At 45.1% G+C, this 57,671-nt stretch carries 50 protein-coding genes and 1 tRNA gene (1 of these 51 running past the window's edge); 4 read left to right on the top strand and 47 right to left on the bottom strand.

Annotated elements, in window-relative coordinates:
• The 6 genes in view from BXO88_RS12060 to BXO88_RS16565 are tightly spaced (at most 16 nt apart) and all read right to left on the bottom strand, a layout consistent with a single transcriptional unit that may run on beyond the window.
• Positions 1-372, bottom strand: partial view of a CdaR family protein gene (locus BXO88_RS12060; protein ID WP_078037978.1) — the 5' end (the start) only. 882 nt of this gene lie to the left of the window's left edge; the window shows 372 of its 1,254 coding nt (coding positions 1-372); the start codon lies at positions 370-372; its stop codon lies off the left edge, out of view.
• Positions 369-1,223 (bottom strand): diadenylate cyclase CdaA, encoded by an 855-nt coding sequence (gene cdaA, locus BXO88_RS12055; protein ID WP_078037977.1) that lies wholly within the window; start codon positions 1,221-1,223, stop codon positions 369-371. The genes BXO88_RS12060 and cdaA overlap by 4 nt, the downstream gene beginning before the upstream one ends.
• A gap of 2 nt (positions 1,224-1,225) precedes the next feature.
• Positions 1,226-2,122, bottom strand: coding sequence for a hypothetical protein (locus BXO88_RS12050; protein ID WP_139355584.1), 897 nt, complete (start codon positions 2,120-2,122; stop codon positions 1,226-1,228).
• A gap of 16 nt (positions 2,123-2,138) precedes the next feature.
• Complete coding sequence (locus BXO88_RS12045; RefSeq protein WP_078037975.1) at positions 2,139-2,957, bottom strand: hypothetical protein; 819 nt, start codon at positions 2,955-2,957, stop codon at positions 2,139-2,141.
• The gene (locus tag BXO88_RS12040) at positions 2,923-4,224 is read right to left on the bottom strand and encodes a tetratricopeptide repeat protein (protein ID WP_078037974.1); all 1,302 of its coding nucleotides are present in this window, start codon (positions 4,222-4,224) and stop codon (positions 2,923-2,925) included. The genes BXO88_RS12045 and BXO88_RS12040 overlap by 35 nt, the downstream gene beginning before the upstream one ends.
• Positions 4,224-4,379 (bottom strand): hypothetical protein, encoded by a 156-nt coding sequence (locus BXO88_RS16565; RefSeq protein WP_168171696.1) that lies wholly within the window; start codon positions 4,377-4,379, stop codon positions 4,224-4,226. The genes BXO88_RS12040 and BXO88_RS16565 overlap by 1 nt, the downstream gene beginning before the upstream one ends.
• 250 nt (positions 4,380-4,629) lie before the next feature.
• On the opposite strand from BXO88_RS16565, the gene BXO88_RS12035 reads away from it, so the two are divergent.
• A complete protein-coding gene (locus tag BXO88_RS12035) occupies positions 4,630-5,130 on the top strand; it encodes a COG2426 family protein (RefSeq protein WP_078037973.1) in 501 nt (166 codons plus the stop codon).
• A gap of 146 nt (positions 5,131-5,276) precedes the next feature.
• Here the strand turns inward: BXO88_RS12035 and BXO88_RS12030 are convergent.
• The 33 genes from BXO88_RS12030 to BXO88_RS11870 all read right to left on the bottom strand — a co-directional run bounded on the left by BXO88_RS12030 (position 5,277) and on the right by BXO88_RS11870 (position 44,539).
• Positions 5,277-5,359, bottom strand: a tRNA-Leu gene (locus tag BXO88_RS12030).
• 146 nt (positions 5,360-5,505) lie between these two features.
• Positions 5,506-5,862, bottom strand: coding sequence for a 50S ribosomal protein L20 (rplT, locus tag BXO88_RS12025; RefSeq protein WP_036610594.1), 357 nt, complete (start codon positions 5,860-5,862; stop codon positions 5,506-5,508).
• Between the two features lie 28 nt (positions 5,863-5,890).
• Positions 5,891-6,094 carry a 50S ribosomal protein L35 gene (gene rpmI, locus BXO88_RS12020; protein WP_078037972.1) on the bottom strand — a complete coding sequence of 68 codons (204 nt, stop codon included), beginning with the start codon at positions 6,092-6,094 and terminating at the stop codon, positions 5,891-5,893.
• A 17-nt stretch (positions 6,095-6,111) separates the two neighbouring features.
• Complete coding sequence (gene infC / locus BXO88_RS12015) at positions 6,112-6,633, bottom strand: translation initiation factor IF-3 (RefSeq protein ID WP_036610588.1); 522 nt, start codon at positions 6,631-6,633, stop codon at positions 6,112-6,114.
• Positions 6,634-6,912: 279 nt separating this feature from the next.
• Positions 6,913-7,521, bottom strand: coding sequence for a ribosome biogenesis GTP-binding protein YihA/YsxC (yihA, locus tag BXO88_RS12010; RefSeq protein ID WP_078037971.1), 609 nt, complete (start codon positions 7,519-7,521; stop codon positions 6,913-6,915).
• 48 nt (positions 7,522-7,569) lie between these two features.
• Positions 7,570-8,874 (bottom strand): ATP-dependent Clp protease ATP-binding subunit ClpX, encoded by a 1,305-nt coding sequence (gene clpX / locus BXO88_RS12005; RefSeq protein WP_078037970.1) that lies wholly within the window; start codon positions 8,872-8,874, stop codon positions 7,570-7,572.
• A gap of 39 nt (positions 8,875-8,913) precedes the next feature.
• Entirely contained in the window at positions 8,914-9,534 is a 621-nt protein-coding gene (gene clpP, locus BXO88_RS12000) for an ATP-dependent Clp endopeptidase proteolytic subunit ClpP (RefSeq protein WP_078037969.1), read from the bottom strand.
• 238 nt (positions 9,535-9,772) lie between these two features.
• On the bottom strand, positions 9,773-11,113 hold the full coding sequence (gene tig, locus BXO88_RS11995) for a trigger factor (protein ID WP_078037968.1): 1,341 nt from the start codon (positions 11,111-11,113) through the stop codon (positions 9,773-9,775).
• A 174-nt stretch (positions 11,114-11,287) separates the two neighbouring features.
• Positions 11,288-11,767 carry a CYTH domain-containing protein gene (locus BXO88_RS11990; RefSeq protein ID WP_078038001.1) on the bottom strand — a complete coding sequence of 160 codons (480 nt, stop codon included), beginning with the start codon at positions 11,765-11,767 and terminating at the stop codon, positions 11,288-11,290.
• 190 nt (positions 11,768-11,957) lie between these two features.
• Positions 11,958-13,076, bottom strand: coding sequence for a 30S ribosomal protein S1 (rpsA, locus tag BXO88_RS11985; RefSeq protein WP_078037967.1), 1,119 nt, complete (start codon positions 13,074-13,076; stop codon positions 11,958-11,960).
• Positions 13,057-13,929 (bottom strand): 4-hydroxy-3-methylbut-2-enyl diphosphate reductase, encoded by an 873-nt coding sequence (gene ispH, locus BXO88_RS11980; RefSeq protein WP_078037966.1) that lies wholly within the window; start codon positions 13,927-13,929, stop codon positions 13,057-13,059. The genes rpsA and ispH overlap by 20 nt, the downstream gene beginning before the upstream one ends.
• Before the next feature lie 26 nt (positions 13,930-13,955).
• On the bottom strand, positions 13,956-14,621 hold the full coding sequence (gene cmk / locus BXO88_RS11975) for a (d)CMP kinase (RefSeq protein ID WP_078037965.1): 666 nt from the start codon (positions 14,619-14,621) through the stop codon (positions 13,956-13,958).
• Between the two features lie 240 nt (positions 14,622-14,861).
• Positions 14,862-16,133: an NAD(P)/FAD-dependent oxidoreductase gene (locus BXO88_RS11970; RefSeq protein ID WP_256363676.1), complete on the bottom strand. Its 1,272-nt coding sequence runs from the start codon at positions 16,131-16,133 to the stop codon at positions 14,862-14,864.
• 174 nt (positions 16,134-16,307) lie between these two features.
• Positions 16,308-17,633, bottom strand: coding sequence for an aspartate kinase (locus BXO88_RS11965; RefSeq protein WP_078037964.1), 1,326 nt, complete (start codon positions 17,631-17,633; stop codon positions 16,308-16,310).
• A 193-nt stretch (positions 17,634-17,826) separates the two neighbouring features.
• Positions 17,827-19,188 (bottom strand): ABC transporter permease, encoded by a 1,362-nt coding sequence (locus BXO88_RS11960; protein ID WP_078037963.1) that lies wholly within the window; start codon positions 19,186-19,188, stop codon positions 17,827-17,829.
• The gene (locus BXO88_RS11955; RefSeq protein WP_168171695.1) at positions 19,175-21,247 is read right to left on the bottom strand and encodes a COG1361 S-layer family protein; all 2,073 of its coding nucleotides are present in this window, start codon (positions 21,245-21,247) and stop codon (positions 19,175-19,177) included. Before BXO88_RS11955 ends, BXO88_RS11960 begins: the two co-directional genes overlap by 14 nt.
• 84 nt (positions 21,248-21,331) lie before the next feature.
• A complete protein-coding gene (locus BXO88_RS11950; protein WP_078037961.1) occupies positions 21,332-22,090 on the bottom strand; it encodes an ABC transporter ATP-binding protein in 759 nt (252 codons plus the stop codon).
• Between the two features lie 247 nt (positions 22,091-22,337).
• The gene (gene serS / locus BXO88_RS11945) at positions 22,338-23,651 is read right to left on the bottom strand and encodes a serine--tRNA ligase (protein WP_078037960.1); all 1,314 of its coding nucleotides are present in this window, start codon (positions 23,649-23,651) and stop codon (positions 22,338-22,340) included.
• A gap of 105 nt (positions 23,652-23,756) precedes the next feature.
• Positions 23,757-24,620, bottom strand: coding sequence for a pyridoxamine kinase (locus BXO88_RS11940; protein WP_078037959.1), 864 nt, complete (start codon positions 24,618-24,620; stop codon positions 23,757-23,759).
• Positions 24,621-24,626: 6 nt separating this feature from the next.
• A complete protein-coding gene (gene rpe, locus BXO88_RS11935; RefSeq protein WP_078037958.1) occupies positions 24,627-25,289 on the bottom strand; it encodes a ribulose-phosphate 3-epimerase in 663 nt (220 codons plus the stop codon).
• 5 nt (positions 25,290-25,294) lie between these two features.
• Positions 25,295-26,275, bottom strand: a complete 981-nt coding sequence (gene rsgA / locus BXO88_RS11930; RefSeq protein WP_078037957.1) for a ribosome small subunit-dependent GTPase A — start codon at positions 26,273-26,275, stop codon at positions 25,295-25,297.
• Positions 26,276-26,365: 90 nt separating this feature from the next.
• Complete coding sequence (pknB, locus tag BXO88_RS11925) at positions 26,366-28,516, bottom strand: Stk1 family PASTA domain-containing Ser/Thr kinase (protein ID WP_442944934.1); 2,151 nt, start codon at positions 28,514-28,516, stop codon at positions 26,366-26,368.
• Positions 28,516-29,262: a Stp1/IreP family PP2C-type Ser/Thr phosphatase gene (locus BXO88_RS11920; protein WP_078037955.1), complete on the bottom strand. Its 747-nt coding sequence runs from the start codon at positions 29,260-29,262 to the stop codon at positions 28,516-28,518. Before BXO88_RS11920 ends, pknB begins: the two co-directional genes overlap by 1 nt.
• A gap of 96 nt (positions 29,263-29,358) precedes the next feature.
• On the bottom strand, positions 29,359-30,411 hold the full coding sequence (gene rlmN / locus BXO88_RS11915) for a 23S rRNA (adenine(2503)-C(2))-methyltransferase RlmN (protein WP_078037999.1): 1,053 nt from the start codon (positions 30,409-30,411) through the stop codon (positions 29,359-29,361).
• A gap of 79 nt (positions 30,412-30,490) precedes the next feature.
• Positions 30,491-31,849, bottom strand: a complete 1,359-nt coding sequence (locus tag BXO88_RS11910) for a transcription antitermination factor NusB (protein ID WP_078037954.1) — start codon at positions 31,847-31,849, stop codon at positions 30,491-30,493.
• A gap of 8 nt (positions 31,850-31,857) precedes the next feature.
• Positions 31,858-32,565, bottom strand: a complete 708-nt coding sequence (locus BXO88_RS11905; protein ID WP_078037953.1) for a zinc metallopeptidase — start codon at positions 32,563-32,565, stop codon at positions 31,858-31,860.
• A 30-nt stretch (positions 32,566-32,595) separates the two neighbouring features.
• A complete protein-coding gene (gene fmt / locus BXO88_RS11900; protein ID WP_078037952.1) occupies positions 32,596-33,573 on the bottom strand; it encodes a methionyl-tRNA formyltransferase in 978 nt (325 codons plus the stop codon).
• Between the two features lie 101 nt (positions 33,574-33,674).
• On the bottom strand, positions 33,675-34,190 hold the full coding sequence (gene def, locus BXO88_RS11895; RefSeq protein ID WP_078037951.1) for a peptide deformylase: 516 nt from the start codon (positions 34,188-34,190) through the stop codon (positions 33,675-33,677).
• 82 nt (positions 34,191-34,272) lie between these two features.
• Positions 34,273-36,402, bottom strand: coding sequence for a replication restart helicase PriA (gene priA, locus BXO88_RS11890; RefSeq protein ID WP_139355583.1), 2,130 nt, complete (start codon positions 36,400-36,402; stop codon positions 34,273-34,275).
• Positions 36,402-37,736: a UDP-N-acetylmuramoyl-tripeptide--D-alanyl-D-alanine ligase gene (locus tag BXO88_RS11885; protein ID WP_078037950.1), complete on the bottom strand. Its 1,335-nt coding sequence runs from the start codon at positions 37,734-37,736 to the stop codon at positions 36,402-36,404. Before BXO88_RS11885 ends, priA begins: the two co-directional genes overlap by 1 nt.
• Positions 37,737-37,754: 18 nt before the next feature.
• Entirely contained in the window at positions 37,755-39,248 is a 1,494-nt protein-coding gene (locus BXO88_RS11880; RefSeq protein WP_078037997.1) for a UDP-N-acetylmuramoyl-L-alanyl-D-glutamate--2,6-diaminopimelate ligase, read from the bottom strand.
• A gap of 213 nt (positions 39,249-39,461) precedes the next feature.
• Entirely contained in the window at positions 39,462-41,129 is a 1,668-nt protein-coding gene (locus tag BXO88_RS11875; protein WP_078037949.1) for a formate--tetrahydrofolate ligase, read from the bottom strand.
• Between the two features lie 125 nt (positions 41,130-41,254).
• Positions 41,255-44,539 (bottom strand): FtsK/SpoIIIE family DNA translocase, encoded by a 3,285-nt coding sequence (locus BXO88_RS11870; protein ID WP_078037948.1) that lies wholly within the window; start codon positions 44,537-44,539, stop codon positions 41,255-41,257.
• Positions 44,540-44,776: 237 nt separating this feature from the next.
• Between BXO88_RS11870 and BXO88_RS11865 the strand changes: the two genes are divergently transcribed.
• Both BXO88_RS11865 and BXO88_RS11860 read left to right on the top strand, forming a co-directional pair.
• The gene (locus tag BXO88_RS11865) at positions 44,777-46,093 is read left to right on the top strand and encodes a MarR family transcriptional regulator (protein WP_078037947.1); all 1,317 of its coding nucleotides are present in this window, start codon (positions 44,777-44,779) and stop codon (positions 46,091-46,093) included.
• A gap of 42 nt (positions 46,094-46,135) precedes the next feature.
• The gene (locus tag BXO88_RS11860; RefSeq protein WP_078037946.1) at positions 46,136-46,438 is read left to right on the top strand and encodes a hypothetical protein; all 303 of its coding nucleotides are present in this window, start codon (positions 46,136-46,138) and stop codon (positions 46,436-46,438) included.
• A gap of 102 nt (positions 46,439-46,540) precedes the next feature.
• Here the strand turns inward: BXO88_RS11860 and BXO88_RS11855 are convergent, their stop codons facing one another.
• The 8 genes from BXO88_RS11855 to BXO88_RS11820 form a co-directional block, all read right to left on the bottom strand.
• Entirely contained in the window at positions 46,541-47,434 is an 894-nt protein-coding gene (locus tag BXO88_RS11855) for a DegV family protein (RefSeq protein ID WP_078037945.1), read from the bottom strand.
• 215 nt (positions 47,435-47,649) lie between these two features.
• Positions 47,650-49,326, bottom strand: coding sequence for a C40 family peptidase (locus BXO88_RS11850; protein ID WP_242945220.1), 1,677 nt, complete (start codon positions 49,324-49,326; stop codon positions 47,650-47,652).
• A 94-nt stretch (positions 49,327-49,420) separates the two neighbouring features.
• Positions 49,421-50,215: an ABC transporter ATP-binding protein gene (locus tag BXO88_RS11845; RefSeq protein ID WP_078037944.1), complete on the bottom strand. Its 795-nt coding sequence runs from the start codon at positions 50,213-50,215 to the stop codon at positions 49,421-49,423.
• Complete coding sequence (locus BXO88_RS11840) at positions 50,215-51,198, bottom strand: ABC transporter permease (protein WP_078037943.1); 984 nt, start codon at positions 51,196-51,198, stop codon at positions 50,215-50,217. The genes BXO88_RS11845 and BXO88_RS11840 overlap by 1 nt, the downstream gene beginning before the upstream one ends.
• 90 nt (positions 51,199-51,288) lie before the next feature.
• A complete protein-coding gene (locus BXO88_RS11835; RefSeq protein ID WP_206099988.1) occupies positions 51,289-52,338 on the bottom strand; it encodes an ABC transporter substrate-binding protein in 1,050 nt (349 codons plus the stop codon).
• A 267-nt stretch (positions 52,339-52,605) separates the two neighbouring features.
• The gene (locus BXO88_RS11830; RefSeq protein WP_078037941.1) at positions 52,606-53,646 is read right to left on the bottom strand and encodes a TIGR03943 family putative permease subunit; all 1,041 of its coding nucleotides are present in this window, start codon (positions 53,644-53,646) and stop codon (positions 52,606-52,608) included.
• Between the two features lie 120 nt (positions 53,647-53,766).
• The gene (locus BXO88_RS11825) at positions 53,767-55,110 is read right to left on the bottom strand and encodes a CobW family GTP-binding protein (protein WP_078037940.1); all 1,344 of its coding nucleotides are present in this window, start codon (positions 55,108-55,110) and stop codon (positions 53,767-53,769) included.
• Positions 55,111-55,374: 264 nt separating this feature from the next.
• Complete coding sequence (locus BXO88_RS11820) at positions 55,375-56,151, bottom strand: HAD family hydrolase (RefSeq protein ID WP_242945219.1); 777 nt, start codon at positions 56,149-56,151, stop codon at positions 55,375-55,377.
• 471 nt (positions 56,152-56,622) lie between these two features.
• Between BXO88_RS11820 and BXO88_RS11815 the strand changes: the two genes are divergently transcribed.
• Positions 56,623-57,417: a ribonuclease H1 domain-containing protein gene (locus tag BXO88_RS11815; RefSeq protein WP_078037939.1), complete on the top strand. Its 795-nt coding sequence runs from the start codon at positions 56,623-56,625 to the stop codon at positions 57,415-57,417.
• Positions 57,418-57,671 lie beyond the last annotated feature (254 nt).

Genomic DNA, 57,671 nt, shown 5'->3' with positions numbered 1-57,671 from the left:
CTTGGTGACTGAAGGATGTACCTCCACATCATCGATGATGGTCTCTTTTCCGTTAAGGACCTCGACATAAACCGGTACCGATCCTGTGATACTGTAATCAGAGAGGTCAATATATGCATGGAAATCCGAGCTGGAAATGGTTGAACGCACATCACTTCTTACTTTATATGTGATGTTTACATTGGTTCTGTCTATAGACCAGGTCTTCGAATCTTCTTCAAAGATGTTCTGATTCTTGACTTCCAGTTGAACGCTCTTTGTATCGGTTGTTTCAGGCTTGGAGACATTGACAACCATGATCCATATAACAAAGGCGAGGGCAATGCTTATGCATTTCAGAGAAATATTTTCTGTGAATAATCGTTTGATCATTCCCTTCTCTCCTTTCTGTTATTTCTAAAGAAACGGAAGCGGGGATTCTCGTCGGAAGCTTCTTCCTTCTTGTGGATAGGAAGCATCCCGCGGAGGGCATCCGCATCAACAGCTCTTTTCAGAGCACCGTTGACAGCAACTGAAACTCTGCCAGTCTCTTCTGATACGACGATGGTGATGGCGTCGCAGGTCTCAGATACTCCCAGTGCTGCTCTGTGACGTGTACCGTAATCCTTTGAGATATCTGTATCGGATAAAGGCAGATAGCAGGTTGCGGAAACGATATGGTCTCCCACTATAACTACTGCTCCGTCATGAAGCGGAGTATTCTTTTCGAAAATATTTATAAGAAGAGCCGCTGTGACTTTTCCGTTTATCAGTATTCCTGTCTCTGCTATATCATTGAGAGACTGTTCCTGCTGTATAACGATGAGGGCACCTGTCTTCTTCTTTGCCATCTCGAAGGTGGCCTTGATGATCTCGTTTATGGTGCTCAGGCTGGAATCCTCTGCATCGTTTGGGAAAAGGCTGGTGATGAAGTTACGGCTTCCCAGCTGCTCCAGCGCCTTTCTGAGTTCGGGCTGAAAAATTACAACAGCGGCGATGATGAATGCAGTCGAGATCTTCTCGATTATCCACATGATGGTGGTTAACTGGAAGAACCATGCCACAACGATAAAAGCACCTATGACAACGAGACCCTTGAGAAGCTCAAAGGCACGTGTGTTTTTTATCCAGAGAAGGAATTCATATACTATGACTGCCAGTATGATTATTTCCAGAAAGTTTGTGAAATAAAATGGAGGCAGCAAGCTGAACCAGCTCCGCATCGTTGAAAGAAATTCAGGCATTATCAATCATCCTCGTCTTCTGATTTTAATTTAGGTACGGCTTTGACAAAATAAACGTAATCGTCGTCTTCGAAGCGAAGGCGTTCGGTACGCTGATAGTCCACTGCGTGGAATGCAAAAACATATGCGATGGAAACTATACAGGAAAGTAACAGTCCCGGAAGCATATCTATAAATGAGGTTTCCAATCCGAAATGCATATGACCGAAAAATGTAGTCACTGCAGTTGTAAGGATACCTGCTCCTGCGGCAACGATCCAGCTTTCGTCGAAAGGGATCTGGCTGATAATGAAAACGACCACCACGCAGAGAGCAAAGGCAAGTATGGCAACGATGGCTTCTTTATCCTTGAAAAGATTTCCGAACAGTCCCGCATATGCTGTTGCCATGGCGGTGATGTCACCCTGAGAGGCAGCTACCGCAGTATGTCCTGCCATGTATTCGATGAAATAATACAACATGATGCCTATGGATATGGGCACTATGGACATAAGTCCTAATGATAATCCGGCGATTACCGGGAGAACATAAGGGATATGTATATAAAAGAATAGAGGCACCAGCGCAATGAGTACTGCATGACCGGCGCGAAAGGCTGACTGTATAAGAGAAGCCAAAAGCAGGACCACAACGGCAACAAGAGTTATCTCCAATGATGCGGCATATGCATTACCAAGGATGAAAATGCAGAAAAACACAGGTATGCATGTCCAGGGTAAAAACGAACACAGAACAGCAGCTGCAAAGCATATAAGAGGATTTGACAAAACGTCACTGAAACCCACACGGCTGTTGACTGTTAAAAAACACAAAAATGCTGTAATGGCTTTTGTGACAGGTATCGTCCAATAATCATTTTCCGTATAGAATTTTTGTAAAGTTTCTTTTACTCGTAACATGAATATGCCATGCCTTTCATTTATCTTTCTTTCGAATGCTCAGTATGTCGAGTCCGTCATCATAGTCATCTTCCAGATCTTCATCCAGCCAGCCGCCTTTAGGTGTGGGATCTGTATTCTGGTTCCTGTTCATGTAGGATCTTCTGTCTATAGGATAGTCCAGCCAGCCGCCCTTAGGTTCATCGGAACGGTAGGTATCGTTGCGTATCGGAGTGTAGCGGATATCCGGACTGTCGTAATCATCCAGCTCCTCTTCTCTTCCTCCGCGCTTCACTATGGTATGGAATTTAGGCTTTACCGTTTCCCAGGTGTTCCGCTTGTCATCATATATACGGATCTTTCCGCCGGTCTCCTTGTAATATTCCGATTCATCCTCGTCTATATCCAGGATATCGCTGTCATTTTCCTGCATGCGGAGCAGCTTATCCAGCTTCGCGGCATAGAACAGACTTTTACGGTGGGCAAGATCGTACTTTGCGTTGTATCTGACATAGGCAAGGAAAAGCATGATGACCATGCCTATGAGGTAGATATAAAGTATGGACTGAAGTGATTCCATGATAAACGGTATGTTCAGCTGCAAAAGAACCTCTTCGAGGTTTATGATGGTGAGAACTATCGCTATCAGTATGAAACACAAAGTATAGTAAATGGCAGAGGTAAGGAGTCTTCTGGATATATAATCCCCTTTGAAATGTCTGCTTGTTTCAAGTATCTCCTTGCCTTCTTTTCTTTCATATATGGAAAGCTGCGTCATCAGCCGGATTTTCTCAGCATTTAGCATGTCATTTACCTCAATATCAATATCCGCGTATGCTTCTTGCTCTTTCTGCATAAGGTGACTCAGGATATGAGCCTATGATCTTGTCAAATAGTGTATTGGCATCTTCTGAACGTCCCATGGACTGGTATAGTCTCGCAAGAAGGAACATGTTCTCCGGTTCTTCACGTATGGTGACACTGAGAAGATACAATTCAGCAGCATTCTGCTGGTTTCCACCATTCCATGCGTTTGTGGCATTATCGGAAAGCTGCTGGTAAACCGAGCTTTCCATGATGTGCTTGATGTTCTGATACTGGGACATCAGATTCTCATCCGATATCTGTGATGCATCAAGTCCTGTATAGAGCTGTGCCGCAAGCACTATATCGCCGCTTTCATAAGCCTGATTGATCTGTGTGAGTGCACGGTACTGCCCCATGAAAGATTCATTGGCATTCTGGAACTGCTGAATCTGAATGGCTGCTTCCTGATACTGCTTCTCCAGTTCATCACACTTCTCCTCCAGATCAGTGATCCTTCCGTTTGCGATGGAAAGCTTATCTGTATAGGAAATGACTTCCTGATTGTTATTCGCATTGAGAGCTCTGGTCTTTGCGGGAAGTATCAGCAGGTTGAATGTGAAAAGGGCAAGTACTACACCTATGAGGATGTATACAACTACCATCCATGGTGAAACTTCCTTTACCTCCTGTGGTATGAGCACATCGTCATCGGTCATCTTACGATGAGAGAAAGCGTTCTTCAGCTTGCTCTGCTCTACTTCCTTACGGCCTGTGTTCTGTTTTACTTCATCCATAAGGACAAGTGCCTTAGGATTGTTTCTGTCTATCTTTAAAACCTTGTAGAGACTGCGTCCTGCCTTTACCCAGTTTTCACGCTTCATATAAAGAAGGGCGAGAAGGATGTGTGCCTTTACATAATTCGGACTGTCCTGAATAACCTGATTGAGCTGCATTATAGCCAGATCCTCGTTGTTGGTCTGGGCATATAACAGAGCCTGATTATATCTTTTTACGTTGTCGGTACATATACGGAGTATGGCGGGTTTGCGCTGAACCTCTCCGAGATATTCATCGGCAATGTTTCCATTAGGATTCAGGTTGTTGCTTATGATCCACTGAACCAGTGCATCGGCGGTCTCGCCGCATTCAAAAAATATGAGCCCCAGAAGGTTTCTGGCATCTATCTGATATTTATTATAATGCAGTGATTTTTTGAGCAGCTCTGCTGCACCGCTCAGATCACGCAGTCTGGCTCTTTCGAGACCGAGATTGTAGTAGCAGTTCGCTATACGATCAAGAGTTATATCGTATTTCATTAGTCGTTATCCTTCTTCGTTTCGATAGCATCTTCTATAAGTTTAGTCATGATATCATTCATGTCTGTAAGATCCATCTTGACGATGGCTTCTTCTATCTGCTCTACATCGAGGCTCTTTTTAAAACGCTTTATTTCTTCTTCGTAGTTTATCATTATAATTCTTTCTTTTTTAAGCTTTATTACAGCTTCATATATTATGATGATGCTGTTCTTGACACAAATTGATGTTTCAATTAGAATCTGCAAAGTACTACATATAAGTACACTTTCAGATATTAAGTCATCTATTAAGTTTAGCACATCTTATTTTTGCATTCAAGGAAGTTGACCTTGACAGTAAGAGGCAGTAATAAAAACTTAAGCATTGTATATGAATGGCGTAGACCATTGACAGGAGGATAAATTGGAAGGTTTAGTGAATTTATTGACTGAGAATATGAGGGGCGTTCTTTCCAGGGAATCGGTGGTATTTATCATTTCCATGATGCCGATACTTGAACTTCGAGGAGGACTTCTTGCAGCGTCACTTCTGGATGTTGCCTATCTGAAGGCGTTGGGGATATGCATAGTAGGTAATCTTCTTCCGATACCTTTTGTGCTTTTGTTTATTGAGAGGATCATCCTGTTTCTGGAAAAATTCGGACCGACAAAAAAGATCGCCATGCTGCTGAGGAGAAAGGTTGAAAAGAAACAGGCTTCCATAGAGAAATACGATTTTTGGGGACTTACACTTTTTGTGGGCATTCCTCTTCCGGGAACCGGCGCTTGGACAGGTTCACTGGTGGCAGGACTTCTCCATATACCTCTTAAAAAATCTGTTCCCGCCATACTTACAGGTATACTGATGGCATCATTTATCATGTCTATAGTATCCTATGGGGTTCTGGGAAATATCGTAGGCTGAATTATAAAGAACATGCCCGCACCTTTTGGTGCGGGCTTTTTGATGTCATAATCTTTGGTTGGCTAAAGCTCAGTGGAAACTATACTTATCTTCGATTCTACATTAGGGAAACAAAAAAAGCACCGGTATACCGATGCTTCATACAATGCGGAGAAAGGGATTTGAACCCTCAAGAGTGTTACCTCACACGGACCTGAACCGTGCGCGTCTGCCGTTCCGCCACCTCCGCGAACTTCTAAATATTAGCATATAGAAACACCTCAGTCAACCTTAAATTTAAGAGTATGCTCCTTTTACACATGAAGACGTTACACGATCCACTGACAAAAAAAGAACCCGATGCATAAACACCGGGTTCTTTACTGCAATTTAAAATTACTTGTTAAGCTGAGCCTTTGCTGTCTCTGCAAGCTTTGCGAATCCCTCTGGATCAGCGATAGCTACCTCAGAAAGCATCTTACGGTTCATGTCAACACCAGCTGACTTGAGACCGAACATGAACTTGCTGTATGAAAGACCGTTAAGTCTTGCAGCAGCGTTGATACGAGCGATCCAGAGCTGTCTGAACTGTCTCTTTCTCTCCTTACGTCCTCTGTAAGACTCTGTGAGAGCTCTCATTACGCTCTGCTTAGCTACTCTATAGTGCTTTGAACGAGATCCTCTGTAGCCCTTTGCCAGCTTGAGTACTCTATTATGCTTCTTCTTAGCGTTTAATCCGCCCTTAATTCTCATTTTAATTTCCTCCTCTAAGGCCTACAAATTAAAGATATGGAAGAATCTTCTTCATTGTCTTTACGTTTGTTGCATCAACTACAGTATCCTTGCGAAGACCTCTCTTACGCTTAGTTGTCTTCTTTGTAAGGATGTGGGACTTATAAGCCTTGTTTCTTACGAGCTTACCAGTTCCGGTAACCTTAAAGCGCTTAGCAGCGGCTTTCTTTGTCTTAAGCTTTAACTGTGCCATATTAGCCTCCTGTGAATTTACTTTTTAGGGCTTATAACAATCGCCATATTTCTGCCTTCGATCTTTGCAGGCTTGTCAAGAACAGCAATGTCCTTTAACTTCTCTGCAAACTCATCAAGAATGTACTTGGACTGATTCATACGTGACATCTCACGACCTCTGAATCTGAGAGCAACCTTGACCTTGTTGCCCTTCTCAAGGAATTTTCTTGCAGCACCTAACTTTGTGTTGAGGTCGTTGGTATCGATGTTCGGTGTCATACGAATCTCTTTGATCTCAGTTACATGCTGGTTCTTCTTGGCTTCTTTTTCCTTGCGCATCATCTCGTAGCGATACTTACCGAAGTCAGCGATCTTGACAACTGGTGGTGTTGCGTTAGCAGCGATCTTGATAAGGTCAAGGTCTGCTTCCTTAGCCATCATATAAGCGTCCTTGGAGGACATAACACCTAACTGGTCTCCGTTTGCTCCAATTACTCTTACCTCTTTGTCTCTGATCTGCTCGTTTATCTCGATGTCTGCGTTTTTCTTAATAGCCATAAACTCCTCTCCATAGTAAATCTATATATACAAAAATATGGTGGATTGTAAGCCAAATCCACCATAATGAATATACACGAAGTAATAATCAAATATGAACCCGGGTCAGTATCGTACTGCCGAGGTGAGGTGGATACCTACTTTCCTGTGTCTAAACGACTTTCAAATGATACCACCTGACTTATCATGTGTCAAGCATATTTATAAAAGTCATTAATTTACTCTTTCTATTGCTGTAAAAGCACAGCTTCCTGATGATAAAGGATGTACCGGATGCTTTTACTCCTCCGTTTTTTCCGGAGTATCGATGATGTCATCGATTATAGCATAAATGTCTGAAAGTCCCTGCTTTGTTTCGGATGAAAATGGAATCATGACACAATTTGTTGTGGCATTGAGGCACTTTCTGATGACATCTGTCTGCTTCTTTATCTGAGAACGCTTGATCTTATCAGCCTTCGTCAGAATAACGATAGGCTCAAATCCCGTAGACTGCTTCACAAAATCAAACATCTGAACATCCTGCTTAGAAGGCTCGTGTCTGATATCGACGAACTGGATGACCTCCTCTATGTCCTCGGAGGTCTGGAGATACTTGTTGATCATGCGTCCCCACTTTTCCTGCTCTACAGCTCCGGTAGCGGCATAACCGTAGCCCGGAAGGTCAACGAGGTAAAAGCGCTCGTTTATATTGTAAAAGTTAATAGTTCGTGTTTTTCCCGGAGTCGAACTGGTACGGGCATAGTTCTTTCGGTTGATGAAAGCATTGATAAATGAAGACTTACCAACGTTGGATCTTCCTGCCATAACGAACTCTGGCTTTCCTGTTGAAGGAAGTTCTGATTTGACTCCCAGTACCTGCTCAAGGTTAACTGATACTATTTTCAATGTTATCTCCTATTACTATTCTGGTGCCGATGTACGGCACCGGATATTTTATGCTGACTGGTCTTCGTCCTTGTCAAAGAACGGAGAGCCACTGTGTGAGATAGATGCATTTACAGTATCCTCATCCTTGTGTGTCACTACCGGATCACCGTTGTTGTTGACCACGTCCTCAGTGATCTCAACTACGGAGATATCAGGCTCTGACGGGATCTCATACATGATATCTGTCATCATATCTTCCATGATTGAACGGAGACCTCTGGCACCTGTTTTACGTGCTACAGCCTTCTGTGCGATGGCTGTAACAGCGTCCTCTGTGAACTCCAGATTTACGCCGTCGATCTCGAACAGCTTCTGATACTGCTTGATAAGAGCGTTCTTCGGGGTTGTGAGGATCTGCTTAAGTGTATCTACGTCGTGAGACTGTAATGTTACATCAACAGGTACTCTTCCGATGAACTCAGGGATCAGACCAAACTTAACGAGATCCTCAGGCTGAACCTCCTTGAGTACGTCGTCATAGTTCTCCTTGTTCTTTTCAACAATCTCTGCACCGAATCCGATAGAGCCTGATGCGATACGCTTTTCGATAATATGCTCAAGTCCGTCAAATGCTCCACCGCAGATGAAGAGGATGTTTGTTGTATCGATCTGGATAAGCTCCTGCTGTGGATGCTTTCTGCCGCCCTGTGGAGGCACTGATGCAACTGTACCCTCAAGGATCTTGAGGAGTGCCTGCTGTACACCCTCGCCTGATACGTCTCTTGTGATGGAGACATTCTCAGACTTTTTGGTGATCTTATCGATCTCATCGATGTAGATGATACCTATCTCTGCACGTTTGATGTCATAGTCCGCAGCCTGAATGAGCTTCAGAAGTATATTCTCTACGTCTTCACCAACGTAGCCTGCTTCTGTCAATGCTGTCGCATCGGCAATGGCAAAAGGAACACCAAGTATTTTTGCAAGAGTCTGTGCGAGATATGTCTTACCTGTACCTGTTGGTCCTACCATAAGGATGTTGGATTTCTGAACATCGATATCCTTGATCTTAGATGTAATTCTCTTGTAGTGGTTATACACTGCGACAGAAAGGACCTTCTTCGCTTCATCCTGTCCGATTACAAATTCATCAAGAAATTCCTTTATCTCCTTCGGTTTAAGAAGGCGGATATCGGATGTATCTGTGGTTGTCTCGTCAGTGCCGTTCTCTTCGTCGAGTATCTCCTGGCATAAGTCAACGCACTCGTCACAAATATAAGTGTTGTTGAGACCAGCAATTAATTTGTGAACCTGCTTGGCAGACTTTCCGCAAAAGGAGCAGCGGATCTTGTCTTCTGGTTTCATTGCCATATTTATACCTCTTTATATCCTAATATACTTGTCGCGGAATTATTTCTTACTTGCAAGGCCCTGATCACGAGACTTGAAGATATGGTCTACGATACCATACTCAAGAGCCTGCTCTGCTGTCATCCAGTGATCACGCTCTGTATCAGCCATGACCTTCTCAAAAGGCTGTCCGCAGTTTGCGGCAAGGATCTCGGCCATGTGCTTCTTTGTTCTGAGGATCCACTCTGCAGTGATCTGGATCTCTGTTGCCTGACCCTGAGCTCCGCCTGATGGCTGGTGGATCATGACTTCAGCATTAGGTAAGATCATACGCTTGCCCTTTGTTCCTCCGGCAAGAAGGAAAGCACCCATGGAAGCGGCCATACCTACACAGATGGTAGATACGTCACACTTGATGTACTGCATGGTGTCATAGATAGCCATACCGTCAGTGATGACACCTCCCGGGCTGTTGATGTAAAGGCTGATATCCTTGTCCGGATCCTCGGACTCAAGGAATAAAAGCTGAGCTACTACCAGAGAAGCTGTGTCATGATTAACCTCATCTCCGAGGAAAACGATACGCTCATTTAAAAGTCTTGAAAAAATATCATAAGAACGCTCGCCTCTGGAAGTAGACTGAATAACATAAGGAATTGTTGTAATGTCACTAAAATTCATACTATTTCATCCTCCATTGTGAATTCATTGTACTATTATCTAAAATTGAAAACAATAAAGCGGCACTTCACAAATGGGCACCGGTACATGCATAAAAGCCCGGCGAACCGCGTTGTGATCTGCATCCTGTGATCATGCAGCCATTCACAGTGTGCTTGATTTGCGACCGGGCATTATACATTAAAATCAAAAGAGCGATGCAGGTTAGTACTGCATCGCTCCGGAAATTTAAAGTTGATTAGTTCTCAGAAGTCTCTTCTTCGTCCTTCTCAGCCTTCTTTGACTTCTTCTCAGCCTTTACGAGATTAGCCTCTGAAACGAGGAAGTCTACAGTCTCCTGGAATGCAAGATCCTTCTTCATGCTCTCCTTCTGAGAATCAGTAACGTTCTTCATAAGATCAGCTACTTCCATCTTGTACTGCTCAGCGATCTTCTTGAACTCTTCGTCTACACGCTCGTCAGAAACAGTGATGTTCTCAGCCTTCATAACAGCCTCGATAACGAGAGATGTCTTGATGTTTCTAACAGCGCTGTCCTTCATCTGCTCTCTGAGCTGCTCAACAGTCTGTCCTGTGATCTTTAAGTACTGATCCATAGGGATGCCCTGCTGCTGAAGTCTCATCTGGTAGTCATATACCATGTTATCGAGCTGAGCGTCGATCATAGGCTGTGGAATCTCAACAGTAGCGTTCTCAACTACCTTTGCGATTACGCTGTTCTCGTTAGCTGTAGTAGCTGACTTCTCCTTAAGCTCCTTGAGAGACTTCTTAAGGTCCTTCTTGTACTCGTCAAGAGTATCGAACTCAGAAACCTCAGATGCGAACTCGTCATCTGCTGCAGGAACCTGCTTCTCCTTAACAACCTTGATAGTTGTCTTGAAAAGAGCTGCCTTGCCGGCGAGGTCCTTAGCACCGTACTCCTCTGGGAATGTAACATTGACATCAACAGTCTCGCCAGCCTTGTGACCGATGAGCTGATCCTCGAAACCAGGGATGAATGTACCTGAACCGATTGTAAGAGGATAATCCTCACCCTTGCCGCCTTCGAACTCCTTGCCGTCTACTGAACCAACAAAGTCGATAGTTGCGATATCGTTCTTCTTGATTGCGCGGTCAACATCGATAACGCGAGCGTTCTTCTCAAGCTCCTGCTTAAGCTTCTCGTTTACTTCCTTTGCAGAAACTGTTGTATCAGCCTTCTCAACTGTTACACCCTTGTACTCACCGAGAGTAACCTCTGGCTTTACAGCAACTGTAGCTGTGTAGATAAGGTTCTTATCTGTACCGATCTGCTCAACGCCGATCTCCGGACGAGATACGATCTCGAGACCTGACTCCTTTGCAGCTGCAGGGTATGTCTTGTCAAGGATCTCGTTAAGTGCATCCTCGAAGAATACCTGTGGTCCATACATCTTCTCGATCATTGCCTTTGGTGCTTTTCCCTTGCGGAAGCCCTGAAGATTGAAACGGCCCTTGTTCTTGTTATATGCTGTGTCAATGGCCTTTAAGAATTCAGCATTATCAACCTCTACGGTCAGCTTGGCCATATTGTTCTCAAGATTTTCAACTTTAACGCTCATTAAGAGTACCTCCAAAACTTATCGTTTCTTAATTGTTTTATATGTAACCCACAGGGGAAATGCGCATACTTCTCCCGTAAGTAAACACGTCCGAGGACAGAGTATAACACGTACTCCCTTTTATAGCAAGGATTTTTGCTTTTTGAGTAGTGTCTGTCGGGGCTGAAACTGCCTTCAGCTCTTCTTTAAGGCTGAAGGCAGTATGCCTCGGGCGAGCCTTGCGTTGCTGTATTCGCCACCTGCGGTGACATCCTTACCGAACCATTCGGGTGCTACGAAGGAGTTTTCTTCTTCTATGGAATCGAACTCCACCTCTACAAGGCTGCATCCCTGAAGCTCGCCTTCAAAGATATCAAGCTCTGCAGTGAGCTTTCCGAGAGGTACCATGTATCTGGTTTTCTTTATCACAGATCCCTCATGTTTTTTTAAGAGATTATCGTAGGAAGCCTTGTCCAAAGGAAGGTTATATTCTTCGTGGGCAAAATCCCCCTGTCCCTTGTAGGTCAGCTCATATTTTTCGAAGTCTGCACTTTTATCATGTCTTATGCGTATGGTCGGTGTGAAGTTCAGGTATGCCTGCTCTATTTCTCTGGCCTTGTATATGGAGAGGTCTCCGGGCATTTCTTTTACAAGGAATTTTCTTTCTATTTCCATTCCCATAGTGTTTCTCCTTAAATTGAATTCAGATACAGTGACACTTCGTGCACTCTCTCGTTTTATCCTCTTTACCATACTGATTATTTCCGTGAGGCATGTGACACTTCGTGCACTCTCGTTTTATCCACATCCTTTTATACCAAAAAAAGAGCCGGACATAAAGTCCGACTCTCTATAAACAGATGAATTACTCTGCGTCAGTCTCTGCTACTGCAGCGATGTCTACATCAGCAACATCAGCGTTCTCATCAGCATCCGGAAGAAGTGCCTTCATGCTGAGTGAGATCTTGTGGTTGTCGATATCGAGATCAACGATCTTTGCCTCGATATCCTGTCCAACTGTAAGAACATCAGATGGCTTGTTTACATGCTCCTTAGAGATCTGAGAAACATGAAGAAGTGCATCGATGCCCTTCTCAAGCTCTACGAATGCCCCGAAGTCAGTCATACGTGCAACTGTACCGTTTACAGTTGTACCTACAGCGAACTTAACCTCTGCATCCTTCCAAGGATTCTCATCAGGGAACTTACGTGTAAGAGCGATTCTCTCGCCGTTGATCTCCTTAACCATAGCTGTAACTTCCTGACCAGCCTTGAAGATCTTCTTAGGATTCTCGATTCTTCCCCATGACATCTCTGAGATGTGAAGAAGACCGTCAGCACCGCCGAGATCGATGAATGCACCGAAATCTGTAAGGTTCTTAACAACACCTGTACGGATATCGCCTACATTAAGCTCTGAGAAGAGCTTGTCGTGCTGCTCCTTCTTTGTAGCAGTCATAAGCTGCTTTCTGTCACCGATTACTCTGCGCTTCATCGGATTGAACTCTGTGATAACAAACTGGACATCCTGTCCCTGGTACTTGGTAAGATCTCTCTCAAATGTATCTGAAACAAGTGATGCAGGAATAAATACTCTAGCGCCGTTGACCTCAACGTTGAGACCACCCTTAACAACCTGTACAACCTTTCCTGTAAGAACAGTCTGGTTCTCGAAAGCTTCCTTGAGCTCCTCAGATGCCTTGGATGCGATTGCTTCTCTGTGAGAAAGTGCAACCTGGCCTTCGCCATCGTTTACCTTCTTTACCTTGCACTCAATTTCGTCGCCGACATTGACTACTGTGGTGAGGTCTAATGTATTGTCTGCGCTGTAATCGCTTCTTGTCATAATACCATCTGACTTGTACCCAATGTTGAGTGCAATCTCGTCTGGCTTAACACTAATAACCTTACCAGTAACAATCTCCCCTGCATGAATAGATTTTAATGATGCGTCAAGCATCTGTTCAAAACTCATTTCTGACATAATTTTGAACCTCCTCAATAATTTCTTTCGGGGTGCTTGCCCCAGCCGTAATACCTACGTTTTGAATCGCGCCATCGTAACTAAAGTTAAGATCGTGAACCGTCTGTATCAACTGGGTAACTGGACACTGGTCTTTGCAAATCTCATATAACTTTTTCGTGTTGGATGAACTGCTTCCTCCAATAACAATCATGGCATCGGAGCGTCTTGCCAACTCCTTTGCTTCCGACTGCCTCTCGAAAGTCGCGTTACAAATCGTATTAATAGCATTAACATCATAAAACTTTTTTTTCAAAATTTCAATGATTTGTTTAAATTTGTCTGCATTGAATGTGGTTTGTGAGAGAACCACGATTTTTTCGCCTTCTCCATTAGGAAGCTTTTCTGCAGACTCTATGTCGGGGATGGCTGAAATACTGCCTTCCGCCCATCCCATGATGCCTATCACCTCAGGATGTTCAGGATTGCCGACTATAAAAACTTTTTCTTTTTCTGAGCTGTGTTTGTTGGCAAGCTTCTGTATCTTCTGAACGAAGGGACAGGATGCGTCTACGATCTCTATACAGCGTTCCTTCAGGATGCTGTAGACCGATCTCGGAACTCCGTGTGCCCTTATGATGACTATACCGTCTTTAAGTGACCTGAGGTCATCCTCATCATTAAGGATCTCAACACCGAAGGAGCTTATCTTGTCAACAACTGTTTCGTTGTGAACTATGGGACCGTAGGTGTATATCTGCTTACGTTCCTTCTCGGGCTTTTGTAATTCCCTGTCGATGATTTCATAAACCGTATCCACCGCTCTCTGCACGCCAAAGCAGAATCCGGCGGTCTTTGCTAATGTTACATTCATTTATCTGTGATTCCTTCTGACTGATTTTATCTGTGCATGGCGATATCAAGAATAGCATCTATGGTCTCATCGATGGTAAGGTCTGAACTGTCAACCAGAACGGCATCGGGAACCTGTACAAGAGGTGAGTTTTCTCTGTGCATATCTCTGTAGTCGCGCTCTTCTATCTCCTTCTCGACTTCCTTTATATCGCAGGACTCACCCTTTTCTCTTAATTCGTTGGCTCGTCTTCTGGCACGCTCTTTAACTGAGGCTGTGAGATAGATTTTTGTATCCGCATTTGGAAGGACCTTTGAGCCAATGTCTCTGCCGTCCATGACTACTGAAGTGGTGGACGCAAGCTTCTGCTGAAGGCTCACGAGCTTGTCACGTACAGGCTGGTACTGGGAAACGGTTGATGCGGCTTCTCCAACCTCCTGAGTACGGATCTTTGTGCTCACATTCTCTCCGTTCAGGAAAACCTGCTGAACTCCTTCGTCATCATAGGCGATGGAAATATCTATATCCTTTATCTTCTCAACAACTGCGTCCTCATCAGTGATGGAAATACCGTTCAAAAGGCAGTAAAGACCTACTGTGCGGTACATGGCACCGGTGTCTATATATACATATCCAAGCTCCTTGGAAACTGCCTTTGCTATGGTTGATTTTCCGGCACCTGCAGGGCCGTCGATTGCTATGCTGTATGGCATAATAAATGACCTCTTTCTATATAAAAGTGATTCCGGGTAAAAGCCCGGATCTGATGATGAATCAGAGCTTTTCTGAAACCATGAACAAATGGTGCTTCGAAAGCATACGTAAAAATCTCGTCAAAAGTCCATGGCAGTATAAGTCTTATCACAAATGTTCTTTGAAATCCACATTCAAAAACTTTAATCTTTTTTATCCCCATCATTACAGGTATGTGGGCAATGCTTACATAGAGCACATCACTGCCGGATGGTGGCTGCGGAGTATCCTGCGAGATGTCCGGTAGAGAATGCCATCTGCATGTTGAAACCGCCTGTGTATCCGTCAACATCGAGAACCTCGCCGGCGAAATAAAGACCGGAGATCTTTTTTGATTCCATGGTCTTTGGACTTATGTCCTTTACGGAAACTCCGCCCTGAGTCACGATGGCTTCCTTGAAGCTGCCTGTGCCGCTCAATGTGAAATCAAAGTTACGTATGAGATTCAGAATCTGCTTTCTTGAGTTCTTGTCTACCTCAGTAACCTTTTTGTTAATGTCTACCCCTCTCTTTGCGAGCCTATCCACGAAAACAGGGATAAGCTGGGATGGAAGCAGGTTTGAGAAGGCATTTCTCAGCTCCTTATTTCTGAACTCCTGGAAATCCCTGAGGATTCTTTCGTCAAGCTGAGAGTCCGGAAGAGCAGGCTTCAGGTCTATATGTACTGTCAGGATCTTCCGCTTACTGTGGTCGGAAGCATTGAGAAATCTGGTAATGATGGCTGAGGCTGAAATGATAACAGGTCCTCTCAGACCCTCCTGTATGAAATCAAGCTCTCCGAAATCCCTGTAATAGCTCTTTCCGTCCTCATCAGTGATATCAATGCTTATATTCCTGAGACTGAGGCCCTTAAGCTTAAAAATGTCAGGCTCATGAACATTGAGACAGACAAGGGAAGGATAGGTTTCCGTAACGTTCATTCCCGCATCCTTCGCAAATCTGTAGCCGTCTCCTGTGGAGCCTGTGGACGGGTAGGCGAGACCACCGGTACAGACTATGATACGGTCTGCAGGGTATCTTCCGTGAGAGGTCTCGACACCGCGTACTTTTTCGTTCTGGATCACGAGACGCTTCACTTCAGTCTTATAATGTATCTCTACCTGAAGCTTCTTCAGGTAATGCTTTAATGCATCGGTGATGCTGTAGGCATGATCAGACACAGGGAAAACTCTGTCGCCTCGTTCTGTTTTTGTGCGGCAGCCGTTCTGCTCCAGCATGTCTATGAGATCCTGATTTGTGAAATCATAAAGAGCGGAATAAAGAAATCTCGGATTGGTAACATAGCTTTTGAAAAAATCCTCTATGCTCTGGGCATTGGTCATATTTCCTCTGCCCTTTCCTGTTATGAATATCTTTTTTCCGAGCTTATCGTTTTTTTCTAAAAGATGCACTTCGGCATCAGGGTTCGTTTCCTTTGCGGATATGGCAGCCAGCATACCTGCTGCACCACCGCCGATTACATATATCTTCAAGGGATACCTTTCTATAAAAAGTGTAGTGTTTAAGATGTCGATACCGTTCCGCTTCGGATCTTTACATTCGTATCAGCATCAAGAGTGCCATTCTAACATGTGAGGTATGTCTTGTAAATCGGAGCATTAAAAAGTACCCGGGTTTTAAAGCCCGGGTACAGCATGTTCATAAATTTATTTTATCGGAGCACTTAAAACAAACATATTATATATTGCTTTAATTGCTTTTTCAAAGTCTTCATTTCTTACACCGATGATGATGTTATACTCGCTGGAGCCCTGATCGATCATCTTAATGTTTATATACTCATGTGCAAGTGCTGAGAAGATCCTTCCGGCAACACCTCTTGATGACTTCATGCCACGACCTACTACGGCAACGAGGGCGATGTCTGATTCAAGCTCGATGAGATCAGGATTAACCGCACGCTGAATTCCGTTCAGAACTTTCTGCTCACAGCACTCCAGCTCTTCCTGATGTATAACGAGGGTCATGGTATCGATACCTGAAGGAAGGTGCTCGAAGGAAATATGATTATCCTCGAGAACTGTAAGTACCTTACGTCCGAAACCGATCTCTGCATTCATCATCGCCTTTTCGATATTGAGTGCACAGAAGTCCTTCTTGCCGCTGACACCGGTGATGACGAAACGAGGCTTCTTTAATGTATCCTGTACTATAAGTGTGCCATGGTCGTCAGGTCTGTTGGTGTTCTTGATCTGGATAGGAATACCTTCCTTACGGACAGGGAAGATGGCATCCTCATGAAGTACTCCTGCACCCATGTAGCTGAGCTCTCTGAGCTCACGATAGGTGATGTAGTCTATGACCTCAGGATCCTTTACGATACGAGGATCGGCAACCAGGAATCCTGAAACATCGGTCCAGTTTTCATAGAGATCCACATGCTCTGCAGCTGCGATAAGTGAACCTGTCACATCTGATCCTCCACGGCTGAAGGTTACGATATCTCCATCCTCGTTGGCACCGTAGAAACCGGGGAAAACGGCATACTCAACATCCTTGAGAGCTTCTCTGATGGCAGCTTCTGTCTTTACGTAATCGCAGCTTCTGTCACTCTTGAAAACAAAACATGAGGCTGAGTCAACGAAGGTAAAGCCGAGATATGCGGCCATGAGCTTTGCGTTCAGGAACTCTCCTCTGGATGCGGCATAGTCCTTACCTGCACCGTCCAGAAGATCATGAGCGATCTTGTCGAAATCCTCATCGAGACTGATGTCGAGACCGAGACCATCGATGATTTCCTGATAGCGGTCCTTGATCTTTGTGAGAATAGGTTTGAAGTTCTGATCAGATGATGCAGCATTGTAAAGCTGATACAGCATGTCAGTGACCTTGGTATCCTGAGAATCTCTCTTTCCCGGAGCAGAAACAACGATATAATGTCTTGATTCATCAGACAGTATGATGTTCTTTACCTTTGTGAACTGCTCTGCTGATGCACATGAACTACCACCGAACTTTGCTACTTTAACCATGATTACTCCCTCATCCAATGCAGATTTTATGTTATGGAACTTCTTTTTAACATTATTACGAATTATAGCATTTACAGATTTTTTTACAATATTTCTTATGTATCAATCTAATATATCAGGTATTCCAAATATGATCCTTTAAAATAAATAAGTGTCATAGGTCCGTACAGGACTTATGACACTCTGGGATAGTTTATTCGTTTCTTATGGCAGCCAGAGGACTCAGTTTCATTGCGCGGACTGCAGGCACATATCCGGCGACAGAGCCCACTGCTATGGCGAAGATGATGGCGAAAGCGGCGAGCCACAGAGGAATATATGAAAGGGAGCCTCCCTCGCTGTAGCCTATGAACATGGAAACAGATTCTCCGTTATCCGAGGTCAGAAAGTTGATTATAAAAGAAATCAGGTAACTGACCATAAGCCCGGCTATCCCGCCCATGAGACCTATGATACCGGATTCAAAAAGGAACATGTTTCTGATATCGGACATATCACATCCAAGGACCTTCATGACGCCGATCTCCTTTGTTCTTTCATATATGGACATCATCATGGTGTTCATGATTCCTATGGCGGCAACCAGAAGGGATACTCCGCCTATTCCGCCGAGGACCATCTGAACCATACCGAGCTGCTGTTGGGCGGATTCCAGCCACTCCATGTTGGAGTTCACGCTGAAGCCCATGTCTGCCAGCTGCTTCTGTACTTCTTTGACATTGTTCATGTCGTCCACAAAGACATAGATGGTGTCATAAACATAGTAGGTATAGGCTTTACCGTTCTTCGTGGTCCTGGGGGCAGGAACCAGAGCTTTTTTATATAGCTTACGCAAGAACTTTTTCAGTGTATCTATATCCGCGTATGCGTTGTAGCTGTTCTCTGACCAGTCATCCTTGCCGCCTGAAAGTATGCCGCTTACCGGTATGATGTACTTCTTCTGCTTTTTAACGGTATCACTTTCGGAATCGGAATTACTCCTTTTTTCCGAATAGTCGGAGGCTGGAAAAGTCAGAAAGATCGTATCCTTGTACGGATCTATCTCCATACTTTCATAGGTCTTTGTTTTATAGAATGAATTGTACAGGATCTGGTTTCCGTAGATGAGGCTCAACTCATTCTGATCCTTTTTCGGTATCTCTCCGCACTCCCTCAGCTTAAGCTGTGAAAGATAATACTGTGAAACGCCACGGATCGTGAAATCACTTTCTGCTCCGTTACACTTTGCGGAAACACTCACATCCAGCGCAGGACTTACTTCCACAACGTGGTCGAGGGCCCGGAACCTCTCGACATTGTCATCGGTGAGCTCCGTCAGCTGTTTGTTCTTTTCACTGCTGTCATTTCGCTCATAGCTTTCGTACACCCGGATCATGGTGAGTGAGCCCTCATCCTGATAGGACTTGAGCATCATCTGACTCATGCCGAGACCGAGACTGACCATGACAACTATGGATGCTGTTCCTATGACAACACCCAGTATGGTGAGAAAGGTCCTGGTCTTTCTTCTTTTCAGATTACTTAGAGCTAATTTGAATAAATCATACAGTCTCATCTATATCCTGCTCTTTAGCCTTCTTTTTCTTCTTATAAAAGATAACTCCGCCTGTCACTGCCATAACAATTAAAATGATCGCTGCCGGAAGCTTTATTTTTTCAAAAATACCGGTGCTTTCATTTTCTTCACCCTCATCCATCATGTCGAGATCGACATCCTCCATGGGCTCTGTTACGAAGAGACTGATGGTCTCATTTTGAGTGGACTGCTCACCGTTGATATCCTCATAAGTGATGATTACATCGATGGTACCGTCATCCTCAGTAGGCATAAGTCCCTGTATCATGGCGTCAACGGAGCCTGATTCTCCGGGCTTAATGTTTCCGACGTAGGTGCTTGTGCTCTGAATGGAATCAGCGGAAAAGTCCACAGTGACATTGTAAAGAGTCACCTTGCCTGTGTTGTTGATGTTGAACATGACATTGGACTCACTTCCCACATCCACGGGGTTCGGAGCGATGTCAAAGCCGGTACAGGATAAACGAGCCACCTGTTTCACCATGATATCCAGAGTGACCTTTTCTTCTGCGTTTTTGAATTCCGGAGAATCGTACTTCTCGTTAACTGTGAGAGCGTATGCCTTCGGAGTTACGCCTGCAGCAGCTATCATGGTCCAGGAAACCTCCTTTGATTCTCCGGCCTTCAGTTCATTGATAACTGTGGAGTTGGCACCGTTTTCTGTGGAGAATACGGCAGAGCTGTCTGTTTTTTCAGAGTCCAAAGTCAAAAGAATGTTGCTTGCACTGATGTCGGTACTTGCATTCTGTAATTCCACAACCAGCTTAAAAGCCTGTCCTGCATATACGGATTCAGGCTCTGTATGGTATCCGGAAACTACAAGTCGTGCCTTGGTACGGTCGTTGGCATTGAACTCTCTGGTCCTTTCGGTATCCTCGGTATCGTTCATGCCCTGATTGTTGATGTTAATATAAAAAATATGATTCTCTTTGGTAAGCAGTGTTGCCTCAGGGGTACTCTTGTAGGTCACAGTATAGCTTATAGGATAGTATCCGCTGGCAGCGTTCCTCTTTATGTTCATGGAGTAGACAGGGCTTATGGTCTGGTCAGGCTCGACCTGAGTGAAAACCTGATCATAGTTCGACTGGCTTATCTCGAATGGGAACTGCTTTGATGCAGAGGATTTTGCCAATGCTGTATTCTGCATTTCAGAGCTTCCATCGAGAGAATTCTCCATGTGTACGGTGACATCATAGAGTGTTCTGTTTGTCTGGTTTCTGAAATTTACAGAATAGTTCATAGGCTCAGGATAATTTGCACCGGGTGTGGTCTGGTTCTCTCCTACTGCAAATGCTGACTGCTTTTCTGTTGTGGCAGGATTTTTTACTTCTCCTGCGGAAAGCACAGAGATATTTACGAACTCCGCTCTGTTCAGGCTTCCGTAGGAACCTGAAGAGTTGTACGGGACATCATAAAAAATGGAAACAGGTACAGCATAGTAGCCCGGATCTATATCACTTCTTATATGAACGTTAAAGGTGATCTCCTGATACTCTCCCTTTTTCAGAGTGCCAAGCTTTTTCTCCTGAGTCATGGTAGAAGCATTGATCTCAAGGGGATAGGTACCTCCGTCTACAGGGTATGTGAGTCCGAGGGAAGCATTGTAAGCACGTGAAGCACCGGCTTGGAAACCTTCATTGTAGGCTTCTGATTCTTCTGACTCATCATCAGGGTCGTAGGGGTTCGATTTGTTGGCACTTGGAACGATACCGTTGGTGTTTACCAGATTCTGATCCTGTGAGAGACGGACTCTTACGTTGTTGATCTCATCTGTCTTTGGATTATAGAGACCGTTCACACCGTTGTAACCGATTCTGACCTTTAGTTGCATGTCCTGTCCTATTATACCTTCCGGTGTAGGATCTGAATCGTGTACGAAGGTGTTGAGATTTGTATCCACGTAGGAAGCCGCAGCAGGGGTCGGTGTAAGGGCGATGAGTGCCGTGGTGATCACTAAAAAGCTGAGACATAAATAAAGACCTGTTCTCAGTCTGTGAGAATATATATTAAAGAGATTATCTGATTTGTTTCTATTCATACTTCCTCCGAATGTCCGAAGGCTTATTCTCCGGAACATCCATTACATTAATTGTATTTAATATGTAAAGGTCAGAATGGGAAATCAGGATCCTGTGACTTCACAGAAAGGCGGTTCCCCGTTCTCCTCTTTTATCTTTATCTCTATGGGGCTGGATTCGTTTATGACAGTCTCAACTATATGACCGTCAACCACCTTTAGCTGTCTGTCAGCCCAGGAGGCGATATGCGGATCATGGGTTACCATGACCATGGTGCGCTGCTCCTCCGAGACTATACGCTTCATGAGATCGAGGACATCAGCTGTCGTGTGGGAATCAAGGTTTCCTGTGGGCTCATCCGCAAAGATGATCTGGGGATCTATGACCAGAGCTCTCGCTATACCTACACGCTGCTGCTGACCACCGGACATCTGATTGGGCATATGCATGCTCTGATCTCCTATACCTATCAGCTCCATATAGTGTTTCGCTGCCTTCATGCGTTCTTCATGCCCCACACCTCTGAACATAAGCGGCATTGCGACGTTCTCTATGGCATTCATGGACGGGATGAGATTGTAGCTCTGGAAAATGAAACCGACATTCTGGCGGCGAAATCTGACCAGCTGGGCTTCGTTCATACGATCGATACGTTTGTTCGCGATCTGGATGACACCTTTGCTTGGTGCCTCCAGCCCCGCCAGCATATTGAGACAGGTGGACTTACCTGAGCCGGAGGTTCCGACTATGGCGATAAATTCCCCTTTATAAATGTCAAAAGAGACTCCGTTAAGAGCATAGACTTTATTGGAGCCAATATTAAAGATTTTATATAAGTCCCTAACCTTAATAAGTGGTTCCAAGATATATCCTTCTTTCGTAAAAAAGTTTAATGATACGATGCTCACACTATTGTCTCATTATAGGTCAAGGAATTTAAATATACAACGAACGAATTCTTGAAGAAACTAAAGCAATTCTAAAGAAAAAAACTCCTGACACTGAATGAACAGTGTCGGGAGTTTTACATAACTGTATCCCGTTATCGACGGAAATATGCATACGAAACTTCTTTAAGCTAGACAGCCGTACAATAACGTCAATGATAACTTATTTCTTCTTGCCCTCGATTGAGTTCCACTTCGGAGTGAGGACCTTGACTCCGCCCATGTATGGCTGGAGAACCTCAGGAATGGTAACACTGCCGTCTGCCTGAAGGTGATTCTCAAGGAATGCGATAAGCATACGTGGAGGAGCAACACAGGTGTTGTTAAGAGTATGAGCAAGATGGATCTTGCCGTCCTTACCCTTGATACGGATCTTGAGACGTCTTGCCTGAGCATCTCCGAGGTTTGAACATGAACCAACCTCGAAATACTTCTTCTGACGTGGTGACCATGCCTCAACGTCACATGACTTAACCTTAAGGTCTGCAAGATCTCCTGAGCAGCACTCAAGAGTTCTTACAGGGATGTCCATGGAACGGAAGAAATCAACAGTATTCTGCCATAACTTCTCATACCAGTTCATAGACTCTTCAGGCTCACATACAACGATCATCTCCTGCTTCTCGAACTGGTGGATACGGTAAACGCCACGCTCCTCGAGACCATGAGAACCCTTCTCCTTACGGAAGCAAGGTGAATATGAGGTAAGTGTGAGTGGTAATGTATCGGCAGGAAGGATCTGATCGATGAAACGACCGATCATTGAGTGCTCTGATGTACCGATAAGGTAAAGATCCTCACCTTCGATCTTGTACATCATGGCATCCATCTCTGCGAAGGACATAACACCGTCAACTACCTTTGAACGGATCATGTATGGAGGGATGACATAAGTAAATCCTCTGTTGATCATGAAATCACGGGCATAGCTGAGTACTGCTGAGTGAAGACGTGCGATGTCACCAACAAGATAGTAGAAACCGTTTCCTGCAACACGACCTGCAGCATCCATATCAACGCCGCCGAAGGACTCCATGATATCTGTGTGGTAAGGAACCTCAAATGCAGGAACTACAGGCTCACCATAGCGCTGGTTCTCAACATTGTGAGTGTCATCCGGACCGATAGGAACAGATGGATCGATTATGTTAGGAATCACCATCATTCTCTTGGTGATCTCTTCATTGAGCTTAGGCTGTAACTCCTCAAGCTCCTTAAGTCTGTCAGAATACTGAGATACCTCAGCCTTTACCTGCTCAGCTTCTTCTTTCTTTCCCTGTGCCATAAGTGCACCGATCTGCTTTGAAACAGAATTCTTCTTTGCACGAAGATCGTCAGCCTCCTGCTGGCACTTTCTTGCTTCCGCATCGAACTTAATAACCTCGTCAACCAGTGGAAGTTTCTCATCCTGGAACTTCTTCTTGATATTCTCTTTTACAAGTTCCGGATTTTCTCTGACAAATTTAATGTCTAACATAAGATTCTCTCTCCTCCCGGAAATTTCTAAAATAAAAGTGCAAAAATGCACCTAAATACTATAGCGTTATTTCAATAGTTTTTCAAGTTGATAGAAAACCATATTTTACAGTCTGTGGAGCAGGTCCTCAAACTGAACACCTTCAACTACCGGCACCCTTTCATCATCAGAGTGTCTGATGGCTGAACCGATAAAATCCGCTGCTATCTGACATGCAGATTCCATATCGATATTCTTTATAAATTTGGCTCCTACTATGGCGCTGAAAAGATCGCCTGTACCCGGACGATTGTTTCCTGTCTTTTCGGTGCGGATAAAACGGACATCACCATCCTCTTCTGAAAGTACATTGAGAAGATAGGACCTTCCGTAAGAATCAGTCTCCTCCACTCCTGTGATGACTATAGTGCCCTTTGTTATATGGTGAAGTGCCGAGAGCAAGGCATTGAACACCATGGCTTTGGCTGAATCAAGGTTACAGCTGTCCAATGTTTCCTTCAGACCTTCGTAATCATTGTCCACAAGGCAGGCTGCCTCGGTAAGATTCGGGCATATGAGATCCGCTAGACCCGCAAGGGAGATCATGGCTTCTATGTTTTTTTCAGACATATGACGGTAAAGCCTGCCGTGATCCGCAAATACAGGATCCAGTATCACCTTCACATCCGGATTCCTTTTTTTCTGTTCCAGTATGAATTCCTCGATGATCTTCTGCTCTCTTTCATCTCCGAGGTAGCCGATGAGGATACCGTCGAATTTGAAGCCGTTTTTGTTCCATGCATCGAAATAAGCCTGCATGTTATCGCAGAAGTTCAGCTTCGCTACCTCCTGAAAGGCTGTGTGGCTGCTGAGTATAGCTGTTGGAACCGGACAGGCTGTAACACGAAGAGCAGAGACTACCGGTAACTGAATGCTTAAAGAGCTTCGCCCTACACCGCTTAGATCATTGATTATTGCTATTTTCTTCATAGGCTGTCAGTCCGCTAAGATCTTATTGAATGCCTGAACATTTTCTCCGATCCTGTCTTCAGGCTTGAATACTGCAGAGCCTGCGATGAAGAAATTGGCACCGGCATCCCTGATGGTTGAGATATTGTCGAGAGTGACTCCTCCGTCTACACCGATGTTCAGCTGAAGATCCATTTCCTGAGCTTTCTGTCTAAGATCGCGGATCTTATCAAGTGTGTAAGGAATGAATTTCTGACCTCCGAATCCCGGATTTACTGTCATTATGAGAACCAGGTCAAGCATGGGAAGGAGATAGTCAAGGGTGTTTACAGGTGTTGCCGGATTAAGTGCGACACCGGCCTTGAGTCCTGCTTCTTTGATCTGATTGATAGTGCGGTCAAGGTGCAGACATGCCTCCTGATGAACAGTTATTCCGTCGGCACCTGCCTTCGCCACATCAGTGATATATCTTCCCGGCTCCTCTACCATCATGTGAACATCAAAAAAGCTTTTGATGTCTTTACGTACAGCCTTGATGATAGGGGCTCCGAATGAAATATTAGGGACAAATGTTCCATCCATCATGTCGAAATGAATGTATTTTGCTCCTGCTTCCTCCGCTGCCTTGATGCTGTTGGTTAAATTTCCGAAATCAGCAGATAAAATGGATGGTGACAAATAACTCTTCATAAATATCAGTATCTCCTTTGTGATTTAAGTTCGTCATAGAGAAGAACGTAGCTTTCGTAGCGTTCTTTTGAAATCAGACCCTCCTGTACCGCTTTTTTTACGGCGCAGTCGTTTTCTCCTATATGGATACAGGTCTTGAAACGACAGTCATGCCTGTATTTTTCAAATTCAGGAAAATAATACATGAGTCTGTCGGTCTCTATGTCGTTTATATAGAGTGAAGTGAACCCCGGGGTATCCAGAACATAGGTGTCATCATCTATGTAAAAGAACTCTGTATGTCTCGTGGTGTTCTTTCCACGCTCTATCTTTTTGCTGAGCTCCCCTATCTCCATATTGGCTTCAGGATGGATAAGGTTGGTTATAGAGGATTTACCCACTCCACTGGGGCCTGAAAGAACCGTGGTCTTCCCCTGAAGGACTTCCATGATCTTATCGTAGCAGTCACCGGATCTGGTGCTTATCTCCAGGACCTTATAGCCGGCTCTTCTGTATATCTCAGGTATGAGCTCCGGGTGATCCGAGTGGATCTCAGGTATGAACTGGGCTCTGTCCTTTTTTTTCTTTTTATAGGAAGGTATATCATCATCCACGGGCTCTTCCTCAGGTTCAGCGGAATCTATGAGATCCACCTTGTTAAAGAAGATAACAACAGGTATATCCTTCTGTTCCATGTTTATCAGGAACCTGTCCAAAAGGCTCAGGTTAGGGTCAGGGTGTTTCAATGCAAAAACCACCACAGCCTGATCGATATTTGCAACTTCAGGACGGATCAGCTGATTCTTTCTGGGAAGAATGCGTATAACGGAGCCTTCACGCTCCTTCTCGCTGTCCTGTACAGGCTCGATCTCAGCATCATCACCCACAAGGGGCTTTTCGTTACGATTTCTGAAGATGCCCTTTGCACGGCACTCGTAATCTCCCTCAGGAGTGTGGACATAGTAGAATCCGCCTATTCCTTTGTATATTTTTCCTTTTAACGGCATTTTCACCTCGATAAAAAACTATATATCTGAGATAAAGAACCTTACGTATCCTGTCATGCAGATGATACGAAGGTTCTTTATGCATAATGTTTACTCTGCAGGAGCGAAGTTACATACATATGAAGCTATGACAGTATCTGTAGCTGCATCTACAACTTCTACTATACCGAGAGGTACGCCTGCTTCTCCCTTTATCTTAGGGAATACAACCTGAAGCTCGGTTCCAACTTCATAGGAACGTGCTCTCTGAAGAGTTTTGTAGCGCTCTTCACCGTTGACATCCTGACGAAGTCTGATGGATACAAGTGTTGTTCCGTTGGCTCCCGGCTCAGAGACCTTTCCTAAAGGAACTACTGTATTGATGGAGCCATACCAGGAGTCATCATCTGAACCCTGGTTAGAGCTCTGATTATCTGAATTCTTTATACCTGTATCTCCGTCAGGACCTGAAGAGACTGTCAGGTCCACTGTACTGCCCTTGAGAGTGGCTGCACCGGCCTTTACAGACTGGCCTGTGACCTTGCCTTCTGCTCTGGTCTGATCCGGCATATATGTGATGTCTCCCGGAACAAGATCAAGAAGCTGAAGGGTCGTTATAGCATCATCTTCAGAGAAGCCTGTCAGGTCGGGAACATTGACCATGTTGGCATCCAGACCTTTGGAGACATAGATCTCCAGAGGATCAGGTCCTGAAGAGTCCGGCTTGTTGGTGCTTATGATATAGCCCTCAGGGATGGTATCCGAGTATGTCTCCACGACCTTGAACTGTATGTCACGATCGTTCAGCTGGCGCTCCATATCCTGTATGGTGGTGGCGTGAAGTGCATCCAGTGTCGAAGGATCATCCTTATCGTAGAAGACTATGGTTTGAGCCCCCTTGGACACAGTGACTTTTATGGTGTCTCCGGCGGAGTAGTTTCCGTCAGGGTAGCTTATGATGACTCCCTCATTGTATCTGTCAGAGTACTCTTCCTTTACGACCTCGATACGGATCTTGTACTCGCGAAGCTCTTGCTGAGCCTCTTCCACGGAGAGACCGATTATGCTCTGAAGATGTGTTTCCAGAGCCGAGATGGTGATGCTGACCTCACTGGTCTCAGCGGCTTCTGAGGTAACTGCCGCAGTGCTGGTCTCGAGAGGCGCGTGGGCATCCCGGAAAAAGCTTATCATGTTCTTCGCGATGATGAGAACGATGATCAGTATGCATATTCCGCAGGCGATGGTTATGGTGCGGTATATCATGAAGGTCTTGTCATTGATGAGCTTATGCTCGTCCTGTGAAGCTGAAGCATTTGAATCGTTGCTTCCGGATTCAGATGCCTTCTGCATGGCTTTTATATCAGAGAGCTCTTCGGCTGAAAGGACTCTCGTCTCACCGAGATCCTCAGGTATACGTCCCTTCATAAAGGAACCGGAAGGATCCTTTATTGCCTTCTGCAGGTCTTTTCCGAGCTCGTCGATATGCTGATAACGTTTGCCCGGAGACTTCTGCATACTTTTGGAAACGATGAAATCAAGAGCCGGATAAACATCAGGAACAAGCTTTGAAACCTTTGGTATAGGATTTTCAAGGTGCGCGAATACTACGGCTACCGAAGTGCTTCCGTCATACGGAACCTTTCCGGTCAGCATCTCATAAAGTGTGCATCCGAAGCTGTAAATATCAGAGCGCTCATCCGACTGACCCGAGCGGGCCTGTTCAGGTGAGATATAATGCACAGAGCCCATGACCGTAGTATTGACAGTCTGCTGAGTGGCGGCTCTTGCGATTCCGAAATCCGCAACCTTCACAGTACCGTCGCTTGCAACTATCATGTTCTGAGGCTTGATATCTCTATGAACTATTCCGTTTTTATGAGCCTGATCTATACCGCCTACTACCTGAAGAGCGATGGCGATGGCTTCCTTGGAATCCATGCGTCCCTTTCTCTGGATGTAGGACTTAAGAGTGATTCCCTCCACAAGCTCCATAACTATATAGTGGGTCTTGTTTTTATGGTTGTCTACTATGTCATAGACCCCGACTATATTGGGGTGATTGAGCTTTGCGGCAGCCTGAGCTTCATTCTGGAATTTGCGAATGAACTCTGTATCTTCACAGTACTCTTCCTTCAGTACCTTTATGGCGACTTCGCGTCCCATCTTTACGTCAGTGGCACGGTATACATAGCTCATGCCGCCCTGACCTATGAGGGAGTTGATCTTGTAACGGTCATCCAGAATCTGTCCTTCATGAACCATCATGATTCAACCTCCTCTCTGTAAGGATCAACAAGTACGATGCCTATATTATCCTTACCGCCATTGATATTGGCCATATCTATAAGAGCCTGTACCTTCTCAAGCACAGAGCTTCTTTCACGTATGATATTACGTATACTTTCGTTGTCCACCATATTGGTCAGACCGTCGGAGCATAAAAGAAGGTAATCACCCTCTGAAAGTTCGATCTCAAAGAAATCCGCAGTCACCTTTGGCTCGATTCCGACGGCTCTTGTGATAATGTTTCTGGAATTCAGGTACTCTTTTGAACCGCGGCGCATGAGACCACGTCTTATCATCTCTTCAACATAGGAGTGATCCCTGGTGATCTGTCTGATACTGTTTCCGTGTACGAGATATGCACGGGAATCGCCGATATTGCTCACAGTCAGATTGCTGCCATCTAAAAATGCGGTGACGAGAGTCGTACCCATTCCGTTCAGGTTTTCATCCTCCATGGACAGTTCATAAAGACGTTCGTTAACGTCTCTTATGGCATCCTGTATGAGCTGAATGCAGGGCAGATCCTTTGGGGCATCTGCGATGTACTTCTTTAGTTCTTCCACAGCGAAACGTGAGGCGTAGTCTCCCGCCTTATGACCTCCCATACCGTCGGCAAGAAGGAAAAGGTTGGGTAATGCGCCTATTGCCTGATCGGTCGCAAAGACATAATCCTGATTCATACGTCTTTTGCGGCCCTTATCCGTTTTTGCAAAAAAGACCATCAGTCACTCCTTAAAGTTTCAGTCAAATAACTAGTTGGTTTAAAAGACCTTCGTCAAAAGGCTTTTTAGGGAAACGCTGATATAATCCGTGTTTCCTCAGTTTTCATTCTCGAGGTAGTTGCGTCGTAATTGTCCGCAGGATCCGGAGATATCGGACCCCATCTCGCGGCGTATGGTGGCTGCGATGCCGTTCTTTTCGAGGATATGCTGGAAAGCCTCGATCTTTGTACGGTCAGGTCTCTTCCAGTCACGCTCTTTTATTGGGTTGACGGGAATGAGGTTGACGTGACACTGAAGCTTTCCTTCATTCTTCATTCCTCTTATGAGACGTACCAGCTGCTGGGCTTCATCCTTGTTATCGTTCACACCTTCAACTACCGAGTACTCGAAGGTGACACGTCTGCCTGTTTTTTCAAAATAATACTCTATGGCAGGCATGATCTCCGAAAGAGAATACTTATTTGCTATAGGCATAAGAGTCTTACGGGTCTCATCATTAGGAGCATGGAGACTGAGGGCAAGGGTTATGCCGTAGTTCGCGTCCGCAAGCTCTCTTATACGGGGAACAAGTCCGCAGGTGGAAACGGTAATGTTTCTTCTCGAGATATTGAGCCCGTTTTCATCTGATATCATGCGGATAAATCTGGTGAACTCTTCGTAGTTGTCCAGTGGCTCACCTGAACCCATGATGACAATGTTATCAACTCTCTCGCCGGTGTCACGCTGCATACGGTAAACCTGACCGAGCATCTCACCTGAAGTGAGGTTACGTGCGAGACCGTCCAGTGTGGAGGCGCAGAACTTGCAGCCCATACGGCAGCCCACCTGACTGGAAATGCAGACTGAATTGCCATGCTGGTATTTCATCCACACAGACTCTATGACATGTCCGTCCTGCATGCGGTTGATAAACTTTTTGGTGCCGTCGATTTTTGAGGTAAGTACCTCTACGGTTTTTGGAAGAGATGCCGAGTAGTTCTCTGAAAGCTTATCTCTAAGCTGCTTAGAGACATTGGTCATCTCATCGTATCCGTCTACAAGCTTCACATGAAGCCATTGATATATCTGCTTGGCACGGAAGGGTTTTTCGCCCATTTCCGATAAAAGCATTTCCAAATCTTTATATTCAAGATCTCGTAAGTTCTTCATTCTTTTCCTGTTTATATCTATGTTTATGTGATAAGACAAAGCAGGCAGATACTCCTGCTTTAGTCTGTTCACCTATGTATCAGTCCTTTTTGAAAACGCAGAGGTAGAATCCGTCTGAAGGCTCACCCGGCAGGAATTTTCTCTCCTTCAAAAGAGTGAATCCCGGCATATTCTGTATAAAATCTCTGTTGTCTTCATTTTCCTCTTTACTTAGTGTGCAGGTGGAATAAACAAGCTTTCCGCCCGGTTTTACATAGCGCACTACGGTTGTGAGGATCTCTCTCTGAAGAGCCTGAAGCTCTTTTATACCATCTTGCGATGCGCCAAAACGAATATCAGGCTTTTTGCCGATTATACCGAGACCGGAACAGGGAAGATCCGCCAGCACTATATCAGCCTTTCCTTCACCTTTTTCGTTGAGAAGTGACTCGTCGGGGATTCTCGCATCAAAGGCTCTTGCTGATATGTTTTTGAGCTTAAGTCTGTCGATGTTTTCCTGTATAAGTGTGACCTTGTCCTCTGTGAGATCTCTCGCATCCACATGCCCTGTTCCCTTCAGAAGTTCAGCTACATGGCAGCTCTTTCCTCCCGGAGCGGCACATACATCAACGATATAATCTCCGTCCTTTGGCGACGCTTCTATACCAACCTGCTGTGAGGCATAATCCTGAATGGTTATCTCTCCTGTCTTGAAGAGTTTGGTCTTTGAGATATTGCCGTCCATCACTTCAGAATGACCATCCTTGAATCGGACATAATTCTCCTTTGATCCCGTGAGGAACCACTGAAGCATCTTTTCGGTATCGTCCTTTCCGTAGATCTTACGGAGATAGTCATAGAGCCAGAGAGGCGTACTGAGTCTGATGTAGGCCGGAGTCTTTCCTGTATGTGCGAGATCTGCAAATATATTCTCCTTCTCCCTGGAAATGGTACGGAGAACACCGTTCACAAAGCCGGAAAGGAAGAAAATCTTGTTTTCATTCTGTTCCTTTATGAAAGTGACAGCCTCATTGATGGCAGCACTGTCGGGAACCTTGTCCATATACAGTATCTGGTAAACAGACATACGAATAAGGGTCCTGATGACCGGTTCCATGTTCTTCGTATGGGTCTTACTGAATTTGTTAATGACGAAGTCAAGCTGAATACAGTACTCTATGGTTCCCTCTACGAGACGGGTGATAAAGGCTCTGTCTCTTTCAGTCAGATTTGTATATTGATGAAGCTGCTCTCTCAGGATGATATGGGAGAACTGCTTTTCTTCAAGAATTTTTATAAGGCTATGAACAGCAATAGACCGCGGTGTTACTGCGGTCTTTTTCTGAATGGTATTGTTTGTTTTACTGTCCTTCCGTCTGTTTACGGAAGTTTTCTTTGAAGAGGAGCCGGAGCTTCTTTGACCGGCTCTTACTGCGATATTTTTCTTTTTAATATCCATTTATTACTTTATCTTCTTCTTTCTCTTCCCTTTGCTATGAGGATCAAACGTAAAAGCTGTAAAATCGATGATGCGGCAGCGGCAACATATGTAAGGGCGGCTGCATGAAGAACAGCCTTTACACCTGCAAGCTCCTCCTGTGTCATCATGCCGTTCTCCTGAAGAGTCTGAACTGCTCTTCTTGAAGCGTCGAACTCTACAGGCAGAGTGAGAATCTGGAAAGAGATAGCCACAACAAAAGCAATGATGCCGAAATTGATAAGAGGTGTCATACCTATAACCAGACCAAAGATGATCAATGGAATAGAAAACTTTGAAGCGATGGCGCAGGCAGGTGATATGGTTCTCGTAAGTACAAGAGGTGAATAACTTCTGGCGTCCTGAATGGCATGACCGCACTCATGGGCGGCAACGCCGATGGCAGCGATAGATGTGCTGCCGATGGTTGACTGACTTAAATTAAGGACCTTCTTACTTGGTACATAGTTATCTGTAAGGTGTCCTGCGATGCCCTGAACTCTGACATTGCTGATACCGTTTCTCTGAAGTATCATCTCAGCTGCCTGTGCACCTGTAAGTCCTGAACCTGACTGAATTCTTGAATACTTTTCAAAGGTTGATTTAACATTGGCGCTGGCCATCATACTTAAAGCCGCACCGATGAGAACAAGAATATATGTCCAATCAAAATACATCGGATATCCGTAACCGTACATAGTAAATCCTCCCCTGTTCACTAAATAAAATCAGAATCGATAACCTCTAAGGAAATCTTCCGCTGTCATGCGCTTCTTTCCTTCAAGCTGGAGCTCGTTAAGTCTGAGATGATCCTCGCCGCATACTGCGATGAGGAGTTTCTTTCTGTCACTAAGGAGCTTTGCGGATTTTGCATGTTCTGACTTTTCAGAGTCTCTATCCGTTTCAAGAACAGAAACCTCCTGAAGATCATATTCCTTTATGTCGGAGGCTGTGAGAACATCCGCATCCCATAACTTAAGCTGCTTTCCAGAAAGGAAGGTGTAGGCTGAAGGCCATGGGTTGAGACCGCGGATCTGACGCTCTATCTCAACTGCCGGACGTGACCAGTCTATAAGACCTGATGATTTTGTAAAGAGACCTACCTTTGTGGCGAGGGAAGCATCCTGAGGAGTACGGGTAAGTGTGCCCTTTTCCAATGCCTCCAGAGTCTCAACTATGAGCTCTCCGCCAAGTGCCGCAAGCTTGTCAAAAAGGCTTCCGCCGGTCTCTTTTTTATCGAGGCGGAGCTTCTTCGTCATGAGTATGTCTCCAGTATCGAGACCGGCATCCATCATCATGGTGGTGACACCTGATTCCTCATCGCCGTTAAGAACCGCCCACTGTATAGGTGCGGCTCCGCGGTATTTCGGAAGCAGTGATGCATGAACATTGATGCATCCGTACTTAGGAATATCCAGAATCTCTTGAGGAAGTATCTGACCGAAGGCTGTAACAACGATAACGTCAGGAGCCTGATCTCTGAGGAGCTGTTTTGCTTCCTCATCGGAACGGATCTTGAGAGGGGTGATAACAGGTATGCCGTAATTCTCGGCAGCGATCCTTACATCACTCTTCTGTGCTTCTCCGTGACGACCCTTCGGACGGTCAGGCTGAGTGACAACGAGAGATATGTCATGACCTGCCTTATAAAGATAGTCTAATGTTGACACCGCAAAATCAGGTGTTCCCATGAATATTACTTTCAAATCTTTCCTCCTGATAGGCTAAATAAGCTGAGCACTTCGAGATATGCTTTTGGATCCTTCAGTACATTACACATACCGAAGGATTCAAAAAATGTGAAGTCTTATGCTTCTTCCATTTCATCCTCGTCGAAATCATATTCCTCGAGGTTTTCGTATGTTACGTCCTCAAGCTCGCCCTCTACCTTTGTGGTATAGAGAACACCGTGTAAATGATCATTCTCGTGAGCCATGGCTCTTGCAAGAAGACCCTCGGCGTCGAACTCATATGGCTCCATGTTGATGTCATAAGCCTTTACATGAACCTTCATAGGACGGGTAACTACTCCCTCCTTGCCCGGAACTGATAGACAGCCCTCTTCGCCTGTCTGCTCTTCCTCGCCGATGGCTGTAACTGTCGGATTGATACATACATAACGCTTTCCGTCTCCGATATCTACAACGAAAAGCTGACGGAGTATACCTACCTGCGGTGCGGCAAGACCTACACCGTTTGCATCATACATGGTCTCAAACATATCCATGATGAGCTCCTTTGTGCGGTCGGATACAGCCTTTATAGGCTTGCACTCCTTTTCAAGAATAGGATCTCCGATTACTCTGATTGTTCTTAATGCCATTTTAAACTCCCTAAATATATATGGTTTATTATTGATTTATCTTAGAAAGGATAGTGAACTGTGATATATGTACACAAGCCTTTCATTGTACATCGTAATTTAACATGACAAATCCACGTTTATCAACATTTCGTACCAAGGCGGTGAATCTGTCCCTTAACCGAATAATTATATCATGCTCAGGATGTTTAATATACACGATTTTTCTGTATATGTCATTCACCTTGTATACGCTTGCATTGAGAGGTCCGATAAATTCCGCCTTTGCTGCGTCGCATTCCTGTTTAAATGTCTGTGCCGCAGAATCACTTATTATACCGAGCATGTCCTCATCCTTCGAAAGAAGCTGTATAGTCATGAGGTGCTCTATGGGAGGGTATCCCATCAGCTTTCTGAACCTCATCTCCTTTTCGTAGAAAAGCTTATAGTTCTGTGCGGCGGAAAGGGCTATAGAATAATGATCCGGCTGATAGGTCTGGATGATGACCTGACCTGAATCCTTGTCACGACCTGCTCTTCCTGCTGCCTGGGTTATGAGCTGGAAGGTTTTTTCCGATGCATGGAAATCAGGTGCGGAAAGACTTAGATCAGCTGCGATGAGACCTACGAGAGTCACATCAGGGAAGTCATGTCCCTTCACTATCATCTGGGTTCCTATAAGTATGTCTGCTTTATGACTTCTGAACTGTTCCAGTATCTTTTCATGTCCGCCCTTGTTCTTTGTGGTATCTGCATCCATTCTGAGGACTGCGGCTTCGGGAAATGTCTGTTTCACAAGGCTTTCCAGCTTTTCTGTTCCGAACCCGAATGGGGCAAGATAAGGACTGCCGCAGGTAGGACACTTCTTCATAACCGGTATCTCATATCCGCAGTAATGACATCTCATGATCCCGTCTCTGTGAAGAGTAAGTGATACGTCACAATGAGGACATTTTATGGCCTGACCGCAGCTTCTGCAGGAAACAAAACTGCTGTAGCCTCTTCTGTTCATGAAAAGCATGATCTGCTCATGCCTTTGGAGTTTTTCTTTTATGAGCTCATGAAGCCTGTTCGAAAAGATACTGCGGTTTCCTTTCGCCAGCTCTTCTCTCAGATCTATGATCTCGGTTGCAGCGAGACTGGAACCGGATTTGGCCCTTCGGTGAAGTTCTATGAGAGAGACTTCATTCTTCAGAGCCTGAGTGTAAATATTAACAGAGGGTGTGGCTGAGCCGTAAAGTACGGGACAGTGACAGAGCTTCGCTCTCTCATATGCCACGTCTCTTGTTTCATATCTTGGGGCTGTTTCTGACTTGTAGGCCCCCTCGTGCTCCTCGTCCATAATGATGATTCCGAGCTTTTCAAAGGGAGCGAATACAGCAGAGCGGGGTCCCACCAGAATATCCACCTCACCCTTTTCACATTTCATGTACTGCTCGAAACGTTCTCCGATGCTCATTCTGGAATTAAGTATGGCCACACGCCCCTTAAATCGGGTGGATACTCTTATGACAGTCTGATATGTGAGAGAGATCTCCGGGATAAGCATTATCACCTTATATCCCGCCTTTATGACCTGCTCCATAACATGAAGATAGACCTCGGTCTTTCCGGAACCGGTGATTCCGTGAAGGAGGTATCGGGGAACTGATATATCAGGATTTTTCCGGAGTGATGAGGCTTCACCGGTGTGGGCTGACAGCTCATAGGATGATCTGCCGGCTAAAGGGACAGATGCAGATGCTGTGCCGGAACAGTCATTATCTACACATGCTTTTTCTACGCATTTTTTGAAGCCCTCTACTATACTGTCTGCCGCCGCCTGTTGCTCGGGATTAAGTTCGTGATACTCATCCTTTTCCTCGGCATATCGAAGAAGGGGATCTATACGTCGGGAATTCTTTCTTACTGCACGCTTTACGGGAAGGACAGTCTTCAGGCACTGATTCATGGTGGTGCCGTATTCCACTGACATCCAGGATGCCAGATGGATGAGCTGCTCCTTCACCGAGATGGCGTCATGCATGACGCTCTTTATTTCCTTCACCTTGTCGGGATCATAGTCCACATGCTCTGTCAGACCTACTACATATCCGGTTTTTATGGCGTTTGAAACACCAAAAGGGATAGAAACTCTATCCCCTGCTGAAACTTGCATCCCATCAGGGATGCGGTATGTGTATGCCCTGTCCAGAGCATCGCTTGTGATATCGATAATTATCTGTGCGTACATCAAACTTTTTCCTGTCTGAATTCCTTTACGATCTCAGACAATTTCATACTGTTGGAACCTTTAAATAAAACAACGTCTCCGTTCTTGGCAACTGCATGAATGGTATTATCGAGTTCTGAAAAATCATTGAAATACTCGATAGTAGGCTTTTTTACATTGTCTCTGTCAGAAGAGTCAAAGACAGCGCTTATGCCTGTACCTATGTAGGATGCCTTTTCGCCAAGAAGGAAAACAACATCTATAGGGAGTGTTGCGAGGTATTCCCCAACCTCTCTATGGTAGTCGAGAGTCTTGTCTCCGAGCTCCAGCATATCCGCAAGGACAGCAATCCTTCTTGTTCCCTCGATCTGTGATAATGCTTCGAGTCCCGCTTTCATGGAAACAGGGGAAGCATTGTAAGCGTCATCGATGATGGTGACGCCGGATGTGGTCCTGAAGGTCTCTCCACGACCCTGAACTCCTGTAAAGCACTCGAGCTTAGCCTTCGCTCCCTCAGTGTCCACTAAAACATCCTCTGCAATATGCATGGCGGCAGAGGCATTCTGAAGCATGTGATTCCCCTTCATAAGAAGTGATAAGCTGTAATCCTTCAGTGAGTAATGTCTTATGTCAATGTTTTTATCCTTAGCGATACCGAACTCATGGAGCTTGTCCACAGTCAGAGTTCTGAGTAACGGGTCATCATCGTTTGTGTAGAGAACACTGTTGTCTTTGGAACCGTCAAGGATATGGAGCTTCTCCTTCATGATGTTTTCCTGAGTCTTCAGGTATTCGATATGAGCGATGCCGATGTTTGTTACAGCAGCAATGTCCACACAGGCAACATTGGCAATTTTTGTCATTTCACCGGGCTCTGAAATACCAAGCTCGATAACTGCGATATCAGCTCCTGAATGAGCCATCTGGAACATGGTGATGGGAACGCCAACCTGAGAGTTTGCGTTTCCTGCAGTCTGGAATACCTTCATTCCGGCGCTGAGAGCCGCTGCGATCATGTTTCTGGTGGTGGTCTTTCCTACGGAACCGGTAACACCTATGACCTTTCCATGGAACTTAAGACGCTCCATGTAGCCTATTTCCTGAAGAGCAGTCCTGGTGTCAGGAACCTGATAGAACCTTACCTCCGGATACATTTCCTGAAAAGGCTTGATGTCTCTGGAAGAAAGTACAGCAACGGCACCGTTCTTTATAGCCATATCGATGTAGTCATGTCCGTCACTGCGCTCTCCGATGATGGGAACGAACAGCGCGTTATGCATCTCTTTTCTGGAATCAAGTACTATCTCCTCGATACCTTCATCTGTAAAACCGAAGCTTTTATCTGCAGCTATCATATAAAGTCCTCTTTATAGTTATAGATTGTATTTTTTTGCGGTCTCTTTGATCACTTCACTGTCGAGGAAATGAGTTCTTACGCCTTTTACTTCCTGATAGTCCTCATGACCCTTTCCGATAACGGCGATCATATCACCTTTTTCCGCATGGGTCATGGCATATTCGATGGCCTCACGTCTGTCTGGGATCTCGACGAACTTGCCGCCTGCAGGAACAAGTGTAGACTTGATATCGTTTATGATATCCTCCGGCTCCTCGAAACGGGAGTTGTCGGAAGTCAGGATGCTGAGATCTGCGAATTCTGCAGCAGCCTTGCCCATACCGTATCTTCTGTCCTTGGCTCTGTTTCCGCCGCAGCCGAAAACAACTACAAGACGCTTTGGCTCATATTCTCTCAGGGTGCTGAGCAGGTTCTCCATAGCCATCTCATTGTGGGCATAGTCTACGAGAACAGACATGTTGTCGTTCTTAAATGCCACCTCTGTTCTACCTGCTACATGTACCTTTCTGAGAGCACTGAGGATCGCCTTCTGGTGGATGCCGGAAAGAGTGAGACAGCTGATGGCTGCCATGGCATTGTAGACATTGTACTTACCCGGAAGATCAAGCTTTATGTCAAGCTCGGTGCGTCCAAGCACATGGAACTCGATACCTACGAAATCGCCGCTGTTGACGGGATGAAGCTTATCTGCCATGAAGTCTGCAGTATTCTTCATAGCGAAGGTGTACATCCTGCAAGGTGAGCCTTCGATGAGCTCCTCTGCATAGTCTGCGTCCTTGTTGATGATTCCGACCCTTGACTGCTTGAAGATGCAGCTCTTGTAGTACTTGTACTCCTCGAAATCCGCATGCTCATTAGGGCCAATGTGATCGGGCTCGATATTTGTGAAGATGCCGTAATCAAAGGTGATGGCGGAAACTCTGTTAAGCTTGAAAGCCTGTGAAGATGCTTCGAGAACCACGTAGCTGCATCCGGCATCAACCATGTCTCTGAAGTATTTCTGAAGATCATAGGACTCAGGAGTGGTGTTCTTTGTAGGAATATGATTTCCTGAGTACTCCACTCCTGTTGTGCCTATATAACCGGCTGATTTTCCATCGGCTTCGATCATCTGCTTTATCATGTGGGCAGTTGTGGTCTTACCCTTTGTTCCTGTGATGGCGATAACCGTAAGCTCCTCTGCAGGATAACCGAAACGGGCGGCACTGATGTGGGCAAGAGCTTCACGTGCATTCTTCACTCTTACGATGGTGATATCCTCATTGATCTCGGAAATATCCACAGGAAGAGCCGAAGCTTCGTCCTCAACAACTATGGAAGTGCATCCCTTTGCTATAACATCGGGAATGAACTGATGGGAATCTGTGTTTGAACCCTTCATACAAACGAAAACTGTATCAGGGGCTGCCTTTCTGGAGTCAAATACTACTTCACGTACTTCCTGTGAAGCGGTATCTCCCAGTAAAGTTTCATATGATAAATCTTTAAGCCAATCTGAAAAAATAGCCATGATAAATATCGCTTTCTTTTTTGAATAAATATATGAGTGATAGTCCGGATTGCTTCGTGCTTCGCACTCCCACAATCCTGATGTATATTCGGAAATCGCTCTGCTCATTTCATTCGCATAGCTTTTATCCTCATATACATCAGGTTGCGCTATGCCCGATCGAATATGCAAGCGAGCTTGCAATTCGACGGTCGCAGCGCAACACTATCTTGCTTAGAACAGTCCGACGATCTTTCCGTCCACTACATCGATATCGAAGGCTGCCGGTTTCTTGGGAAGGCCGGGCATGGTCATGATATCGCCTGTGAGACATACGATAAAGCCTGCGCCTGCGGAAACATAGGCATCTCTTACTGTGATACGGAAGTTTTCCGGTCTTCCGAGCTTCTTAGGATCGTCGCTCAGGCTGTACTGGGTCTTAGCCATACATACAGGAACATTGCCGAATCCGAGCTCTGTAAGACGGTCGAGAGACTTCTTTGCCTTTAAGTCATAGTCAACGCCGTCTGCACCGTAGATCTTTGTAGCTACAGCTTCGATCTTATCGTAAAGAGAATCAGAAAGCTTCTGTACAGGGGTAAAATCAGCTTTCTTTGTCTCGAGAGTTCTGACTACAGCCTCTGCAAGCTCTACGCCGCCCTTTCCGCCTTCACCGTGAACCTTTGAAAGAGCGAACTCTGCACCCTTTTCACGGCAGAAGTTCTCAACGAACTGAAGCTCTGCTTCTGTATCTGATGCGAACTGGTTGATGGCTACTACTACAGGGATTCCGTAGGTCTGGAGATTCTCGATATGCTTTTCGAGGTTAACGATACCCTTTTTGAGAGCCTCGATATTCTCTGATCCTAGCTCTGCCTTCGGAATGCCTCCGTTATATTTGAGGGCACGTACTGTGGCAACGAGAACAACTGCATCAGGAACTAATCTAGACATCTGGCACTTGATATCGAAGAACTTCTCGGCGCCGAGATCAGCACCGAAGCCTGCCTCGGTAACTGCGATCTCACCGAGCTTCATGGCAAATCTTGTTGCCTGTACTGAGTTGCAGCCGTGAGCGATGTTCGCAAAAGGTCCTCCGTGAACTATAGCCATGTTGTGCTCGAGAGTCTGGATGATGTTAGGCTTGATGGCATCCTTGAGAAGAGCAGCCATGGCACCTGTTGCATGAAGGTCTTCTGCCGTTACAGGCTTTCCGTCCACATCGTATGCAACGATGATACGTGCAAGACGTACCTTTAAGTCATCCATGTTATCTGCAAGGCAGAGAACAGCCATGATCTCTGAGGCAACGGTAATTACGAAGTGATCTTCTCTTACGACACCGTCAGTCTTTCTTCCCATACCGATGATGATATTACGGAGCTGACGGTCGTTCATATCTTCACATCTCTTCCAATTGATGCTCTTCAGATCTATGCGAAGCTCGTTGCCCTGCTGTATATGATTGTCGAGGAGTGCGGCAAGGAGATTGTTGGCGCTGGTTATAGCGTGGAAATCTCCTGTGAAATGAAGATTCAGATCCTCCATGGGAACTACCTGAGCGTAACCTCCGCCTGCGGCACCACCCTTGATTCCGAAGCACGGTCCGAGAGAAGGCTCTCTCAAAGCCACTACGGTCTTCTTTCCGATGTGATTTAAGGCATCTGCGAGACCGATGGATGTAGTAGTCTTACCCTCTCCTGCCGGTGTAGGGTTGATGGCGGTGACAAGTACCAGCTTTCCGTCCGGTCTGTCCTTGATCTTGGACCACAGCTCGTTGCTGAGCTTTGCTTTGTACTTTCCGTACTGTTCCAGATCATCGGCATCGATGTTGTATCTTGCAGCAACATCGGTGATACGCTCCATCAGGGCTTCCTGTGCGATTTGAATATCAGACTTCATTTTTTACCTCTTTCTCCTCTTTGATAGACAACAGAAAATCTATGATGCAAGAGATTGATTCAGGTAAAGTTCCTGTAGGGGCCTATACCCGAATCTGTTCTCTTATATCAACAAGTTATAAGAAATTATGAAAACAATGAATCAAATTCCGCAAGAGTCATAAGTATCTTACGGGGTTTGGTGCCCTCTTCAGGGCCGACAACATTGGCATCAGCAAGCTGGTCCATGATTCTCGCAGCGCGGTTAAATCCGATACGGAATTTACGCTGAAGCATACCGATGGATGCCTTCTCGGACTCTATGATGAGCTGTCCTGCGTCATGGAAAAGCTCGTCCATGTCACTCTGGGCTCCGCCTGAGCTTCCTGAACTGCCGCCGGACTGGACTTTAGCCTGAATGTCTTCGCTGTATTCAACATCGCCCATGGTCTTTTTGATGAACTCTGTTACAGCTGAAACCTCCTGATCGGAAACAAAAGCACCCTGAACACGTACAGGCTTAGGAATGCCCTGCGGGAAGAAGAGCATATCTCCCTTTCCGAGAAGCTTCTCCGCACCGTTCATATCGATGATGGTACGGGAATCGGTTCCTGAAGATACCGCAAATGCGATACGGCTCGGAACATTGGCCTTGATGAGACCTGTGATGACATTGACAGTAGGGCGCTGGGTAGCGATGACAAGGTGCATTCCCGCAGCTCTTGCAAGCTGTGCGATACGACAGATGGCATCTTCCACTTCCTGGCTTGAAACCATCATAAGGTCAGCAAGCTCGTCGATGATGATAACTATCTGAGGAAGCTTTTCAGGCTTCTGGTCTTCAGGAATCTCAGGATCGTTGATGATTCGTTCTATTTTTTCGTTATAGCCCTTCAGGTCTCTGGAACCTGTTTCGGCAAATTTCTTATATCGTTCTGTCATTTCTGCCACAGCCCAGTTGAGAGCGGCAGCAGCCTTCTTTGGATCCACTACTACAGGGATGAGAAGGTGAGGTATACCGTTATATACGCTAAGCTCTACTACCTTCGGATCCACCATGATCATACGAAGCTCTTCAGGCTTGTATTTGAAGAGCATGGACATGATAAGAGTGTTTATACAAACAGACTTACCAGAACCTGTTGATCCGGCGATGAGAAGGTGAGGCATCTTTGCGATGTCGGTAACGATGGTCTTGCCTGAAATATCTTTACCTACACCAAATGCGATCTTTGACTTGGCATCTGCAAAGTCAGGACTTCTCAGCACATCACCAAGGTGAACCACTGAGCTGTGCTTGTTCGGAACTTCGATACCTACAGCTGATTTTCCCGGAATAGGAGCCTCGATACGGATATCTGTAGCTGCGAGTCTCATCTTGATATCGTCTGTAAGGGAAACGATCTTTGAGACCTTTACGCCGATATCAGGCTGTATCTCGTATCGGGTAACAGAAGGTCCTACAGAAATGTCTGTGATCTTTACTTCTATATCAAAGCTTTTAAGTGTTTCCTGAAGGATTACTGCATTCTGACGGATCTCTTCTCTGGAATCCATATCCTGAGCACCGCCTGTGGAAAGCAGACTGAGAGGAGGAATGACATAAGGCTTCTGTGGCTTCTTCTGCTTTATCTCCTGCTCTACCTTTTTGTTGTCTGCTTCAGTCGGAGTGTTTTCTATCTTTTCACGATCGAGCTGAGTCTGCGGCTTCTTGACTACGGGCTCAACATCAACCTCGATAACCTTGCCACCGGCTGTTACTATCTGTCGTGTTCCTGCCTCTGTCATATTGCCGCTTGATAAAACAGCTGGCTTACTTGAAGAAACAGGAGCGGCAGCTTCTTCGATGTCCTCTGTATATGCCGCTTCATCATCAGCATCGTAAGGATCATAAGAGTCGGATGAATCAAAATCATCCGATGAATCATCAGAGATGCTCTCTTCCACCGGTGCTATAGTGAGGATGTTGCCCGGAACCTCCTCAGTGGTCTCGTCTTCATCTTCGAAATCATCCATATCAAATGGTGCGATATGGATACCTTTGTTATCGAATGCGCCTGAAATGATATTGCCGGAAACGGATGCATCTTCTTCTGATCCCTGTACGGATCTTTCTACATCAGCTTTACCAACATCAGAAGAGAAATCGTTTGTGATATCTGTGATCGAGATAACAGATGCACGCTCTTCACTTATGTGAGGTACTCTTGCTTCGGCAGATATATCCACGTTCTCTTCGTAAGCTGATGATGAAGGAACATCAAAGGCTGAAGAGTCGCAGGTGTTTTCAACATTATCAACACTGTTGTCTGACATACGGTTAAATGCAGCATCGAGAGCTGCCTCAACTGCATCGTAGGAATCGGATGAGTTATCTGCATCCTGAACATCAGATGAAGATGCAGAAACATTGGCAACAGCATCTATAGAATCTGCAGAAACCGCTGAACCGGAAGAAGCCACTGAGATCGCAGAAGCTGCTGCACCTGCTGAAGCTGCGGCAAGAGTCTCGGGACGAGGCTTAATGTTGTATTTGGACACCTGTGGTCTAGGTAATGTGGTCGGATCCACAAGAGTGACAGGTGTATGCTGTACCTCGGTTTCGTATTGTGGAGCAGAGGTTTCCGAAGGTTCATCAAAATACGGAAGATCATCGAGGTTGACAGTCTCCTGCGGAACTACGTTATCCGTTAATGCTACAACCGGCTGCTCTGTGAGAGCAAAATCAACACGTCTTGCTGCCATCTCACGCTGCTGTGCTTCTCTCGCCTGTCTCCTCTCCTCTCTGTGAATACGTGCGGATTCGGCAACATTGTTCCAGTCCTCCTTTGCGCGCTCTGTGGCACGAAGTGCGGCTGAGCTGGAGCTTTCCGCAAGCATCCTTGCAAGAGGCTTGCCTGTTATGTAGATGAGACATACGAAGCAGGCAGCCAAAAGTATGAGCATGGAGCCCACCTTTCCGGCTACGGTATAGAGAACCATGGCGAGAGCTCCGCCAATGATTCCGCCGCCGATTCCCTGCTGAGAGCCCTCTTTGTAAAAATCCGCGAGGCTCATGTTGGTGACACCGCCCCCGAAGGTAAGCTGAAAGATAGCTGATATGAAGATCAGCATAAAGAGAGCTGTGGTCATGCGAAATGTTGCGTATGGATTGTCAAGATTTGACAGAATGAAAACAACTACGAAGCTTAATAATATAGGAAAAAGGAAACCCATGATACCGAAGAGTCCAAGCTGTATACTCTTAAGCACTGCTCCTACGGGTCCACAAAGTCCTAAATTAGCTAAAAATAAAAATGCAGAAACTGCGAAAGTGATAATGATCGCAACTTCATCACCCATCATAGGCGCATCATAAGTGTTCTTTTTGGAACGGCTGCCTGTTGAAGCTGCCTTCTTAGTTTTATTTTTACTACCCTTTGGTCTACCCATTTATTCCACCTTAAATTGCAAAATATAACCTATACATTATAGACCAATTAAATCATAAAATCCATATCCTTAAAACTCATGTTCTATTTTGATGAAATGTGACATCGTGTAAAGATTGAATTTATATTGTATTTATGAAATTTGAACATGTTTCATTTGACTTTAAAAACCTGCGGTGATACCTTATGCTTAAAGACATAAAATTGCATGTCTTTAAATACAAAAACGGAGATCGCCATGACAAATGTTGCTATCGTAAGCCCTGATCATTCACTGGAACCGGTTGATAAAGTTATAGCCGAGCATGATTTTGGCTGTCAGTTTTATAAGTATATATATAAGAAGATGTCCGATATCGATGAGATATATCAGGACTGCAAGGGAAAGTGTGATGTCATCTTCTTCTCGGGTGAGCTTGGGTATCATTATATAAAGAACAAGTTCCCGGATATCAGGATTCCATGCACATTTACTGCGTATGAGCCTATAGATGTGCTGTCGATACTTCTTCAGTTCAAGATCGAGCATCCGCAGACTCCTCTTAACCGTATCTTCTGTGATTTCCTGACTTCGACAAACAACTACATGGGAATCAGGCAGTATATAAAAAAGGATGACTGTCCGTATTTCTTTGAGGATACGCATTATGATTATAAGCATATCACGGCTTATGCAAAGAAGCTTTGGGATGAGGGAAAGATAGACTATATACTCTCCCGCTCCATCAACAATCTGAAGAGACTTGATGAACTCCATATCCCTTATGTGGCGGTATTCCCCTCAGAGGATATGATCGTTAAGTCCATAAGATCTGCCATGAAGGAGTTAAGACTAAATCAGATCGAGCAGAAGGACGAGATAAGCATTCTCATCAGACTTCCTTTCGGTGAAGATATCGAGCAGGAGGAGCAGGAATACAGAGAGGCTACGGTTTATAAGATGCTTGCGGATTATCGTAAGGATACACACCGTCATTTTTCTATTTCACAGGGCTTCAACCAGTTTGAGATACATGATCGTCTCGAGGCGGGAACATTTGAGATAGATAAACTGAGACCTTTCCTTCTCAGGATGAAGAAAGAGCTGGGATTTGCTTTCAGAATCGGTGCCGGTGTAAGCTCATCCAAGGAACGCTCCAGATATTTTGCAGAGCATGCTCTCATGGAGGCGAACAGATACGGAAGAAATGATGCCTTTTTCGTTGGGGAGGAAGGAAAGGTGACAGGACCTCTCAGCTCCGACACCCAACTCATGTACAACTATTCCAATGAAAAAGCCCTGAACTTCTCTCGCGAGAACGGAATCAATGAGACCAATATACTGAAGCTTATCAGTATGTTCGAGCAGGATGAGAAGCAGGTGATAAGCTCCCACGAGCTGTCTCAGCTTTTGGGCATCACACCGAGATCCGCCAGCCGTATTCTTGCAAAGCTTCTGGATCTCCATATCATCCGACTTACTGAAAATGAGGTTCAGGATAAGTCAGTCCGCCAGGGGCGCCCTACTCATTACTTTAACTTCAATGTGATGGAGTTCAGGAACGCGCTGATGTGATCTTGGGGATATGGTTGTGATTTAAATATTGATATCTTAAAAATGATAAATATAAAGTTAAAGAAAACAATTCTTGTAGTGCTGGATACCATCCTCATCATGGCGACTATAGTTCCCGTTCTTGTTTTGCTGAAGGAATGTATAGAGGCGGCAATAGTTGGAACCATACCCTGGGGATTCGGATACGGCGTTGATTACGGAGAGAAAATATTCGGAATAGAGGCATTCTTTTATGTTATGTCTTTCTACCTTGCATTCTTCTTTGTGCTGGTTGCATTATGGGCAATGCTTTATGTTTTTACTTCTTTCTTTACTGTATTTACATTGGTTTATTTAAAGAAATAGTTTAAAAAGACCTGTGGTCGGAGTTTTCAGGCTCCTGACCACAGGTCTTATTTCATATTTTTTGAAGCTCAGGCAAAAAGTCTCTCAAACCAGACAGATAGCTTAGTCGTTTATTCTCTCGTCGCCCCACCAGAATACGGCAATGGTTCCGGGACCGGTATGACAGCTGATGGTAGGACCAACCTTAAAGAGAGAAGGCTTTCCACCTTTAAGATTAGGGAACTTTTCAGCGATCATGGATGCCATCTTTTCGCCATCCTCAGGACAGCCGGCCTGATTGATGAAGCATTTACCGGAATACTCGAGGCGGTCATCGGCAGTTTCAGTCATCTTCTGAAGGATGCGTTCCATGACCTTCTTCTTGGTCCTTATCTTCTCTCTTGTCTTGAGAGATCCGTCATAGCCGATCTCAAGGAGAGGACAAATATTTAAGACATTACCGATGAAACCTGATGCCTTGGATACACGTCCGCCCATGATAAGGAACTTAAGGTCTGATGTGAAGAACCATGACTGGATGAAGTGCTTATGAGCCTCTGCCCATGCAGCGAGATCATCTATATTCATTCCTTCATCGCGGAGTTCGCACATCTTATCCACAAGAAGGGCATAACCGCCTGTTGCATTGGTAGAATCGATAATTATGATCTTTCTGTCAGGATACTCTTCTTTCAGAACGTCCCGAGCGATGCATGCTGAATTATAGGTCCCTGAAATACCGCTTGCAAGAGTTACGTGGATGATGTCTTTTCCTTCATCAAGGAACTTACGGAAGTGATCTTCGTACTCCTGAACATTGACCTGAGAGGTTTTTGACTTCTCTCCTGCAAGCATACGCTTGTAGATCTCGGCTGTAGTTATTGACTTCTCAAAATCGTCAATATACTCGTCGGTACCGAGGTACAGGTGAAAGAAGCAGGGATAGACCTTCTTCTCTTCTACCCACTCCATAGAGGTGTCTATAGGAGTACAGCAGCTAATGATATATTCGTTCATGATAATCTCCTATCAATATCAGCTTAATGATTAATATTATGTTCAGACCATCGAAAGTGTTTTCCGACTGTTAAAAAATCTAAACTGTTATATTATAGCATAAAGCCGGAAGGGAAACGATGTAAAAACGTTTTCCTTCCGGCTTTTTTTTAGTCTTTATTCAGATGTCATATTTCTTATGATTACAGAATAATATTTTCTGATGAAAGTGAGATTTAATCTCCGATTACATTTCTTATAGCCACAGGAGTACGGTAGTTCCAACGGTAGATTCTGATACCTGACTTTCTTGAAGCGGCATTTACGATCTGACCGTTGCCTATATACATACCGACATGGTTTATGGTTCCGCTGCTGTTTGCATAGAATACGAGATCACCGGGCTTCATGTTGTCACTGGTCACCTTTACACCGGCCTGAGCCTGATCACGGGAAACTCGCGGAACATAGATTCCGAAGTTCTTGAGAACAGACTGAACGAAACCTGAGCAGTCGGCACCATGAGTAAGGGATGTACCGCCCCATACATATGGATTACCAACGAACTGACAAGCATAGTTAACGATCTTGTTTCTGAAGGCTGCGGCTGCGTTTGCGGCTTCTACAGCAGGATAATACTCGATGGCTTCCTGAAGAGCGTAGGTTACGGAGACATTGTTATCTCTTGTAGAAACAAAGGAGCCCTGAGATGAATCACTGTCATCGCCGTCACCGAGGTCGAGCTCTACCCATCCATCCAGCTGATTCAATACGTCATAACGCTGTCCGCTGGTGACCTGGGTCCATGCCTCGGAATCTGTGGAAGGCTGTGATCTTACGTTAAGAGACTGTGTGTTTATAAGCGCCATAACGTGAGCGTTCTGCAAAGCAAGATCCTGAGCGGTCTGACCGGTGGCAATGAGGTCTGCACGTACATAGCCGTCGATACCGCCGGACTTGATATGATACCAGCCGTTTTCTTCTCCGAGGATGTTACATCCGCCGTAGCCCGGGAACTTACCGATGATGTTAGCGATTCCATCCTCCTTTGGAGCTGAACGAACATTGATGTAATCGGATGCAAGAGAAACGCCCAGATTATCATACATATTGAGAACCTTCTGCTTGAGGTTCAGAGACTTGGCCTCATCCAGACCGTAGCTTAGTGAAACATTCTCATCGGAAGCTGACATATAGGCGAGGTCCACATTGTCAATGTTGGTGGTGGCGATCATGATCCAGTCCTTGTTGACTCTCTTCACCACTTCGTACTTCTCACCCTTGGCGGCCGATCCGACGGTGTTGCCATCGATGATCTCCGGTGTTGAACGGATACGCAGCTTGTCTGCCAGAACTGTGGCTCTTGGCTTAATTAGACTTCCGGCAAGCGTCACTGCTTCATCTCCTGTGACCACATATGGAGCTGAAACATATCCATCCATGCCGCCGGATCTTACATGCATCCAGCCGGGAGCTCCTTCAGGTGAAACCTCAAGTACATCAACAGCAGAGCCGTTAGCAAGCATGCCTACGATGGTTGTGAGGTCGTTCTGGTTAGGTGCGCTTCTGAAATTGATGTAGCTGTCACACTTTATGATTCCGAGATTACTGTATTGAGATATGGAATTCATGATGGCTTCCATCTGAATAGCCTTTGTGAAGACCTGAACCTCTTCAAGCGTTGACATCTCTTCCTTTGTCTCAGCTGATACATCTGAGCTCAGTTCCTGAGCTGCATCAGATTCAGCTTCTTCTGCCACTACAGAATCCGAATAAGTAGCCTTCTGTCCGTTTATTGCCAATGCTGCTACCAGACCGATAACGATCACAGTCAGGATACCGGCTGCGATAAACATGATGTTTCTTTCCTGATCTTTGGGGTCTATATGAAAATCAAAATTAGGTTTTGCCATTTGTCAGTACTCCTTGGAAATAGACATTTTTTAGCATAACCCTCATTATACCATAAAGTTCAGTTTCTAATCATTAAAAAATTATAATACAACATCATGAAAGCAGCATTCTGTCATTTGCGAATGTTCCGCCCGTAACTTCCTCAAACTTATGAAGAAGGTCTTCTACTGTGAGCTTCTTCTTTTCCTCTCCTGAGATATCCAAGGCAACCTTTCCTTCATTCATCATGATGAGACGGTTTCCGTGAATGATGGCATCACGCATATTGTGTGTAACCATGAGAGTTGTGAGATTGTTCTCTTCTACTATTCTGTCTGTGGCCGCCAGAACCTTGGATGCGGTCTTCGGATCCAGAGCTGCTGTGTGCTCGTCAAGAAGAAGTACCTTTGGCTTCTTCATGGTAGCCATGATAAGTGTAAGAGCCTGACGCTGACCTCCGGAAAGAAGACCCACCTTGGCTGTAAGTCTGTCCTCGAGTCCGAGATCCAGAGTCTTCAGGTACTCTTTGTATTTTTCCTGCTCTTTTCTGGTGACACCCCAGCGAAGTGTACGGCGCTGACCGCGTCTTGCAGCAAGAGCCAGATTCTCGTCGATCTGCATGTCACCTGCGGTGCCTGTTCTTGGATCCTGAAAAACTCGTCCGAAGTAAGGAGCTCTCTGATATTCTGAAAGACCTGACACATCGATTCCGTCTACAAGTATCATTCCGGAATCAATAGGCCATACACCGGCTACCGCGTTCATGATAGTTGATTTTCCGGCTCCGTTACCACCGATAACTGTACAGAAATCACCGTCGTTAAGGGTAATGCTTACATTGGAAAGAGCGACCTTTTCGTTGATGGTTCCGGCATTAAATGTTTTGCAAATGTTTCTGATCTCCAGCATTATTCTGCCTCCTTACCGTTATTTAAGGATTCTGCCTGAAGCTTGGCATTACGCTTCTGGAGTCCTGAAAATGAATTGATACGTTTCTCTTTAAGATAAGGAACAGCGAGGAATGCAGCAACCACAATGGCTGTGAGGAGCTTCATGTCGTCTGCCGGGAACTTGAGCCAGAGAACGAAAACATAAACCATGTAGTAAATGATGGCACCGATGATGGTGAAGCTTAAACGCATCACGAAGTTGAGACGCTTTCCTACAAGAGCCTCTGCGAGAACCTCACCGATGATAACAGCTGCGAGTCCGATAACGATAGAACCCTGTCCCATCTTTACATCCGCAAATCCCTGATACTCAGAAAGGATTCCGCCTGAAAGAGCAACGAGACCGTTCCCCAGCATAAGAGCGAGGATCTTCATCTTGTTTGTATCTATACCCTGAGCTCTCGACATGTTAGGGTTGATACCTGTGGCACGGATAGAGCTTCCCAGCTCTGTTCCGAGGAACCAGTAAATGATGGAAACGATGATGATATCAACAACAAGTGTAAGGGCAAGAGTCTGTCCGAGGTAACGTATATTTGAAGTAAAGAATACTCTGACAGAGTTTATAGGCACAGCCTGATTTGCTTTTCCCATGAGATTCAGGTTTATGGAATACAGGGAAATCTGTGTCAGGATACCTGCAAGGATATCGGGTATACCGAGCTTGGTATGAAGTATTCCGGTGATGAGTCCAGCGAGGAGTCCGGCTCCCAGAGATGCAAAAAGAACGGTGGAAGGATCAAAGCCGTTAAGCATGAGCATGACTGCAACTGCTCCTCCCAAAGAAAAAGAGCCGTCAACTGTCATATCGGCGAAGTTTAGAACTCTGAAGGTGGTGTATACGCCGAGAGCCATGATACCCCAGATAAGACCCTGTGCAATACCGCCGGGTGCCGCATTCCATAAGGCTATAGGATTTAGTGATGAAAAGTAAGCTGCCATTATCTGTAAATCTCCGTTTAAAAATAAAAATTAAAAAATCTCAGCACAGTATCAGAAACACAACACTGTGCTGAGTATAAATTGAATGAATTACTTCTCTAATGCTTTGTAGTCAGATGGCATCGTGATTCCGATGGCGTCAGCATAAGCCTTGTTGTATTCCTTTGTTGTTGCAGAAGCATAAGCGATAGGCATGGTCTTTACATCTGCGCCGTTTGAAAGGATTTCGATAGCCTGTTCACCTGTTGCACGGCCGAGATCCTCGTAGCTGATGGAAAGAGTTGCAAGTCCGCCTGACATCATCATATTTTCTTCGCCGCAGATGATAGGGATACCTGCAGGCTGAGCGATGTTCGTAACAACAGTCATGTTTGAAGCGGCTGTGTTATCTGTCGGAATGTAAAGTGCGTTACAGTCTGCTACTGCTGACTGAACAACTGACTGAAGGTCGTTGGAATCTGCGAATGTGAACTCCTGATATTCGATTCCGTCTTCCTTAAGGTACTTACCGATCTCAGTAGCCTGATACTTTGAGTTTGCCTCGGCTGAGCAGTAAAGGATGGAAACCTTCTTTACATCAGGTACGATCTCGAGGATCATGTCCTCCTGCTGCTCGAGTGGAGCCAGATCTGAAGTTCCGGAAACATTGATACCTGTACCCTTTGAGGCATCGAAGTTGTCCATCGCAAGGGCTGTGCCGTAGTCTGTAACGGATGTACCGAGAATAGGAATGTCCTGAGTTGCATTCATGGCTGCCTGAAGAGCAGGTGTTGCATTGGCAAGGATAAGGTCGTATTCATTGGAAACGAAACCGTTGATGATAGTGGTACATGTAGCAGAATCGCCCTGTGCGTTCTGTTCGTCAATGACTACATTATCGCCATACTTCTCCTTGAGAACGTCCACGAAGCCCTTTGTAGCTGCATCAAGTGCGCTGTGCTGAACCAGCTGGCAGATACCTACCTTGAACTGCTTGTCACCGGAAGCTCCTGCAGGTGCTGCACTTTCGGCTGAAGCTGCGCTTGTCTCTGCAGCCTTCTCTGTAGTAGCCGGTGAAGCAGATGAGCCACAGGCTGTAAGTGAAGCAGCTGCGATTACAGCTGCCATGGAAACTGCTGTTAACTTTGTCATTCTCTTCATAATATTCTCCATTCCGCCACCGGTTTTACGGCGGCACGAACAGTGCTTATTTAAGTACCCTATACACTGTTTCGCCCTTCTTTATTGTTCGTAAAGCAATACTTTACTTTAGCACTTTAAATCGTACTAGTTATGGTTATTATATGTCATGGAAAGAGGGATATCAAGAAGGATTTATGATATTTTTTTGTGCTATTACTATGGGTTATGTAAGTGATAATCGTAAAAGAAAAGAGCCCATTGTATGAACAATGGACTCTTAAATGTTTAGAATGTTACAGTTTCTTCGACAGGACCGGTGTGAACCAGCTCTCTGATCTCGAGAACAGGACCTTCTCCGCCGTACTCTTCTCTTTCTTCCATGGCAACCACAGCTGTTACCTTGGCCCAGTCTCTGGTCTTAAACTGAGAAAGTAATGAAGGCTCTCCCTTGGCTACATAGCCGAGGAAGGTCATATCCTGAGCACAGCAGGTCATGGCCATACGTCCCGGAACGACTTCATCGGCAGGACTGCCGTTTCTGTTCAGGATCATAGCTGTAAATGTAAGCTCTTTTCCTACATATCTTTCTGGATTATCCATACAGTCTACGAACCATGTTCCATAATCTTCGTTCTTGATGGCGATAGATGACTCGTTGATGTCGTAAGGAAGATCCTCAGGAAGAGTATCCTGTGGGATCTCACCATCCTTGCCCTCGAGAACAAGCATAGCGTTCTGACCCATAGCTCTTATTTTTCTTCTGTAATCAACGAGCTTCTCCTTAGGGATGTTGTCACAGCGGTTCACGATTGCGAGCTCGGCGTTACGAAGCATCTGACCCATGAAGCTCTTCATATTTCCGAGGTAAAGGTCTAAGGTCTCTCCGTTGATGATAGTGATGATCTGGTAAACAGACCATGAATCCGGCATGGAGAGCTCGTATTCAGGAGCCCGGCCCTGCTGCTCTGCAAGAGCTGTCTCTGACATAGGACCGTCCAAAAGGTCATCCTGATTCCACATGCCGTTCCATTCGATGATAATACGCTCAGGATTATATTTGTCCTGAAGAGCCTGGAGATTCTCAGCATTGAAGTCAGTTTCTTTCTCCATAGGGATCTTGATGGTATGATACTTCTCAAGAGTGGCATCATCGTATTCTGACTCTCCTTCCTCACAGAGAAGCAAAAGTGTTGTTCCCTCTGTCTGGAAGTAATCCTGTGCCATGGTGAACTTTATAAAATCAGTCTTTCCTGCCTCGAGAAATCCGTTGATGAGAAATACAGGAATCTGATCGTCTCTTAACTCATAATTATCGCTTGTTGCCATTTTTTACTCCATTCTGATTTATTTTGTCCCGGCTGAAAAATGAATGTAAAAGCCTGACAAATCTAATCTTCGTTAATACGAATTAAGTGAGTGCCGAAAATCGACACTCACTGTTTTTCATTACATGCCTGCAAATGCTTCGCGAAGAGCTGTTTCGTTAAGTTCTGCGCCGATTACTACAACCTTGCCTGTGTAATCAGGTGAACCGTCTCGGATCTCTGTCTGCTCTGGAACGAGATCGAAGTACATCCAGTTGCCCTTATCTGTAGTAGGAAGCATTCCCTTACATCTTACAACATTACCGTATTTATCGGAATGAGCCATCTCTTCAAGGATCTGCTCAAGCTTCTTTCTGTCAAATGAATGAGGTGTTTCTACGCCCCATGTTGTGAATACCTCATCGGCATCATGATGGTGGTGACAGCAGCATTCGCCGTCCTCGTGATGATGGTGATGATGTTCATGCTCATCCTCGTCATGGTGATGGCAGCACTCGTGATCGTCATCATCGTGGTGGTGATGATGGTGCTCATGCTCGTCCTCGTCATGGTGGCAGCAGCACTCGTGATCGTCATCATCGTGGTGATGATGGTGCTCATGCTCATCCTCGTCATGGTGATGGCAGCACTCGTGATCGTCATCATCGTGGTGATGGTGGTGCTCATGCTCATCCTCGTCATGGTGATGGCAGCACTCATGTCCGTCCTCATCATGGTGATGATGGTGGTGATGATGTGAGTGGCTGTGGTGAATCTGAACACCATTTGGAAGAGTCTCTATCTCATCATGCTCATCCTCGTGCTCATGTTCGTGCTCATGCTCGTGAACACGATCCATAACATCACTGAGCATCTCTTCTGCAAGATCATACTTCTTTGAGATAATGTTTACGAGCTGCTCGCCTGTGAGCTCAGCCTCAGGTGTTGTGATAACTGTAGCGCGTGGATTTATAGTCTTTATGATGGCAACAGCCTCGCCAACCTTAGCCTCGGGTGCGATATCTGTTCTGGAAAGCACTACTGTTCCGGCGTACTCGATCTGGTTGTTGAAGAACTCACCGAAGTTCTTTGAGTACATCTTTGCCTTCTTTGCGTCAACCACAGTAACTGCTGAGTGAAGCTCGACCTCGAGATCCTCAGAAACAGACTTTACTGCACCGATGATGTCTGAAAGCTTTCCTACACCTGATGGCTCGATGATGATACGGTCAGGATGATAAGTATTGACCACCTCTGTAAGAGACTGCTCAAAATTACCAACAAGTGAGCAGCAGATACAGCCCTGATTCATTTCACGGATCTGGATACCTGAATCCTTGAGGAAACCGCTGTCGATTCCGATCTCACCGAACTCGTTCTCGATGAGAACCACCTTTTCTGTTTTTAATGCCTCATCCAGAAGTCTCTGAATGAATGTTGTCTTACCGGCTCCAAGGAAACCGGAAACGATATCTATACTTGTCATAATTACTCCTTCCAGTAATGAGAATAATCTGTATTTATGATGAAAGTTTAATCCTTATAAGGAAAAATCCATCATCGGCGAAGGCTGAATAAATGTGTATACAAAATTAGCACTCTAAATTCAGCATTGCTAATTATAGATTTATGAAAAATCATTGTCAACAGACGAAACTGCCATAAAATGGCTGAAATAATGAAAATTTTGTAAAATCGATTTTATGCAATCTACTTTGAAGCTGCCTCATGAGCTGAGGAAAAGAAGGAATTATAAATTTTCAAGATACTCAATAGCTTTCTCTATATCCTCAGCACTCTTTATGAGAACATCAGCTCCGGATTCTTCAAGCTCCTGCTGATTACGGAAACCATAGATGCAGCCGATGGACTTAATACCCGCCCGTTTTGCGGTCTCCATATCTGTGTTCGTGTCTCCAACATAAACACACTCTTCTTTACTTGAACTTATGTGGCTCAATGTATCATCCACAACACCCGTGTCCGGCTTTAAAGGATGTGTCCCGTCATCTCCTGATATGTAATCAAAGTATCCTTCTCCGAAGGCATGATTAAGAACCAGTACAGCCTCTTCCAAAGGCTTGTTTGTGATGCAGGCAACCTTCCATCCTTTAGCCTTAAGTGTATCCAGTGATTCTTTCATCCCCGGATAAGGTTCTGCCTTAAAGGTGCAGTTTTCTCTGAAAATTTTCATGTATGTCTCGTAGGCTTCGTCAATCTGCTCCATAACCTCATCAGCCTGCTGATCCAGGTCAAAAGCCTTATCCTCGTCCTTCTCTTCCCACTTTTCGGCTTCTCTGTAAAGACGATTGGCTGTTGCTTCAACTGAACGTTCAACGAATCTGTAGCTTCCGACTCCAACGTATTTTTTTGTCTGTTCCATAGTGATGGGATCAAAACCGAACTGCTCCATAGTCTTGTTCATGGTATCCTGAAGACTGTAAAGAGTATTAACAAGTGTGCCATCGAGGTCTAAAAGAATTGCATTGAATTTCTGAGACATAGTGAAGGTCCTTTCCTCAATCATGTGACGGAAACATCCATGCTGACATGGTTAATGTGTTGTTTCCTTCTGTGTATATGGATAATGTTTTTTTACATAACTTAATTTATGAAGTAAATGATATCAAAGTCTGCTGCATTATAACACTAAATATGTGGCATCTAAAGAGGATTTGAAATCTTTATAAAACATTAACCTATGATTGTGTGGTATTAAATCGGACTTTCGGGTAGAATTAGGTGCTGTTCAGTATGGATATAACACAGAAAATGCAGGGCGCGTGCCGGCTCACTCGGTTGAAAGTACATCCTGCTCGACATGTTCGTTCCTGATGCACAAGGTGCATCCGTCCCGTACATGTTTGCGCATCTGTTCTTTCAACTCGCAAGCCTTGGCACACATCCCTTGCATTTTCTTCCGTTTCTGATCAGTCAAGTAAATTATGAACTGAATAGAACTGATTATTACTATAGTTTATTTTATGGAAGGTGACATATGGCATTTTATTACGCAGTTCAAAGAGGAAAAAACCCGGGAGTTTACAGTAACTGGAATGATTGCAAAGCGCAGGTTACTGGATTTTCCGGAGCAGTATATAAGAAGTTCAGCACCCTGGAAGAGGCAGAAGCATTTGCAGGAGCAAGCGGTGGATACGGAAGTGCAGGGGGAACAAGTCAAAGCAACGGTTCGGTTGGAAACAGCAGATATGGAATATCAGCCGGAAGAACAGGCTCCTCCGGATCAGCTACATCATGGAGGAATTCAGCAGGGGGCACTTCGGCTTCTGTTTCGGTACCTCAGGGTCCACAGTTTCACTCCGTCAGTGACATCAAACCAGAGGACGTAACGGCGGAATTTGCCGGTGTTGATACGGAAGCTCTCGCCTATGTTGACGGAAGCTACAACATACGATCAAAGAAATTTGGCTATGGCGGGATTCTCATGAGAAGAGACGGGACATTTGAGACTGTTCAGGGATCCGGCACCGATGCATCTCTCGCATCCATGAGAAATGTTGCAGGGGAGATCCACGGATCCATGGCGGCCATTAGTGCGGCGGGAAAACATGGAATCAAAAGCATCACGGTTTTTTATGATTATATGGGAATCGAAATGTGGGCTGACAACAAGTGGAAAGCAAACAAGGAAGGCACCATCGAGTACAAGGCTTTTATTTCGGAAATGAGAAACAGCATGGAAATCCGTTTTCGGAAGGTTGCGGCTCATACCGGTGTCAGATTTAATGAGCTTGTGGATAAGCTGGCGAAGGGATCTGTAGGTATACTGTGATGATAAGGATAATGCCGATTCGGTTTTACATCTTGCGATGATAGAAAACGAGGCGATTTTCAACAAATTGAAGGAGGTACCGGAAATGAATGAAGCACTTATAAAACTCATGAAGCCAGAACTTGATGCTGCAACAGATAATGCAAGAAAAGAAGGTATAAAAGAAGGTATAACTAAGGGAAAAACCGAGGGTACTACTTAAAATATACCCTATAAAGTGGACACTTTAAGAAGAAGGGAACCCTAAAAATGGA

The sequence above is a fragment of the Oribacterium sp. C9 genome (assembly GCF_002007235.1).
In the GTDB taxonomy this organism is placed as follows: domain Bacteria; phylum Bacillota; class Clostridia; order Lachnospirales; family Lachnospiraceae; genus Oribacterium.
The sequence above is the reverse complement of the archived record's forward strand: the minus strand, read 5'-3'. Positions and strand labels throughout refer to the sequence as shown.

Bases quoted from the DNA above. Each gene is read 5' to 3' on its own strand.
- cdaA (WP_078037977.1), bottom strand. From the start codon at position 1,223: ATGCCTGAATTTCTTTCAACGATGCGGAGCTGGTTCAGCTTGCTGCCT.
- BXO88_RS12050 (WP_139355584.1), bottom strand. From the start codon at position 2,122: ATGTTACGAGTAAAAGAAACTTTACAAAAATTCTATACGGAAAATGAT.
- BXO88_RS12045 (WP_078037975.1), bottom strand. From the start codon at position 2,957: ATGCAGAAAGAGCAAGAAGCATACGCGGATATTGATATTGAGGTAAAT.
- BXO88_RS12040 (WP_078037974.1), bottom strand. From the start codon at position 4,224: ATGAAATACGATATAACTCTTGATCGTATAGCGAACTGCTACTACAAT.
- BXO88_RS16565 (WP_168171696.1), bottom strand. From the start codon at position 4,379: ATGATAAACTACGAAGAAGAAATAAAGCGTTTTAAAAAGAGCCTCGAT.
- rplT (WP_036610594.1), bottom strand. From the start codon at position 5,862: ATGAGAATTAAGGGCGGATTAAACGCTAAGAAGAAGCATAATAGAGTA.
- rpmI (WP_078037972.1), bottom strand. From the start codon at position 6,094: ATGGCACAGTTAAAGCTTAAGACAAAGAAAGCCGCTGCTAAGCGCTTT.
- infC (WP_036610588.1), bottom strand. From the start codon at position 6,633: ATGGCTATTAAGAAAAACGCAGACATCGAGATAAACGAGCAGATCAGA.
- clpX (WP_078037970.1), bottom strand. From the start codon at position 8,874: ATGGCAATGAAACCAGAAGACAAGATCCGCTGCTCCTTTTGCGGAAAG.
- clpP (WP_078037969.1), bottom strand. From the start codon at position 9,534: ATGAATTTTAGTGACATTACAACAATTCCTTATGTTATTCAGTCTACT.
- tig (WP_078037968.1), bottom strand. From the start codon at position 11,113: ATGAGCGTTAAAGTTGAAAATCTTGAGAACAATATGGCCAAGCTGACC.
- BXO88_RS11990 (WP_078038001.1), bottom strand. From the start codon at position 11,767: ATGGAAATAGAAAGAAAATTCCTTGTAAAAGAAATGCCCGGAGACCTC.
- rpsA (WP_078037967.1), bottom strand. From the start codon at position 13,076: ATGTCAGAAATGAGTTTTGAACAGATGCTTGACGCATCATTAAAATCT.
- ispH (WP_078037966.1), bottom strand. From the start codon at position 13,929: ATGAATGTAACATTAGCAAAGACCGCCGGATTCTGCTTTGGCGTGCAG.
- cmk (WP_078037965.1), bottom strand. From the start codon at position 14,621: ATGCCATACAGCATAGCAATCGACGGCCCTGCAGGTGCCGGAAAATCA.
- BXO88_RS11965 (WP_078037964.1), bottom strand. From the start codon at position 17,633: ATGGTTAAAGTAGCAAAGTTCGGTGGTAGTTCATGTGCATCAGCAGAG.
- BXO88_RS11960 (WP_078037963.1), bottom strand. From the start codon at position 19,188: ATGAGACTGTATGATTTATTCAAATTAGCTCTAAGTAATCTGAAAAGA.
- BXO88_RS11955 (WP_168171695.1), bottom strand. From the start codon at position 21,247: ATGAATAGAAACAAATCAGATAATCTCTTTAATATATATTCTCACAGA.
- serS (WP_078037960.1), bottom strand. From the start codon at position 23,651: ATGTTAGACATTAAATTTGTCAGAGAAAATCCGGAACTTGTAAAAGAG.
- BXO88_RS11940 (WP_078037959.1), bottom strand. From the start codon at position 24,620: ATGAAGAAAATAGCAATAATCAATGATCTAAGCGGTGTAGGGCGAAGC.
- rpe (WP_078037958.1), bottom strand. From the start codon at position 25,289: ATGAAGAGTTATTTGTCACCATCCATTTTATCTGCTGATTTCGGAAAT.
- rsgA (WP_078037957.1), bottom strand. From the start codon at position 26,275: ATGCCGTTAAAAGGAAAAATATACAAAGGAATAGGCGGATTCTACTAT.
- pknB (WP_442944934.1), bottom strand. From the start codon at position 28,516: ATGGTTCATGAAGGACAGATTCTGGATGACCGTTACAAGATCAACTCC.
- BXO88_RS11920 (WP_078037955.1), bottom strand. From the start codon at position 29,262: ATGGTCTTTTTTGCAAAAACGGATAAGGGCCGCAAAAGACGTATGAAT.
- rlmN (WP_078037999.1), bottom strand. From the start codon at position 30,411: ATGAAGAACTTACGAGATCTTGAATATAAAGATTTGGAAATGCTTTTA.
- BXO88_RS11910 (WP_078037954.1), bottom strand. From the start codon at position 31,849: ATGGATATTAAAAAGAAAAATATCGCAGTAAGAGCCGGTCAAAGAAGC.
- BXO88_RS11905 (WP_078037953.1), bottom strand. From the start codon at position 32,565: ATGTACGGTTACGGATATCCGATGTATTTTGATTGGACATATATTCTT.
- def (WP_078037951.1), bottom strand. From the start codon at position 34,190: ATGGCATTAAGAACAATCAGAGTAATCGGAGATCCTATTCTTGAAAAG.
- priA (WP_139355583.1), bottom strand. From the start codon at position 36,402: ATGTACGCACAGATAATTATCGATATCACAAGCGATGCTCTGGACAGG.
- BXO88_RS11885 (WP_078037950.1), bottom strand. From the start codon at position 37,736: ATGATAGCTGCAGATAAAAGCTTCGGTTTTACAGATGAAGGTATCGAG.
- BXO88_RS11880 (WP_078037997.1), bottom strand. From the start codon at position 39,248: ATGGCTATTTTTTCAGATTGGCTTAAAGATTTATCATATGAAACTTTA.
- BXO88_RS11875 (WP_078037949.1), bottom strand. From the start codon at position 41,129: ATGAAGTCTGATATTCAAATCGCACAGGAAGCCCTGATGGAGCGTATC.
- BXO88_RS11870 (WP_078037948.1), bottom strand. From the start codon at position 44,539: ATGGGTAGACCAAAGGGTAGTAAAAATAAAACTAAGAAGGCAGCTTCA.
- BXO88_RS11865 (WP_078037947.1), top strand. From the start codon at position 44,777: ATGACAAATGTTGCTATCGTAAGCCCTGATCATTCACTGGAACCGGTT.
- BXO88_RS11860 (WP_078037946.1), top strand. From the start codon at position 46,136: ATGATAAATATAAAGTTAAAGAAAACAATTCTTGTAGTGCTGGATACC.
- BXO88_RS11855 (WP_078037945.1), bottom strand. From the start codon at position 47,434: ATGAACGAATATATCATTAGCTGCTGTACTCCTATAGACACCTCTATG.
- BXO88_RS11850 (WP_242945220.1), bottom strand. From the start codon at position 49,326: ATGGCAAAACCTAATTTTGATTTTCATATAGACCCCAAAGATCAGGAA.
- BXO88_RS11845 (WP_078037944.1), bottom strand. From the start codon at position 50,215: ATGCTGGAGATCAGAAACATTTGCAAAACATTTAATGCCGGAACCATC.
- BXO88_RS11840 (WP_078037943.1), bottom strand. From the start codon at position 51,198: ATGGCAGCTTACTTTTCATCACTAAATCCTATAGCCTTATGGAATGCG.
- BXO88_RS11835 (WP_206099988.1), bottom strand. From the start codon at position 52,338: ATGAAGAGAATGACAAAGTTAACAGCAGTTTCCATGGCAGCTGTAATC.
- BXO88_RS11830 (WP_078037941.1), bottom strand. From the start codon at position 53,646: ATGGCAACAAGCGATAATTATGAGTTAAGAGACGATCAGATTCCTGTA.
- BXO88_RS11825 (WP_078037940.1), bottom strand. From the start codon at position 55,110: ATGACAAGTATAGATATCGTTTCCGGTTTCCTTGGAGCCGGTAAGACA.
- BXO88_RS11820 (WP_242945219.1), bottom strand. From the start codon at position 56,151: ATGATTGAGGAAAGGACCTTCACTATGTCTCAGAAATTCAATGCAATT.
- BXO88_RS11815 (WP_078037939.1), top strand. From the start codon at position 56,623: ATGGCATTTTATTACGCAGTTCAAAGAGGAAAAAACCCGGGAGTTTAC.